We start from the raw sequence: 57,671 nt of genomic DNA on the forward strand, positions 1-57,671 counted from the left end.
TCGCCCAGGTCTGCCTGCATCAGGGCCGCTCCGTCTATGCCTTCACACGGGCAGGCGATCGCCAGGCGCAGGACTTTGCGCTCAGTCTCGGGGTCGATTGGGCCGGCGCTTCGGAAGAAAGGCCCCCGGTCGAACTCGATTGCGCCATCCTCTTCGCGCCAATCGGCGATCTGGTGCCGAAAGCGCTCAAGGCCGTGCGCAAGGGTGGCCGCGTCGTCTGTGGCGGCATTCACATGACCGATATACCCCAAATGCCCTATGCGGTTCTCTGGGGCGAGCGCGAACTGGTGAGCGTCGCCAACCTCACCCGCGCCGATGGCGAGGAATTCTTCCCCGCCGCAAAGGCGGCGCAGGTCACCACCCACACCGTTGCCTATCCGCTCGGCGACGCCAACCGGGCACTCGATGATCTCCGCAACGGCCGCATCTCCGGCGCTGCGGTGCTGGTGCCCTGATCGATCTCAATGCCGCAGGGTGCGGCGCGGCGCCGGGCGTTTCTGGCCGAAGCGATGGAAGAGATGCTTGGCCGCTTCCGAGGCGGCGAGATAGAGCAGGGTGATGAGGCCGAGCCCCGCGATCACCCAGACCGGCAGCGGCGTGAAGCCGAACCAGCCGGCGAAGGGCAGTGCCGGCAGGATGACGGCGATCAGGATCACGGCGGCTGTCAGCATCATCAGCAGCCGGCTTGGACGGCTCTGCCAGAAGGGGCGGGCGGTGCGCACCACCAGCACGATCAGCAGTTCGGTGATCAGGCTTTCGATGAACCAGGCGGTCTGGAAGGTCTGTTCGTTCGCTTTGACGATGAAGATCAGGAAGCCGAAGGTCAAAAAGTCGAAGGCCGAACTCACCAGCCCGAACAGCACCATGAAGCGGCGGATATAGCCGATATCCCAGCGGCGCGGCTTGAGCGCATCTTCCGGATCGACATTGTCGGTCGAGATCGCCAGCGACGGCAGGTCGGAGAGGAAGTTGTTGAGCAGGATCTGCTTGGCAAGCAGCGGCAGGAACGGCAGGAACAGCGAGGCGAAGGCCATCGAGATCATGTTGCCGAAATTCGCCGAGGTGGTGATCGAGATATATTTCATCGTGTTGGCGAAGGTCCGGCGCCCGTCATCCACCCCGCGCACCAGAACGCCGAGATCCTGTTTCAGCAGAATGATGTCGGCGGCCTCGCGGGCGACATCAACCGCACCCTCGACCGAAATGCCGATATCGGCCTCATGCAGCGCCGGCGCGTCGTTGATCCCGTCGCCCATGTAACCCACCACATGGCCATGGCTTTTGAGCGCACGGATGATCCGCTCCTTCTGGTTTGGATCGATCTCGACGAAGAGGTCCGTGCGCGGCGCCTTGTGAAACAGCGCCTCCTTGCTCAGAAGCTGGATTTCGGCTCCGGTCAGGATATGGTCGGAAGCAAGCCCGATCTCGTTGGCGAGATGTTTGGCAACGTAACGGTTGTCGCCGGAAATGACCTTGATGGCGATGCCGCGCCGGTGGAGTTCGGCGAGCGTGTCGCGCATGCCCTCCTTGGGCGGATCGAAGAACAGCAGGAACCCTTCGAGCACCATTGCCTGCTCGTCATCGTGGCTGAATTTGCCGTGCGAGGAGAACTGCCGGCTTGCGACCGCCAGCACCCGGAAGCCCTTTTCGCTCCAGGCGCGAAAGAGCACATCGATCGCCGCGCGCGCAGCCTCGTTGAGTGCCTGTTCGGCCCCGTTCTGGCGCAGCGTGGTGCAGCATTCCATCACCTGCGCCACCGCCCCCTTGGTGATCAGCGTCACCGCCGTCTCGCCCGGCCTCCGCACCGCCACCGACAGCCGCTTGCGAATGAAGTCGTAGGGCACCTCATCGACCTTTTCCCAACCCTCGACGGATCCCTTTTCAGCAGCGATCGCCTCGTCGAGCGGATTGGCCATGCCCGATTGCAGCGTCGCATTGAGCCGCGCATAGACGAGAACCTGATCGGAAGCGGTGCCGCCGGCATCGAAGGCGCCGTCGAGATGAATCACGCCCTTGGTCAGCGTGCCGGTCTTGTCGGTGCAGAGCAGATCCATGCTGCCGAGATTTTCGATCGCCTCGAGCCTGCGGATGATGACGCCGTTTTCGGCCAGCTTGCGGGCGCCGCGCGACAGCGTCACCGAAATGATCGCCGGCAGCAGTTCCGGCGTCAGCCCGACTGCGAGCGCGAGCGAAAACAGCAGGGAATCGATCAGCGGCCGTTCGAGGAGAAGGTTGAAGGCGAAGACGACGATCACGATCGCCAGCATCACCTCGGTCATCAGATAGCCGAAGCGGCGGATGCCGCGGGCAAAATCGGTTTCCGGCACCTGATGTTCGATCGCCCCGGCAATGGCGGCGAATTCGGTCGTGTCGCCGGTATGGACTGCCAGAACCTTTGCGGTGCCGCTGCGCACCGAGGTGCCAGTGAAGGTGACGTTGCTGCGCTTGCCGATCACGGCCTCGGCTTCCACCACGCCGGGGCTCTTGACGGCGGGGAAGGTTTCTCCGGTCAGCACCGCTTCCGAGACATTGAAATCGCTTGCGTCGAGAATGGCGCAATCGGCGGGAATGAGCGCGCCGGCGGATAGCATGACCACGTCGCCGGGCACGATCGTATCGGCATTGACCTCCTGCTCGCGTCCATCGCGGAGCACGGTCGCCTTGCGCGACAGCCGCTCGCGCAGCGCCTCCATGGCACGCGAGGCGCCATATTCCTGCGAGAAGCCGAGCAGACAGGAAACGACCACGATCATCATGATGATGATCGCCTCATGACTTTCGCCGACGCTGGCCGAGACGAGCGCGGCAAAGATCAGGATCAGCACCAGCGGGCTGCGAAACTGGGCGAGAAACAGTTTCAGCCCGCTATGCTCCTTGCGGTTGCCGATGCGGTTCGGTCCAAGAGCGGCAAGCCGTCGTGCAGCCTCCGCACTCTCGAGCCCGCCCGGACCGGATTTCAGTTCGGCAAGGAGGGCGGTCGCTGGCCGCGCCCAATAGGCATCCTTTGGCCGGTCCTCGGGCAGATGCGAAAGGCTGGGCATGTCCTGAAATCCTGAAATGAATGACTAGTCACAAATATTCTAGATGCCGTCGCCCTCGGATTCGAGGACGGCCGAAGGCGAGGGAGCTGCTTTGCGGGCGAGGAAACGACCGATCGCATATTGCGCGATGCCCCCCATGCCGAACAGCACGGCGAGCAGATTGACCAGCCAGCCGACGAAGGGAATGAAGTTGAGGAGCGCAAAGACGATGAGGCCGATCGCCAGCACAAGAAGCCGGACCGGAATGGTCGGTTGCGCCGGCTTGGCGAGCACCTTCGCCATCTGCCAGCTCACAGCATAGACGCCGATCAGGTAGCCGCCGGTCCAGAACAAGAGGATGGCGAGCAGGATGAACGGGATCAGGGGAATGCCGATCAGCGTCATGGCGACCAGTGGCACGAGCCCGATCAGTGCGGCCAGTCCGAGAATGCCGAAGCCGATGGCCTTGCCCGGTTCGCGAATGGCCGCCTCGCGCAGCTGATCGGTGAAGCGCGGCGAAAAATGCATGAACAGCCAGCCCAGCCCGACCAGGAAGGCGAGCGTGAAGACAAAGCCGAACAGGATGCCGAAGAAGGAGGGCCAGAGGTTGGGAATGGTCTGCCCGACGCCCTCGGTGACCACGGAGACCTGGCTCGGATGTTCGAGTTTGGTGAAGGACACCCGCTCGGGCGCAATCACCGTTGCGGGAATGGCAATCGGTTCCGGTGCCGAATAGCTGAGCTTGCCGTCGATCCGGGCATGGGGGCCGAAGGTTAGGGTGCCGGCGGTCAGTTGCGCATCGCCGCTTATGGCAGCATCGAGCGTCAGGTCGCCGGCAGCGGCCAGCAGGCTCCCCGCCACCGGCGCATCGACGACGATTGTGCCGCCGACAAGCCGGGCATTGCCGCCGACACTGGCCGCCTTCGACAGACGGATGTTGGCGCCGCTTGCCGACAGGTCCTCACCCACCGGCGCGCTGACCTTGACCGAAAAGCCGAGCGCATAGAGATCCGCACCGATCGGGGCGCCGATATCGACATCGAAACCGGTGGCATGGGCATCCTTGCCGACCTCGGCATCGACCACCACCGAAAAGCCGGCGAGCAACGCATCGCGGCCCGCTTCCTGGTCGAGTGTCGGGTCGGTCCCGGCGAGATAGGCATCCTGGCCGAAGGTGAAGGCCTCTTCGGCGATCGCCGGCCCTGTCACGAAGCTGACAGAAGCGGCAACGAGTATGGCGGCGAGTGACAGGCGCATCGGAACCTCCGGAATGAGGGGCTGGCATCTCGGTTTTCCGGCATTGTTATGCCGGCTTGCTGTCTGCATGATGACAGGCGCGCGCGCCCTGACATTGATCAGTGTCAAGGGCAAGCGCCGACGAGGCAGGCATGAAGGGCGAAAAAGGATGAAAACATGACGGTCAGAAATCTCGAATATGCCATCAATCCCCGTTCGGTCGCCATCATCGGCGCCTCTGCCCGCGAAGGCTCGGTCGGCGCCATGGTTCTGAGGAACATCATCGATGGCGGTTTTGAAGGCGAAATCTATCCGGTCAATCCCAAATATCCCGCCCTTTCCGGCAAGCCCTGCTATCCGTCGATCGCCGCTCTTCCGGAAGCGCCCGATTTTGCCGTCATCGTCACGCCGCCGAAAGCGGTGCCCGAAGTCGTCGCCGAACTCGGTGAGCGTGGTTGCCGCGCCGCCGTCGTCATCACCGCCGGTCTGACCAAGGCCAACGGCCTCAAGCAGGCCATGCTCGATGCCGCCAAGCCGCATCTCTTCCGCATCATCGGGCCCAACACGGTCGGTTTCATCCTGCCACCGCAGAAACTGAATGCTTCCTTCTCCCACATGCCGGCCCGGCCGGGCCGGATCGCGCTCCTGTCGCAATCGGGCGCTATCGTCACCTCGCTGATCGATTGGGCCGCCGACAAGGAGATCGGCTTTTCCAAGATCGTCTCGCTCGGCGACATGGCTGATGTCGATGTCGCCGACATGCTCGACATGCTGGCGGGCGATACCGAAACCAGCGCCATTGTCATGTATCTCGAATCGATCCCGCATCCGCGCAAGTTCATGTCGGCGGCGCGGGCAGCCGCGCGCGTCAAGCCTGTCATCGCCATCAAGCCCGGCCGTCATGCCGCCGCCGCTGCGGCCGCCGCCACCCATACCGGTGCGCTGTCGGGTGCCGACCGCGTGGTCGATGCCGCGCTGAGACGGGCCGGTATCCTGCGCGTGAAGGAACTTGACGAACTGTTCGTGGCCACCGAAACCGTCGCCCGCTTTGCGCCGGTGGCGCGGGCGCGCACGGCCATCGTCACCAATGGCGGCGGCGCCGGCGTGCTCGCCGTCGACCGGCTGATGGACTGGAAGGGCGAACTGGCGCCGATCTCACCCGAAACCATCGCCGCCCTCGACGCGCAGCTGCCGGACAACTGGTCTCGCGCCAACCCGCTCGACATCATCGGCGACGCGCCGCCCGAACGCTACCGCGCCGCCGTCGAGGCAGCGGCAGCCGATCCCGGCAGCGATGTCGTGCTGGTGATGAATTGCCCCACCGCCCTTGCGTCCCCGGTCGAGGCTGCGCGCGAAGTGGCAGCGCTCGCAAAGAAAGGCGCCATCAACGGCAAGCCGGTGCTGGCCTGCTGGCTCGGCGAGCATACCGCCAAGGAAGGGCGCCATCTCCTGCAGGAGGCAGGCATCGCCTCCTATGAAACACCATCGAAGGCCGCCGATGCCATCGCCTATCTGTCGGACTGGTCACGCGCCCAACAGCAGCTGATGCGGGTTCCCAAGAGCATCATGGAAGAACATGAAAGCGCCTTTCAGGTGGTGCGCGATCTTCTGCGCCTCGCCGCCGCCGAAGGCCGCACGATGTTGACCGAGCCGGAAGCCAAGGCGGCGATTGCCGCCTATGGCATCGCGGTACCCGAGACGGCGGTAGCAACGACGCCCGCCGAAGCCGGGACGATCGCGGCCAGCCTACTCGAAAAGAATGCCCGCATCGCTGTCAAGCTCATGAGCCGTACCCTCACGCACAAATCCGATGTTGGCGGCGTCGTGCTCAATATCGCCACGGCTGAAGCGGCGCGCCAGGCCTGCGAAGGCATCCGCGACCGGCTTTCAGCACTCGGCAAGGAAGCCGAGATCGACGGCTATTCGGTGCAGGCCATGGTCATCCGACCGAAAGCCCACGAACTCATTCTCGGCACCAGCCGCGATCCGATCTTCGGCCCGATCATGCTGTTCGGCGCCGGTGGCACGGCTGTGGAGGTGATGGACGATACGGCCATCGGCCTGCCGCCGATCGATGACGTGCTCGCGGGCGATCTCATCGACCAGACCCGCATCGGTCGCCTGCTGGCCGGATACCGCGACCGGCCGCCGGCAGACCGGGCGGGTATCATCGCGGCGCTGACGGCGCTGTCGCGCATGCTGGTCGATTTTCCCGCCATCCGCGGCCTCGACATCAATCCGCTTCTCGCCGACCAGACCGGCGTCATCGCGCTCGATGCCCGCATCGAGATCGACCCGGCCCGTGTCGAGGAGAAGGGCCCCAATCCCGATCTCGCCATCCGCCCCTATCCGTCGGGCTGGGAGAGCGATATCGACCTTACGGGCCATTCCTACCATATCCGGCCGATCCAGCCGTCGGATGTCGAACTCTATCCGGATTTCCTCGCCCGCGTTTCGCCGGAGGATATCCGCCTGCGCTTCCTCACGCCGCGCAAGAGTTTCCCCGACCAGATGCTGAAGCGCCTGACCCAGCTCGATTACGATCGTGAGATCGCCTTCGTCGCGCTGACTAAGGAAAGTGGCGAACTGGCCGGCATCGGTCGCCTCAATGCCGATCCCGATCACGAAGTGGCCGAATATGCGCTTCTGGTGCGCACGGATCTGCAGGGCCACGGGCTCGGCTGGGCGCTGCTCAAGCAGCTGGTCGACTATGCCGTCAAGGAAGGATTGCGGCGGATCGAAGGGCTGATCCTCGCCGAAAATGTGCGCATGCTGGCCATGTGCGAGGAGTTCGGCTTCCAGATCCGGCCGCATCCCCAGGATCCGACGACCCGCATTGCAACCCTCGATCTCAAGCTTTGAGACGAGCGGCCCTGCAGTTAGCGGAATATTCACCCTGAACCCGCACGATTGCACGTGGCGGGTTCATGGGCAGCGACATCGGTTGCAAGCTGAAACATTACCATCAGGGTCTTGTTTTAGCCATGGAAGCCTGCCACATCAGGCGGTGGTCAATTCCGGCCGCCGCAAACGGGTCGTGCGATGCGCAGTCTCTATCTCCTGCTTGGATGGTTTTTCGTCGGTCTCGGCGTTGTCGGCATCGTGCTGCCGGTTCTGCCCACCACGCCATTCATTCTGGTGGCGGCCGGCTTCTTCGCCAAGGGCTCGCCGCGTGCCGAGCGCTGGCTTATGGAACATCCCGTCTTCGGCGAACCGCTCGCCGCCTGGCGCGAGCGCGGCGCCATTCCCACCTATGCCAAGGTGCTGGCCGTCTCCATGATGTCGCTGAGTTTCGGCGCCATCCTTCTGGGTGGTGTCATGCCGCTCTGGGCAACGATCATTCTGGGCGGCCTGCTGCTCGCCTGCGCCTTCTATGTCATCAGCCGCCCGGCGGCGTGAAACGAGCCTGCTGGCAGTCTATCTGTGCATAGCATCGATGGCGCCGCTCTCGGGCAAGACATCGCGCAGCTCCCGTCTGCGATAGGATGTTGAGGGCGGGTGTCTCGACCTTGTTCTCAGAGCCTTGTAACCATATCCTTGGCGAATGACCGTAACCCTGCTCGACCTGCCAGACGGATGGTGCTCACTGGAGTTCGACCCTTCGGATATTCCATCCTTGGCGTCGGCCATTCGCAATCGCTATGGCGTGCCCAAGCAGGAAGAGCATCCGACCTATATCCGCTACTGGTTCGGTGGCTGCAGTTTCGTCTATTATAACCAATGGGACGACCCTTGCCTGATTTCCAATTCGGCGGAGGGCACTGCCATCCTCAAGATCATCCATGATGCGCTGAACAGCCCGGCCGAATAAAGCGCTCGCCGTGATCGGGTGAAACAGCGTCGGAGCTTCCGTTCCCGTCATCACGGATGCCAAATGTCGACGGACCCGTAATCCGGCCGATTCCCGGAGCGCCTGGAAACGCCTCCCATTGGCATCCCCATGAAAAATCCATCCTGTCTTGATTTGGGCACGGTCCGATGGCAGGAACGCCAGGCGCATCCTGGATGCGGAAGGTGTAGGGATCTGGGGTGTGTGATGATCGGTGGAAACGGGACTTTGCCGGCGCTGCGGCTTCTTTTGCTTCTCGCTCTCCTGCCTTTGCTGCCCGCCTGCGCCTCGCGGCTGGGGCCGGAAGCGCTCGCGACCGTCAGACCGGAGCCGGGCCAGAAGCAGGTTGGTGTCTATGTCGTCACCACGCGCACCCGGCTTGATGGCCATTCGAACGCCTTCGACACCGGAAAATCGCTCGACAGCAATTTCGCCGCCTATACGATTTCCGTGCCGCCGGGTCACAAGCCTGCGCAGGTCGAGTGGAAAAGCGGCAAGCCCAACCCGGAAAAATCCTTCACAGTCGCAGCCCAGCAGTCCTTGAGCCGCGAGCAGTTCCGCAAGGATATGGCACGTCAGAAGCTGGTCGGCGTCTTCGTGCATGGCTACAATTTCAACTTCCAGGAATCGCTCTTCCGCATGGCGCAGATGACGGCGGATGCCGATCTTCCCGGAACGCCGATCCTGTTCTCCTGGCCCTCGCAGGGTGCGCTCGCCGGCTATGTCGCCGACAAGGAAGCCGCCACCTATTCGCGCGATTACCTCGCCGATCTGCTCATCGATCTGACCAGGGGCCGCGGCCGTGGCGAGGTGGTGGTGATGGCCCATTCGATGGGCGGCTGGCTGACGGTGGAAACGCTGCGGCAGTTGCGTCTGCAGGGGCGTGACGATGTATTGTCGCGGCTCACGGTCATTCTAGCGGCACCCGATATCGATGCCGATGTCTTCCGCACCCAGATCGCGGTGATCGGCCGCATGGATCCGCCGATGACGATCCTGACCTCGAGCGACGACCGGGCGCTGCTCGCCGCCCGTTACATCAATGCCTCGACCCAGCGCATCGGCGCTCTCAATGTTGCCGATCCGGCCGTGCGCGAGGCGGCAGTCAGGGCCGGCATCCAGCTCATCGATATTTCCGGGGTCGACAATCCCGATGACAGCAACCATAACCGCTATGCCTCGATGGGCCAGCTCTATCCGGCGCTGGTCGCCTCCAACCGCAAGGCGTCGCTGGGGCAGGCGGGTGCCTTCGTCTTCGATGCGGCGGGCAGGACCATTTCGAGCCCGTTCCGCATCGTCTCCAACGTTCTGTCGCGATAGCCTGGTCAGAAAGCGGTCAGGCCGCCATCGACGTGCAGGGTCTGGCCGGTCATGAAACTGTTGGCCGGGTTGGCGGCAAACATCACGGCTGTCACCACTTCCTCGACCTCGGCGAGCCGGCGCATCGGAATGCCGCGCACGAGATCGGTCGCATTGTCGTCGCCATCGTCGAGAATGTTCTGAACCATCGCCGTGCGGGCAAAGGACGGGCAGATGGCATTGATGCGGATGCCGCGCCGCGCATATTCGATCGATGCCGACCGGGTGAGGCCGACGACCGCATGTTTGGAGGCGGCATAGATCGAACCGCCCGGCGCCCCGACCACGCCGGCCACCGATGCCATGTTGATGATGACGCCGCCCTTGCCGCCCGCGCGGAACTGCGCCTCCATCACCGGCAACTGCGCCTTCATCGCATAGAAGACACCGAGCGTATTGACCGCAATCACCAGCCGCGCCTCATCGGAATCGATCTCGGCCAGCTTGGTCGGACGGTAAGCGATGCCGGCATTGTTGAAGGCGATGTCGAGCCGGCCGAACCGGTCGAGCGCCAGCTTGACGAGCGCTTCCGACAAGACCTCGTCCTCGATCCGCCCGGCCAGCGTCGCCACCCGGTCAGCTGAAAATTCGCCTGCGAGAGCGGCAAGCGCCTCTTCATTGAGATCGGACAGCACGAGATTGGCGCCCTCGGCATAGAAACGTCGGGCGCTGGCCGCGCCGAAGCCGCCTGAGGCGCCGGTAACCAGCACGGTCGTTCCCGAATGGGTTCCGCTCATCTTACTCTCCCTTTTCGATGAGGTTGCGAGCCATGCGCGCCAGAAGCGGCACTGCCGCCACCAGTTGCGCGCCGCGCTCGGGATCGGAGGCATTGCCGTCGGCGATGCGCTTGACGATGCCCTGGATGATCGCCGCCAGCCGGAAGAACGAGAAGGCGAGGCAGAAGACCCAGTTGTCGACGCCCTCGAGGCCGCGCCGCTCACACCAGTCGCGCACATAGTCCTGTTCGGATGGAATGCCGAGGGCGGCGCGATCCATGCCGCCGAGACCCCGGAAACCGCTCGCATGCGGCAGCCGCCATTGCATGCATTGATAGGCGAGATCGGCGAGCGGATGGCCGAGCGTGGAGAGTTCCCAGTCGAGCAACGCCAGGATCTCGGTGCCGTCGCGCGAGAACATCATGTTGTCGAGCCGGAAATCGCCATGCACCAGCGAAACGGCGCCGTCATCCGCGGGCTGGTTCTGTTCGAGCCAGTCGATCAGCCAGTCGACATCCGCGAGCTTGACCGTTTCGCTGGCGCGATACTGTTTCGACCAGCGGTCGATCTGGCGGGTGAAATAGTTGCCCGGCTTGCCATAATCGGACAGGCCGACGGAAACCGGATCGATATCGTGCAGGCGGGCGAGGACGCGGTTCATGTTGTCGTAGATCGCCCGCCGTTCGTCCACCGACACCTCTGGAACCGCCGGATCCCAGAAGATGCGGCCATCGATGTGCGACATGACGAAGAACATGCGGCCGATCGAGGAGTCTTCCGGCGAGAGATAAAGCATCTCGGGAACCGGAACGCCGGTTCCCTTCAGGGCCTTCATTACCCGATATTCGCGGTCCACCTGGTGGGCGCTCTTGAGCAGGGTGCCGGGCGGTTTCGAACGTAGCACATATCTGCCGCTCGCCGCTTCCAGAAGATAGGTCGGGTTGGATTGCCCGCCCTTGAACTTGGTGATGGTCTCGAGTCCCCGGAACCCGTCGATCGCGCCTTCGAGTTCGCGCCCGAGCGCGGCACGATCAAGCTCCAGCGATGCCTTCTGTGCCTCGCTCATGGCCGTCCTCCCTCTTGGCTGATGTCAATGTTCGTCGAACAGGCCGCCCGGATAGTTGGCATGCAGCCCGCCATCGAGATGCAGGATCTGGCCCGTCACGTAGGAGCCGCCATGACCGCAGAGGAAGAGCGCTGCAGCAGCAATGTCATCCGGCAGGCCGATGCGGCCGAGCGGCACACCCTTGCCGATCTTCGCGGCCTTTTCATCCGTGCCGGTCGCAAATGCTGTCATCTTGCTCTGGAACGGCCCCGGCGCAAACGCATTGACGGTGACGTTGCGGCCGGCGAGCGTGTTGGCGAGAATCTGGGTGAGGTGATGCACCGCCGCCTTCGAGGTCGAATAGGAATAGGTCGGGTCGGTCATCGGCGTCGAGCCCATCACCGAACCGAGATTGACGACGCGGCTCGGATCGCCCGGCTTGCCGGAGGCTTCCAGCATCGGCAACAGTTCGCGCGTCAGCGTGAAGAGGCCGGTGACGTTGATGTTCATCACCTTTTCCCAGGCGCCCCAGGGAAAGCTCTCCATCGGTGCGCCCCAGGTGACCCCGGCATTGTTGAAGAGAATGTCGAGCCGCTCGGTGCGTGCCTTGACCGCCGCCACCAGATCCTTGACGCCCTGTTCGCTGGACACGTCGCCGCCGAACCCTTCCGCCGTGCCGGTTGAGCCAAGCGCGTTGAGTTCGGCTGCCACCGCTTCGCAATCGGCTGCCTTGCGCGAGGCGATCAGCACCCGGGCGCCGGCCTGGACAAGGGCTGTGGCGATCATGCGGCCGATGCCGGTGGCGCCGCCGGTCACAAGGGCCGTCTTGCCTTCAAGCGAATAGAGCCGTGCCAGAAAGGCGTTCATGGTCTCGTTCATAGGGTCCTCCCGATCGTCGGCTTTCGATGCCGATTGACAACATACCGAATAGTATGTTCATTGATGGCAACTCGTAAAGAGGGGGGGCGGATTTTTCCGGATGTTTTGCAATCCCCTCGACGGCAGCTGCGGCAGGGCGTGATGCAAGAGACAGCAACGACAAAGGTTTCCCGCTATCGGCGCCAGCCGGATGCCGGTCTGTCGCGCATGGAGATCCTCGAAGGAGCGGCGCGATCCTTTCAGGAGCGCGGATTCGCCGGCACCTCGATCGATGATGTCGCCGCCCGCATCCGCTCCACCAAGGGCCGGATCTACCATCACTACAGTTCCAAGGCCGAGCTGTTCTTCGATGTCTATCGCGCCGGCATGGAAATGAACGTCGCTGCCATCGAACCCTGCCTTTCGGCACCCGGTCCGGCAGACCAGCGGCTTCATGCCATGCTGCGCGCCCATGTCCGTTCGATGATCGAGACCCAGGCATTCCAGCGCGTGGTCTGGGAGGGCGTGGAAATGTTGCGCCAGAACGCGCTGCCGGAACCGGAACATGCGCAGCTCGGCGAGCTGGCCGAATTGCGCCATGCCTATGCCGAACGGTTCCGTCTGGTGATGGAGGCCGCGCGCGCTGAGGGGTTTCTCGCGTTCCAGCATTCGAGCATCGCGCTCAACACGGCCTTCATGGCGGTGAACGGACCGGTCTTCTGGTATCGGCCGCGCGAGGGACAGAGCGCCGAAGAGATCGAAAAAATCGTGGATGAATGCGCGCTCTATGCGATGCGCGCTCTCGGATGGACGAAGGACAGGGAGGTTTACGCTGATGCCGAAGGGCAATGACAACAAGGATATGGCGCTCGGGATGACCGAGCGGCTGAAACCCATTCATGCCGCTGTCTGCGCCATGGTGCGCGACGAGATCATTCCGCTCGATGAGGAATTCCTCTCCGAAGTCGGCAAGGCCGGCAGCCGCTTCGTCTATACCGCCCGCCAGACGGAAATTCTCGAAGGGCTGAAGGCCAAGGCGCGCGAGCGCGGCCTGTGGAATTTCTGGCTCACCCATTCCGATCGCGGTTACGGCCTGTCGACGGTCGAATATGCCTATCTGGCCGAGGAAATGGGCAAGTCGCATCTGGCGGCGGAAGTGTTCAACTGCTCGGCTCCCGATACCGGCAACATGGAAGTGCTGGAACGCTACGGCACGGAAGCGCAGAAGGAGGCCTGGCTGAAGCCGCTGCTCGCCGGCGAAATCCGCTCCGCCTATCTGATGACCGAGCCGGGCGAAGCCTCGTCAGACGCCACCAACATTTCCATGAGCTGCGTCCGCGATGGCGATCATTATGTGCTCAATGGCGAAAAATGGTGGTCGTCGGGTGCGGGCGATCCGCGCTGCAAGATCTATATCGTCATGGTGCGCACGCCCACCGAGGGCAAGAAGCATGAGCAGCATTCGATGATCCTCGTGCCGGCCGGCACACCGGGCGTCGAGGTGCTGCGCGCCATGGAAGTCTATGGTGACGACGATGCGCCGCATGGCCATATGCATATCGCCTTCAACAATGTCCGCGTTCCGGTGGACAATCTCATTCTCGGCGAGGGCAGGGGCTTCGAGATCTCGCAAGGGCGCCTCGGTCCGGGCCGCATCCACCATTGCATGCGCGCCATCGGGCATGCCGAACTGGCGCTCGAACTGCTCTGCAAGCGCTCGCTCGCCCGCGAAGCCTTCGGCAAGAAGCTCGCCCAGCTCGGCGCCAATTTCGACATCATCGCCGAAGCGCGCATGGATATCGAAATGACCCGGCTTCTGTGCCTCAAAGCCGCCTGGATGATGGATCAGGGCGATGCCAAGGCTGCCGCCCCCTGGATCAGCCAGATCAAGGTGGCCGCCCCGCGCATGGCGCTCAAGATCATCGACGAGGCGGTGCAGATGCATGGCGGCGCCGGCATCAGCCAGGAAACGCCGCTCGCCCGTATGTGGAAACATGTCCGCACCCTCAGGCTGGCCGATGGGCCCGATGCGGTTCATCGCCGTCAGGTCGCCCGCCAGGAACTGTCACGCTATCTGAACGGAAAAGTCTGATGAAAGCCATTCTCTGCAAGTCCTATGGGCCGATCGCCGGCCTTTCGCTCGAAGAGGTCGCCGACCCGGCTCCGGGTCCGAACGATGTGCTGGTGCGGGCCGAGGCCATGGGCGTCAATTATCCGGACGGGCTCATCGTCCAGGGCCTCTATCAGGCCAAGCCGGAACTGCCCTTCATTCCCGGCTTCGAAATGGCCGGGACCATCGAGGCGGTCGGTGCCGAGGTCAAGCGGCTCAAGGTGGGCGACAGGGTTGCCTATTTTGCCTCCACCGGCGGTTATGCGGAACTCGGGATCGCGCCGGAACGGAACTGCATTCCCTTGCCCGCCGGCATGCCGGCCGATGATGCCTGCGCGCTTCTGTGCGCCTTTGGCACCTCCCATCATGCGCTGCGCCAGCGCGGCCGCCTGAAGGAAGGCGAAATCCTCGTCGTCGCCGGTGCTGCCGGCGCCACCGGCCTTGCGGCCGTGCAGATCGGCAAGGCACTCGGCGCGACGGTGATTGCGATCGCCTCCAGCGACGACAAGCGCAAGGTGGCGCTCGAAGCCGGCGCCGATCATGCGATCGGTTACGACAATCTGCGCGATGAACTCAAGGCGCTCACCGGCAAGCGGGGCATTGATGTCGTCTTCGATCCGGTCGGTGGCGATCTGTTCGATACGCTCGTGCGCCTGATGGGTCGCTATGGCCGCTACCTCGTCGTCGGTTTTGCCGCCGGGCGCATTCCGGCCCTGCCGGCCAATCTGGCGTTGGTGAAGGAATTCGATCTGGTCGGCGTCTTCTGGGGCAGTTTCACCGCCCATGAACCGGCCACCTATGCGGCCAACATGCAGGAACTGTTCGGCTGGTACCAGTCGGGCGCCGTCAAACCGAAGATCGACGGGCGCCATCCGCTTTCGGATGCCGTTCCCGTGCTCGAACGCATCATGGCGCGCGGCGCCGTCGGAAAGTATGTCCTGCACCCATAGGTGGAGGAGACTGGTCGGCGAGTGATTGCCGACCCTTTTTCCCGCGACGGCGATAGGCGTCCGTCGTCTGAACCAAAATCTCCGGCCGGAGCGAATTTCGGGCGGATTTTGGTGCGTTTGCTACAATTGCGCGAAAATTAAAACCGAAAATTGTTTTAGTGGGTCGACTATGTCCGCTTGACAACATACCGAGTAGTATGTCCTACTCTCATCGACAGCAGGGAGCCGGTTGCATATCGGACATGGGAGGATGCTGATCGATGTCGATTTCGACGCCGCGCGGCTCGGAGGAGGGCCTGCATGAAATCCTGCGCGTTGCTGCGCATTGTTTCATGGAACGAGGCTATGCCGAAACCAGTATTGATGATGTGGCGCGCCGTCTCGGCAGCACCAAGGGCCGCATCTATCACTTCTTCGCCTCCAAGGCCGATCTCTTCTTTGCCGTCGCGGAAGAGGGGATGGACCGCAATTTCGCAGCGATCGGACCCTATCTCGACGCGGCGGGACGGGCGATGGACCGGCTGAAATCGATGGCGCTCGCCCATACGATGTCGATGATCGAGAACCGCGCCTATCAGCGTTCGGTCTGGGAAGGGGTGGCCATTCACCTGCGTGGTGCCACTACGCCCGAGCAACGCGACCGGCTCGCCGCACTGATCGCCTATCGCGACAGCTATTCGGACCGGTTTCGTGCGGCGCTCAAGGCGGCCAAGGAGGAGGGAGACCTGCAGTTCAAGGATGCCGGTATCGCCTTGCAGCTGATGTTCCTGGCGCTCAATTCGCCGATCTTCTGGTACTCGCCGCGCCATGGCGAGACAGTGGAGGACAGGCTCAATCTGGCGCAGCAATGTGTCGAATTCGCCCTGAGGGGGCTTGGCGCCCCGGCGGCAATGGCAGGCATGACGATGTAACGGAACGGAGGACAGGGGCGAAAACGCCCGCGAAAACCGGAGAGCGAAAGCTCGGGCTTTGGGAGGGGCCTTGGTTTGGATACTTTGCAGCTTTTGATCAGCGGCCTTGCGAACGGCTGCGTCTATGGCCTGATCGCGCTCGGCTTCGTGCTGATCTACAAGGCCACCGAAGCGGTGAATTTCGCCCAGGGCGATTTCATGATGTTCGGTGCCTTCATCACGCTCAGCCTCACCAATTCCGGCCATATGGGCCTGCCGTTCTGGCTTGCGGTGCCGATGGCCATCGCCATCATGGCACTGGTCGGCTTCCTGCTCGAAGTGGTGGTCATCCGCCGCATGTTCGGCCAGTCGCAGATCGCCGTCGTCATTCTCACGATTGCCATCGGCTTCGTCGCCCGCTTCCTCGCCGGCGTCATCTGGGGCCATGAACCGCAATCGCTCGAAAGCCCCTTTGCCGGCATGGATGTACGGATCGGCGGCCTCGTGCTCGGTTTCGACGAGATCGCCACCATCATCGTCACGCTGCTGCTCACCGGCGGCCTCTATCTCTTCTTCGCCCGCACCCGGCTCGGCGTCGCCATGCAGGCGGCCTCGCAGAACCAGCTTGCAGCCTATTACATGGGCATCCCGGTCAAGCGGGTCCATTCCATGGTCTGGGCGCTGTCAGGCGCGGTTGCCACCGTCGCCGGCATCCTCTTTGCCGCCAAGGGCTCGATCGATCCCTCGACCGGCCTGCTCGGCATCAAGGCCTCGGCTGCGGCCGTCATCGGCGGTTTCGGCAGCCTGCCCGGCGCGCTTCTCGGCGGTCTGGTGATCGGCCTCATCGAGCCCTTGTCCTCGCGCTACATCGCCGCCGGCGTGTCGCAGGTCATGCCCTATCTCATTCTCGTGCTGGTGCTGATCCTCAGGCCGCACGGCATCCTGTCCCAGGTCAAGGCGAAGAAGGTGTAACCATGCGGATCGTCTTCAAACGCTCGTACGAGGCCGATATCCGCCTCTTCAAACATGGGGCCCAGGCCTTCTGGTATGGATTGCTTCTCGCCGCAGCCATGGCCTTGCCCTTCCTGCTCGGCGATTTCATGGTCGGCGAAGCGACCAATGTGCTGATCTGGGCCGTTGGCGGCCTTGGCCTGATGCTGCTCGTCGGCCAGTCGGGGCAGGCGAGCCTCGGCCATGCCGCATTCCTGGCGATCGGCGCCTATGCCTGCGTTCTCCTGCAGACGCTGCTCAATGTGCCCTTCATCCTCGCCTTTCCGCTTTCAGGCATCATCACCGGCCTGGTCGGCGCGCTCTTTGCGCTGCCGGTCACCCGCCTGCACGGCATCTATCTTGCCATCGCCACGCTCGCCGTCTCGGTGATGATGGAGGATGTGATCGTTCTCTCCGAACCGCTGACCGGCGGCGTCAACGGCCTCTTCGCCCCCGATATCGAAATCTTCGGCATCGGCTTCAACCGTTACTCCAATCCGGCCGGCCTCTACTGGCTGGTGCTCGGCATCTGCGTGCTGCTGGTGATCGGCTACCGTAATATCCTGCGGTCGCCGCTTGGACGCGCCTTTGCCGCCGTGCGCGATTCCGAAATCTCGGCCCAGGCGATGGGCATCAACGTGGCCGCCACCAAGGCGCTCGCCTTCGGCCTCTCGACGGCGATCACCGGGCTCGGCGGCGCGCTGATGGGCCATTTCGCCTCGGTGTTCAACCATGAGACTTTCAACATCGTCATCTCGATCAACCTGCTGCTGATGATCGTCATCGGCGGGCTGGGCTCGATCCACGGCGCCTTTCTGGGGGCGATGGTGATCGGCCTGCTGCCGCAGGCGATCGCCTTTTCCCGCGATCATCTGACGGCCACCTTCGGGCTTGATTCCATCGCCATTCCGGGGCTCGAGGCCGGCGTCTTCGGCCTGATCCTGATCGGCTTCATCCTCTTCGAGCCCTACGGCATCTATGGCCGCTGGCTGAAGATCCGCACCTATCTCGAACTCTTTCCCTTCTATCGGCGCGACATGTTCCGCCGCCAGAAGAGCTATCTCAAGACGGAGCGCATCCGATGAGCCTTCTCGAACTCAAAAATGTCACGCTCAAGTTCGGTGGTCTCACCGCGGTCAACGATGTCTCCTTTGCGGTCGAGGAAGGCGAGGTCTTCGCCCTCGTCGGTCCGAACGGGGCGGGAAAATCGACGATCTTCAACATGATCTCGCGCTTCTATACGCCCTTTTCCGGCGATATCCTGTTCCAGGGCCGGACGATCCTCGACCGGCCGCCGCACGAGATCGCCGGCCTCGGCATCGCCCGAACTTTCCAGAATATCGAACTGTTTGAACAGGCAAGCGTGTTGCAGAACCTGCTGGCCGGCCGCCATACCCATCGTCGTTCGAATTTCCTCACCGAACTTCTCTTCACGCCCTTCGTGCGGCGCGAGGAACACCGCCATCGCGAAGCGGTCGAGCATGTCATCGATTTTCTCGACCTGCAGGCCTATCGCGACAAGACCATCGCCGGTCTGCCCTATGGCGTCCGCAAGGTGGTGGAAATGGGCCGCGCGCTGTCGATCGCACCGAAGCTGCTGCTGCTCGATGAGCCGGCTTCGGGCCTGTCGGTTGAGGAAACCCAGGATGTCGCCTTCTGGATCGAGGATATCAAGAAGGTGCTCGGCATCACGGTGCTGATGGTCGAGCATGACATGCATCTGGTTTCCAGCGTCTGCGATCGGGTTCTGGCGCTTGCCAACGGACGCCAGATCGCGCTCGGCACCCCGCATGAGGTGCAGACCCATCCGGCCGTCATCGAGGCCTATCTCGGATCGGACGACAAGGAGGAAGCGGCATGACCCAGCCCGTTCTTCGGATCGAAAATCTCGAAAGCTACTATGGGCCGATCATGGCCATTCGCGGCGTCAGCCTCGAAGTGCATGAGGGCCAGATCGTTACCGTGCTCGGCGCCAACGGTGCCGGCAAGACGACGCTGATGAAGACCATTTCCGGCGTCATGGATCCGGAAAAGGGCACCGTCCGCCTCAATGGCGAGGAGATCCAGGGGCTGGAACCCGATGCGGTGGTGCGCAAGGGCGTGGTCCATGTGCCGGAAGGCCGCGAGATCTTTCCGCTTCTGTCGGTCGAGGACAATCTCAAGATGGGCGCCTATACGCGGCCCGATCGCGAGGGCATCGCCTCCGATATCGACATGGTCTACAGCTATTTCCCCATCCTCAAGGAACGCTACAAGCAGGATGCCGGAACGCTTTCGGGCGGTCAGCAGCAGATGCTGGCGATCGGTCGCGGCCTGATGGCGCGACCCAAGATCATGCTGTTCGACGAGCCGAGCCTGGGGTTGAGCCCGCTTCTGGTCAAGGAAATCTTCGCCATCATCCGCCGCCTCAACCGCGATCAGAAGGTGACGATGCTGCTCGTCGAGCAGAATGCCAGGATCGCGCTCGATGCCGCCCATTACGGCTATGTGCTGGAACTCGGCCGCATTGTCATGGAGGGCGATGCCGCAAAGCTCGCCGCCTCGCGCGACATTCAGGAATTCTATCTCGGCGTCCGCGAAGAGGGCCAGCGCGGCCAGCGGCGCTGGAAACAGCGCAAGACCTGGCGATGAGGGAGGGGATGATGAACGACAGGACCAGTCCGATGCAGGTCATCAATGGTGTGAGCTTCAACCGCGATCTCAGCCACGGCCCCTATCTGGTCGATGGCCATGATACGCTGGTCAAGCTGTTCGTCGACCGTTGCAGGACGCTCGGCGAACGCACCGCCCACCGCGAGAAGGAATATGGCATCTGGCTTTCCTATTCCTGGGCCGATTACCGCAGCCATGCCGAAAAGATCGCGCTCGGGCTCTTGGCCCTCGGCCTCCAGCGTGGTGATTGCGTTTCCATCATCTCGGAGGATCGCAAGGAATGGGCCTATACCGATCTCGCCGTGCTGTCGGCCGGCGGCATCTGCACCGGTATCTACACGACCGATGCGGCGAGCCAGCTCGCCTATATCGTCAACGATTCCCTGAGCCGCTTCCTGTTCGTTGAAAATGACGAGCAGCTCGACAAGTTCCTAGCCGTCCGCGACCAGATGCCGGGGCTCGAAAAGGTCATCGTCATCGAGGATGAGGGGCTCAAGGGTTTTTCCGATCCGCAGGTGATGTTCCTGGATGATCTCTACCGGCTCGGGCTTGAGGAAATGGCGCGCGATCCCGGTCGCTTCGAGGCAGCGGTGGCCGCCTCGCGCGGCGACGATATTGCGATCCTCGTCTATACGTCGGGCACGACCGGCATGCCCAAGGGCGTGATGATCACGCATGAAAACATCATCTTCTCGATCATTTCCGGCATGGTGCGCAATCCGGTCTATGAGACGGACGAGCAGGTCTGCTTCCTGCCGCTCTGCCATATTCTCGAACGCGTCGTCTCCAACTTCACCCCGATCGTCAGCCGCTCGACCGTCAACTTCGCCGAGAGCCCGGAGACGGTGTTCGACAATGTGCAGGAGGTGAGCCCCACCGTTTTCACCGCCGTGCCGCGGCTGTGGGAGAAGATCTATTCCCGTGTCACCATCATGGCGGGCGATGCCACGCCCTTCGGACGCTGGTGCTTCCGCAAGGCCGTCGCCACCGGCCAGAAGAAGGCGGAAGCCGAGATCGCTGGTCGGCCGGTGCCGCTTTCAACCCGGCTCGCCTATGCCTTCTGGGATGCGACTGTTCTCACCAACCTGCGCCGCATGCTGGGCTTTGATCGCCTGCGCATGGGCACGACAGGGGCAGCACCCGTGTCGCCGGAAATCCTCAAATGGTTCCGCGCCATCGGTGTCGTGCTGGTGGAGGGCTACGGCATGTCGGAGAGTTCCGGCGTCATCTCGGTCAATTCGCCGACCGAAAGCCGCGTCGGCTCGGTGGGGCCGGTCATTCCCGGCGCCGAGGTGCGCATCGCCGAAAATGGCGAGATCCAGTATCGCGGCGGCAATTGCTGCCGTGGCTACTGGCGCAAGCCCGAGGCGACGACAGAGGCGTTCACGCCAGATGGCTGGCTGAAGACCGGGGACGCCGGCCATATCGATGCGGACGGGTTCCTCACCATCACCGGCCGCATCAAGGACATCATCATCACAGCCGGCGGCAAGAACATCACGCCTGCCGAGCTTGAGAACCGTATGAAGTTCTCGCCCTATATCTCGGATGCGGTGGTGATCGGCGATCGCCGCAAATATCTCACATGCCTGGTCATGATCGACCAGGAGAACGTGCAGAAATTCGCCCAGGACCGCCGCGTGCCCTTTTCCGATTTCGCCTCGCTCTGCGCCCGGCCGGAGGTGCGCGAACTGATCGGCTCGATCATCGCCGAGGTTAACAGCGAGTTCGCCCGCGTCGAGCAGATCAAGGATTTCCGCCTCATCGACATTCTTCTCACCGCCGAGGATGAGGAGCTCACCGCTACCATGAAGCTCAAGCGCGGCTTCGTGGAGAAGAAGCACAAGGCGCTGATCGACCAGATGTATGCCTGAAAGAAAACAACCGGAGGAGACCAGCATGATGAACATGAATGCATCGAAAATCGGGGGGCTCGTTGCCGCTGCCGCTTTCGCCTCGACCATGCTTTCGGGGGCGGCCTATGCCGAAACCCAGGGCGTGACCGATACCGAGGTGGTGATCGGATCGAACCAGGACATGTCGGGCATCTTCGCCGCCTTTGGCGCGCCGGCGGTCAAGGCGGCCAACCTCTATTTCAAGGAAGTCAACGACAAGGGCGGTGTCCATGGCCGCAAGATCCGGTTCGTGGTGGAGGACCACGGTTACCAGATGCCCAAGGCCATGCAGGCGCTCAACAAGCTGGTGAATTCCGACAAGGTCTTCGCCATGTTCCTGTCGCTCGGAACGCCGATGAATGTCGCGGCCTTCCCGCTTCTGGAGCAGAAGAAGATCGCCAATGTCGCGCCGCTCACCTCTGCGCGCCAGATGGTCGAGCCGCCGTCGCCCTATAAATATGCGGGCTTCACCTCCTACTACGACCAGATCCGCCTTGGCCTGAAATATATGAAGGACAATGCCGGCACCAAGAATGTCTGCTCGATGTATATCCCGTCCGATTTCGGTCTCGAAATCAAGGAAGGCACCGATGCCGGCGTCAAGGAGAACGGGCTCGAAATGAAGGCCGAGACCACCCACAAGCCGGACGAGCAGGATTTCGTCGGTTCGCTGACCAAGCTCAAGCAGGCCGGCTGCGACACGATCACGGTGGCGCTCGGCGTCCGCCAGGTCATCACCGTGCTCGCCACCGCCAAGAAGATGGGCTGGACGGACGCCAAGTTCCTGGGCGGCACCGCCTCCTTCCATACCGCGATTGCCAAGGTGCCCGGTGGCCTGACCGAGGGCTTCTATGCCGCGTCCGGCTGGCCGGATATCGTTGCCCGCATGGGTGATCCTGAGGTCAAGGCCTGGGTCGAAGCCTACCAGAAGGAAGCCGGCGAGTTCCCCTCCACCGGCGCGCTGCTTGGCCGTTCGGCGGCTGAATCGCTCGTTCGCGGCCTTGAGGCCGCCGGCAAGGACCTGACGCCGGAGAGCTTCCAGAAGGGCATGGAAAGCCTGAAATACGAGGACAAGATCGCCGGCGTGCCGACCGATTTCACCGATGACCATATCGGTGGCGACCTGCTCGTCATTTCCCGCATCGAAAATGGCGACTGGAAGGAACTGGCGCGCCAGTAACCCGCACCGCATCCGCCGCCCGGTTCGCCGGGCGGCTTTCCACAATCGACAGGAATTTCCATGACCAATCCCGTTTCCGCTACCCTTGAGGATGGCATCTTCATCGTCACGATCGACAATCCGCCGGTCAATGCCGCTTCCGAAGCCGTGCGCGCGGGCCTGGCCCAGGCGGCCAGCCAGTTCGCCGCCGATCGATCGGCAAAAGCGATGCTGATCGTTGCAGCTGGACGCACCTTTGTCGCCGGCGCCGATATCCGTGAATTCGGCAAGCCGCTCTCGGGCCTGGCATTGCCCGATGTCGTGGGGCGTATCGAAGCGCTCGACCGGCCGGTCATCTGCGTCATTCATGGCACCGCGCTCGGCGGCGGCCTCGAGATCGCGCTCGGCTGCCATTATCGTCTGATGCTGAAATCGGCGAAGATCGGCCTGCCGGAAGTGGCGATCGGCCTGCTGCCCGGCGCCGGCGGCACCCAGCGCCTGCCGCGTCTCGTCGGCATCGAACAGGCCACCGAGATCATCACCTCCGGCCGCCAGATCGGCGCTGCGGAAGCCGCAGCGCTCGGCATCGTCGATCAGGTCTCCGACAATCCCGATCCGAAGAGTGCCGGCCTTGCCTTTACCCGCGAAATCCTTGCGGCTGGCCGGCCCGTCCGCCGGACGTCGGAGCGCGAAGAAAAGCTCGCGGCCGATCGTGCCCGGCCGGATCTGATCGCCACCCTGCGCAAATCCGTCGAAGCCAAAGCACGCGGCCAGATCTCGCCGGTCCGGGCGCTCGATGCCATCGCGCTCAGCCTCGACACGCCCTTTGCCGAAGCGATGCAGAAGGAGCGCGCCATGTTCATGGAACTGCTCGCCTCCGATCAGAGCAAGGCGCTCATCCATGCCTTTTTCAGCGAGCGGGCCGTCAGCCGCATTCCCGAACAGGAGAGTGGCCGTCCGCGTGAAATCCGCACCGCCGGTGTCATCGGCGGTGGCACCATGGGGTCGGGCATAGCGCTCTCCATGCTTCTCGCCGGCATTCCGGTGACCATGGTCGAGCGCGACGAGGAGGGGGCGGCCCGCGGTCGTGCCAATGTCGAGAAGGTGCTGGATGAGGGCGTGGCGCGCGGTCGTTACGATCTGACTCGCCGCAACCGTCTGGCCCATGATCTCTTCCGCGTCAGCACCGATTTCTCCGCGCTTCGCGAGGCCGATCTCATCATCGAGGCCGCTTTTGAAGATATGGAGATCAAGAAGGATGTCTTCCGTCGTCTCGACCAGGTGGCCAAGGCGGGCGCCACGCTGGCGTCGAACACGTCCTATCTTGACATTGACGCGATCGCCTCGGTCACCAACCGGCCGGCCGATGTGCTCGGCCTGCATTTCTTCTCGCCCGCCCATATCATGAAGCTGCTTGAGATCGTGGTGGCGAAAAACACCTCCGCCGATACGGCCATGACCGGCTTTGCGCTCGCCAAGGCGCTCGGCAAGACCGGGGTCCGCGCCGGCGTCTGCGATGGCTTCATCGGCAACCGCATTCTCGAACGCTATCTCCGGCTTGCGGCCACGATGGTGGAGGATGGCACCAGCCCCTATGCGATCGACCGCGCCGTCGTCGGCTTCGGCTATCCGATGGGGCCGCACCAGATGGGTGATCTCGCCGGCCTCGATATCGGCTGGCTTGCCCGCAAGCGTCGCATCGCCGAGGGCTACAAGGGACGCTATGCCTTCGATTATCTGGATCGGCTGGCAGAGATGAAGCGGCTCGGCCAGAAGACGGGCAGGGGCTGCTACATCTATCCGGAAGGCGCCCGCAAGGGTGAGGAGGATCCGGAATTCCTCGCCCTCATCGAGGAGATCCGCAAGGAGAAGGCGATCGCAGTCCGCCCGGCCCTGAGCGAGGCCGAGATCATCCGCCGCTATCTCGCGATCATGATCAACGAGGGTGCCCGAGTCGTCGAGGAAGGCATCGCGCTACGCCCGCTTGATGTCGACATGGTCATGCTGGCCGGCTACGGTTTCCCGCGCTGGCGCGGCGGTCCGATGCATTATGTCGACAGCATCGGACTGGCAAAGGTCCTCGCCGATCTCGAGGAGTTCGCCGCCGAGGATCAGGAATTCTACAAACCCGCCGATCTGCTGGTCGAACTCGTCCGTAAAGGACAGACATTCGCCAGCCTCAATGATCGCAGCTGACAACGACAGGAGACACCATCATGGATCTGTCCTATTCGCCCGAGGATCTCGCCTTTCGCGACGAGGTCCGCGCCTTCCTGGCTGCCGAATTGCCGCCGGCGCTCGCCCGCAAGGTCAAGCGCAACATGACCATCAGCAAGGCCGATACCGAATTCTGGCATGCGACGCTCAACAGGCGCGGCTGGCTGGCGCAATCCTGGCCGAAACAGTATGGCGGCGCCGAATGGACGCCGGTGCAGCAGCAGATTTTCGAGGATGAGGCGGCGGCTGCCGGCGCGCCGCGCATCCTGCCCTTCGGGCTGAAGATGCTCGCTCCGGTGCTGATGAAGTTCGGCTCCGAGGCGCAGAAGGCCTATTATCTGCCGCGCATTCTCTCGGGTGAGGACTGGTGGTGCCAGGGCTATTCCGAGCCCGGCGCCGGCTCCGACCTCGCCTCGCTCAAGACCCGCGCCGAGCGCGACGGCGACCATTATGTGATCAATGGCCAGAAGACCTGGACGACGCTCGGCCAGTATGCCGACAAGATCTTCTGCCTCGTCCGCACCGCAACTGATCGCAAGCCGCAGGAAGGCATTTCCTTTATCCTCGTGGACATGAAGACGCCGGGCATCACGGTCCGGCCGATCATCCTTCTCGAGGGCACCCACGAGGTCAACGAGGTCTTCTTCGACAATGTCCGGGTGCCGGTCGAAAACCGCGTCGGCGAGGAAAATCTCGGCTGGACCTATGCCAAATATCTGCTCACCCATGAGCGCACCAACATTGCCGGCATCGGCTTTGCCAAGGATGCGCTTTCGACCGTCAAGGAGATCGCGAGAAGCGAAAAGATCCGTGGCGTGCCGCTGATCGAGGATACTCTGTTTGCCGCCCGCATCGCCAAGGTGGAGATGGAGCTCGACGCCCTTGCCACCACCAATCTGCGCGTTCTCTCCTCGCCCGATGCCGCAGCGCAAGCCGGGCCGATTTCCTCGATGCTGAAGATCAAGGGCACCGAAATCCTGCAGGAGATCAACGATCTCGCCCGCCGGGCGCTCGGACCGCAAGCCATGCCCTTCATTCCGGCGGCACTGGAGGAAGGCTATAACGGCGAGACGGTCGGTCCCGATTATGCCTCGGGTGTCGCGGCCGACTATTTCAACAATCGCAAGATCTCGATCTATGGCGGGTCCAACGAGGTCCAGCGCGGTATCATTTCCAAGACTGTTATGGGGCTTTGAACCATGAATTTTTCCCATCCGGAAGAACGCCAGCAATTCAAGGACATGGCGGCCCGTTTCATCGCCGATAAATATGCGCTTGCCGACCGGCTCAAGGCGGCTGCCGGCGACAGCGGCTTTTCGGCCGAGCGCTGGGGCGATTTTGCTGAACTCGGCCTCGTCGGCGCCCTGTTTGGCGAGGCGGACGGCGGTTTCGGCGGTGCGCCCTTCGATATCGCCGTGCTGTTCGAAGAGCTCGGGCGCGGCCTCGTCAACGAACCCTTCCTGCCCAACCTGATGGCCGGATCGCTGATCGCGGCGCTCGGCAGCGAGGCGCAGAAGGCGCTGATTGCCGATGTCGTGGCCGGCAGTGTGCAGCTTTCGCTTGCCCATGGCGAACCGCAAAGCCGCTACGATGCCGAACTGGTCGAAACGCGCGCGGTGAAGACCGCCGGCGGCTGGCGACTGTCGGGTCACAAGAGCGTGGTGATCAATGGTGCTGCCGCCGATCATCTCGTCGTCTCGGCCCGCCTGTCCGGCGAGGCCTGGGATCAGGAGGGGATTGCGCTCTTCCTCGTACCGGCCGATGCGGCGGGGGTGAACCGGACCGGCTATTCCTCCATCGACGGGCTGGGCGCGGCGGAAATCCGTCTCGACAATGTCGATCTGCCGGAAGAGGCCGCGCTCGGAACGCCGGGCAAGGCCTGGCCGGCGCTCGAAAAGGTGCTGGCGCTCGGATGCCTGGCTTTGTCGGCAGAAGCGATCGGACTCATGGAAAAATGCCGCGACCTGACGATCGATTATCTCAAGACCCGCAAGCAGTTCGGCGTCGAGATCGGCAAGTTCCAGGCGCTGCAGCATCGCATGGCCACGGTGCTTCTGGAAATCGAACAGGCACGCTCGTCGGTCATCAATGTCGCCGGCCGGTTCGACGCAACCCGCAAGGAACGCGAAATGGCGGCGTCCGCCGCCAAATCCATGGTCGGCCGCATCGGCAAGCTGGTGGCGGAAGAGGCGATCCAGATGCATGGCGGCATCGCCATGACCTGGGAATATGCGGTCGGCCATTTCGCCAAGCGTCTGATCATGATCGACAGCCAGTTGGGCGATGTCGATCACCATCTCGCCCGCTATATCGCGCTGTCGCGCGGATAGCAGGCCGGCGGCGGATGGCTGGGGGGCCGTCCGCCGCAAGAAAGGCTAAGGCGGTTCGCGTTTCAGCGCTGGCGATAGCCGCGGGCGCGTCGCCAGGCAGTCGGGTTGAAAGCCTGCCTCGAAACCTGAACGCGCTCGTCTTCGTTGGCGGGGTTCTGCTCCGGCGCCTTGCCTTCGGTATAATCGTCGGCGCGGATCCAGGCGCGCAGCCGGTCAGAGCAATCCTCGCGATCGAGGCTCGCGAGAAGCAGGCGCGCGCGGCTCTCTTCGCCATCCAGCGCCTTCAGATGCGGATAGAAGGCGCCGAGAACGAATTCGGCATCCATGATCTCGAAATCGAGTGCCATCAGGGCCATGCCGAGCTGACGGCCCGAAATGTCGAGCATCATGCGGCGCGACAGCCAGCGGCTGGAGCCCAAGGCTTCGGCGAGCGCAAAGGAAAAGGCGCGGCCATCGCCGAGGCGGGCGAAACGCACCATCAGCGCCTCGCGGATATCGGCACCGGCTTCCACCGTCTCTTCGGCGCGCGCGAGCGTATCGCGGCGCACCAGATCTTTCAGCCGTGCGCGCAGGTCCTCGCCCTCGGCCGGACGGCTGATCGACGTTTCGGCGCTCGGGACGGGCTTTTCGGTGCGGGGATGATAGCGCAGCGACACAAGCGCATCGAGCACCTTGACGGAAAGCTTTTCGCGCGCGCCGATCGCCTTGCCATAGGCGGCACCCTGGCTGCGGGCGACCGCGATCAGCGTTTCGTCATCGATTGCCGGCGAGCGGGTGAGGAAGATGGCTGCGAGTTCGATCGGCTGGTTGGCGAGAAACCACACTACGGGTTGCGGCAGCACCGCACACCGGGTCAGGGCGGCAACCGCATTGCGGCGCGCCTCCGGGCTCGAGGCCTTGAAAACCGGTTCGAACAGTTCGGCGAACTGCTTGAGCTCGTTGCGACCGGGCGGAGACATCGATTCGAAAGTCGTGACGGTCGCCATCAGCACCACATCCTTCGTCCGCATCATCGGCGGTATTTCCAGTTCTCGAAAACGGTCCAAAACAACACACCCGCATACGCAAAACCCGCAAAATCGAAAGATATAGGCAAATCATTTAGGAGGTGTTAACTATGAAATGGTGAGATGGAACGGTGCAAGGTTCGGTTAACCTTGCAGGTTCACCCTGTGACTTGCGTAACTGAAAAACCGTCCGACCCGGTGGAAAATAGCGGGCAGGACGGTCATGAAAGGAGAAAGGCGCAAATGTTCCTTGGCCAAATCGGTCGGGGAGGCGTCTGCCGGTATCGGCAGGATGAGATCAATCTCAGTTCATCCGTCTCAATCCAGATCCATGGAGACGAGAATGGCAGAAGTGATACGATTAGAGGAAAGGCTCGCCAAACAGCCGCAACGGCGAAGCGAGCCATGTGAAGCAAAAATCCTTCTCTTCACCGGCGTCCGCTACGAACGCTGGCAGGAGCCGAAGGCTGGTACGGTCAAGCGCCGCGGCAACAGCAAGCCGAAATCGCACTGACCGACGAACCATAACGGCCCGACTGCGCTTTTGCGCCTCTGGCCCGCGCGGCCACCGACAAGGTGGTGTCGCTCCGGCGATTGCGGCCGGCGCCTTTTTGAGGCATCAATCGGTTCCCACCAGATCTTGCGGAACCCATCATGCATAAATCCGAAATCGTCATTGCTGGCGACCTCTCCAGCCCCGAATTCCGTCTTCCCGTGCTACGTTTTTCCGGTCGTGGCACTGGCGCACCGCGCACCTATATCCAGGCGGCGCTGCATGCGGGCGAACTGCCGGGCGTGGTGGCGATCCACAAGCTCATTCCGCATCTTCTTGCTGCAGAAGCGCGCGGCGATATTCTCGGCGATATCGTGATCGTGCCGAAGGCCAACCCGATCGGCGCCGCCCAGTGGTTCTTCGGCGAGTTGCAGGGCCGGTTCGAACTGGCAAGCCGCGTCAATTTCAACCGCGATCACCCGCTGGTGCCGCTTGCCGAACTGCCGTCGCTCACCGAAAACATCGCCGCCCTGCCGCCGGCCGATCAATTGAAGCGCCATCTGGTCTCGATGGCGGCGGCCTGCGATCTCGTGCTCGACCTTCATTGTGACGATGAAAGCCAGCTTTACGCCTATCTCGATGCCGAATTCTGGCCGGCCGCGCGAGATCTCGCCGAGAGTTTCGGCCTTGAAGCGGTGCTGCTTTCGGACGGCAATTCGTCGGCCTTCGAGGAAGCGGTCACCTATGCCTGGCGCCACGGCGATCTCGGTGGCCGCTCGGCCTGGCATGAGGGCCGCATTTCGCTGACAATGGAATTCCGCGGCACCCGCGATGTCGATCCCGAAACGGCCGAGAAGGATGCGCTCGGGATCCTGTCCTTCCTCAAGCGCCGTGGCGTTGTTGCCGGCACGCCCGATCGCAACGAACCCTTCACCGGCCCGGTGGCCGGTCTCGACTATGTCCAGATGGTCAATGCGCCGGTGGCCGGTGCCGTCCTGTTCGAAAAGAATATCGGCATGGCGGTGACGGCCGGCGAACGGCTGGCGGTTCTCGTCACCGAACCCGGCAATCCCGATCGCGATCATGTCGTCACCGCCCCGACCGATGGCGTGATCGTGACCCGCGTATCGGCCCGCTTCGTCCGTCCCGGCGACAATCTCATGAAAATCGCCAGTTCCGAACTGTCGCATCAGGGTCGCAAGCCGGGCGGTGCGCTCGAGGATTGAGGACTTCGCCCGGGGTCAGCGACCGCTATAGGGCAGGCAATCGGCGTCGTTGACGAAGGCCTTCGCCTCGCCATCCATGCTTGGAACCGGCGACAGCGCCCGCAGAACGACGTACCCGTCCGGGCGCGGCATCTCGATGAGGACGCTGTCGGATATCACGTCCGGATCGGTCCTGCGGATCGCGGCGAGCTGTGCCGGCGAGGCGATGATCGCATCGAGATCGCCGCCGGCTGCCGAGCGGTCATTCATCGAAAAGACCTCGTTGGAAGCGGAATCATAGATCGCCACCGACCAGAACGGCACATCGCCCGAAGCGGTGATCTGCAGCGGCTGGTCCTCGATCGAAAACAGGCAGGCGGCGGTGCTCAGGAACGGGTCGCCGGTGGAAAAGCCGAACGGATCGCTCTTCGGCCCGAACTGGATGAAGCGGTTTTCGACATCATAGGAGGTCAGGCGCGTATAGGCGTCGAGCCCGGTAAAGCTCGGCAGCGCCAGAATGATCAGAATATGCAGGACAATGGCGCCCACCAGCCCGGTGATCATGGAAAAGAGCGTGGCGCGGATCATGAGCACGATACCCTGGCAAGCTTCGGCATCGTGATTTCCAGGATGCGGGACGAACCGGCCGCCGGCGTGTCGAGAAGCGTCAGCACCAGCTTGAAGGAGCCGACCGCAGGAATGGTCAGCCAGTTGCCCGGCTGCGCCTTCGCCGAAACATGGATAACGAAGGAACCGTCTGCATTGCGCAGCACCGTGCGCGAATTGAGCGCCGAAGGCAGCGCTTCGTCGACAACGATCGGATCGAGTTCGCGGTTGGCGGCAAAAAGGGTCCAGAACCGGGCCGGCGGCGTCTCGCCACGGATTTCGTAGAGGCAGGCGGGATTGAGGCTGCGGCCGTCATCATCGACGCTGGCCTGGAACTGCAACCCTTCGGCGGAACCGAGCAACAGGCGCCCGGCACGGGCGCGGTGCGAGCGGGCATAGGGATCGGCGCTTGCCAGCTGGGCATCGGGAAAGGCCTGCCAGGCGCCCAGCCGGATGGCGCCGAAACCCGACGATGCGTTCAGCATCATCACCGCCGAGCCGACGCCCAGCCCGAAGGTGGTCAGGAGTGCAAGCGCAACGAGGAAGGGCAGGCGAAACATGGGCAGCGGCGAGTCTCGGGGCAAAGCAAGCCCTCCCTCTAGCATCGAATGCCGGGCAGGGAAATGGCAAAGCCGGTTGCCGCCGTAAATCCCCGCCAACCGAATGGGCCGCAGCACCGAATGTCTATCGGAGGACGTAGTTTAAAATGTCCGTTTTGTTTCATTTGGCGGGCACACAGTCTTGGTACCGCACTATTCTTTTCATGAAACTCGCGTATAAGGGCTCGATGACTGAAGTTGCGGCTTGTCGGCGGACTATTTTCTGGCCGCAGGCGAAAGGCAATTCACTGCCTATTCATCTTGGCTTTTCTATCGTCCAGACTGCCGTAAAGAACCATGATGCTGATGCAACCGCCCGAAAGAGGCGCCGGAGTGTTCGATGTATATTATCGAGTATGATGAGCTGAGCGCGGGCCAATACACCGATTTCCGCTATCAGCTGATGAAGACGGTCTGGGGCGACAACAAGCGTGGTTTTGTCAATCCCAGCGACGCGCCGGCGATTGGAACTGGCTTCGACATGCGCACAAGCGTGTTCGACTTCAAGATCATTGCTCAACATGTTCTCGGTGCGGCCTATGACGAGGTTCTGGCCGTCGAAATCTACAATCTGGCCATCAACCGGGCCTACAGCGTTGGACAGGATGGCCAGTTGCGCAACCGCATGAATGCGGTGCTCGAGGATTGGGCTGCCGCCAACCCGGATTACGACGGTCCGCTCAAATTTGAGTTTTCCACCCAGGCCGCGATCAAGGCGACCCTGGCCGATCTCGGCGGAAGTGCGGAATCCATACTGTCCTGGGCCGATATCGATGTCCCGAACTCGCAAGAGCGGGCGGTTCTGTTTTCGCTCGCCTTCGAAGGCGTCGATCTCGACAATATCCTGATGGCGATGATCGACAGCTTCAATCGCGTCGAAACCTGGTACCTGATCCGTTACGAAAGCAATGACGGCGAAGACAGTGCCGAAGGGATCGCGATCGCTCGCCGTCGCTATATCCAGTCCGATCTTTTCGAGCTCTACAACGATCCCGACCAGATCAGTTACGAGGAGGCGCGTGCGGTCGCCCTGTCCTATAGTAGCCATCGTAGCCGTATTCTTTCCTATGAATCGAGCTATGCTCCCGGCAGCGTCGAAAAGGCCGATGCGGCCGGTACCAGCACGATCAGCGATCATCTGCAGGGTGCCATTGGCAGCATACTCGACAATTTCGGGGCGTCGGCTGAAGGTCTGGAAGAGGTGCTCTATGTTCGCGGTACAAGCCCGAACATTCGCGGCGACGGTACGAACTTCGATTCCGCCGCCAATGATGACGATCTCCTCGTCGGGGACCGGCGCGACAACCGCATGCTGGGCGAACAGGGCAACGACCTTCTACTGGGGCTCGCCGGCAATGACGATCTGCTCGGTGCTGCCGGAAAAGATCGTCTCTATGGCGGCGATGGCAACGATACGCTCACGGGCGGGGCAGGTGCCGATCATCTGTTCGGCGAAACCGGCAACGATACGCTGACGGGCGATGCCGGCAACGACCGCATTCTGGGTGGCAGCGGCGCCGACAAGGTCGATGGTAGCACCGGATCGGACAATCTCCGTGGCGGGGCCGGTAATGACGAACTGACCGCAGGCGAAGGCAACGACACTGTCTTTGGCGATGCCGGCAACGACATCATCCTCGGCGGCGCCGGGTTGAACCGCCTCAATGGCGGCGATGGCGATGACACGATCACCGGCGGCAATGAAACCGACCGGATTTCCGGTGGTGCGGGCCGCGACAGCCTGATGGGTGGCCTCGGAGACGACCAGATCGACGGTGGTGCCGATGCCGACAATATCGATGCCAGCGCTGGTAGCGACACTGTCTTTGGCGATGCCGGCAACGACATCATTCTCGGTGGCGCCGGGTTGAACCGCCTCGATGGCGGCGATGGCGATGACACGATCACCGGCGGCAATGAAACCGACCGGATTTCCGGTGGTGCGGGCCGCGACAGCCTGATGGGTGGCCTCGGAGACGACCAGATCGACGGTGGTGTCGATGCCGACAATATCGATGGCAGCACGGGCAACGACACCGTCTTTGGGGGTGCCGGCAACGATATCATTCTCGGTGGTGCCGGGCGCAACCGCTTGGAAGGCGGCGATGGCAATGACACGATCACCGGCGGCAATGCGGCGGACAGGATTGCCGGCGGTGCGGGCGATGATCGTCTCACGGCCGGTTCGGGCAACGATACCGTCTTCGGGGACGCCGGCAACGACCGGATCTTCGGCATCGCCGGGGCGAATTTTCTCGATGGCGGGCTTGGCGCCGATACGATCATCGGCGGAACCGATGCCGACCGCATTCAGGGCGGTGCCGGGCGCGACCGGCTTTCGGGTGACACGGGCAATGACCGGATCGACGGCGCCGGGGATGGCGACCGGATCGATGGCGGCGCGGGCAATGATAAGCTTTTCGGCGGCACCGGCAATGATCATCTGACGGCCGGGACCGGCAATGACACCCTGTTCGGGGGCGATGGCGGCGACCAGCTCTTCGGCATATCCGGCCGCAATGTTCTTGATGGCGGTGCCGGCGACGACACGATCACCGGCGGCACCGGCAATGACCGGATCATCGGTGGCATCGGCAATGACAGGCTTCGTGGCGGTGATGGCGATGATACAATCGTCGGTGGCGACGGCATCAACGCGCTCGATGGCGGCGATGGTGACGATCGCCTGTCGGGCGGCGGCCAGATCGATGTTCTGCTCGGTGGATCAGGAGAGGATCTTCTGCGCGGCGCCGCTGGCGACGATGTCCTCAAGGGCGGCGATGGCAATGATCGGCTCTATGGCGGCTCCGGTAATGACTGGCTGTTCGATGGCAACGGCATGGATTATCTCGAAGGCGGCGACGGAAACGACACCTATGTTCTCTCGAACCTTGCCGCATCCGGACGGGCCGCAGCCGGCAGCGACTGGATCGTCGAGCTTATCGGCGGCGGCGCCGATACATTGGTGCTGAATGAGGGCGGTTCTTACGATTTTCGCCATGTCGAGAGCCTGCGCCTTCAGGGGCCGCTCTCCGGCGGTATTGCGCTGGAGCTCAATGAATTCAGGGATTTCGTTCTTTCCAACGGAAATGATCGCCTCGATCTCACCATCAACCGGCTCGATGACGATCCCATCCGCATCATCACGGGCAAGGGCGAGGATACGGTGCGCATCCGCTTTGCGCCGGGGGTCGACCCGTCACAGGTTCTCGATGGCGAGGGCGTGACGGCACGGTTCGAACTGTTCGATCTTTCGGCCGGCGACAAGATCGATCTTTCGGCAATCGGCATCGAGAAGATTGTCAGGACCGACGATACGATCAGCGAGGATGAAGGTTTCTACCTGCTGGCGCCGGGCGCCAAACTGCATCTCATGCAGGGTTCGGTCGAAGCCAAGACCTACAACAATTCGACCGACAGCTGGTTCATGGTCCGCTGCGGCGATGATACGCCCTATGGTCCCGAATTCTTCGGTCATGTTCAGGCATCGAATTTCGAGATTTGAGGGTAGGAACGGCGATACCAAGCTTGCCCAGCGTCCGGAATGGAAATCGCTGGTTGCGGATCTTCGGAGTGAATGCTAGAACCAAGGCAGAATTCCCGTTGCACCCGCCCACGATCTTGTGCCAACATGGATTTCTTCCCATGTAAGGGCATAACCTCCGGTTAAGCTGGGCGTGTTACGATGACTTTATATGACAATCCGAATGGATCTATCTTCATGAGCAAGAGAATGGAACGGACCCAGGACAATTCGGATTATTATTCCAGCGAAAAGGAAAAGCTCGTGTCCATAGTCGTGCAGAACCGCAAGGAACGCGACGAATACGAGCGTGCGGTCTCTCAGTCGCTGCGCTGGACCGACGACGGCTATCTCGTCTCCGCAAAGTAAGCCGGGAGCAACACCTCGTCGTGAGGTTATGCTGAACGCACTCAGGAAAGGGTGCGGTAACCGCTCATGCGCCAGGTCCAAGCGTCCGCGTTCGACCGCCCATCGAGCGTCGTTTCGCGGGCGCGCGTGGGTGAAAGAGTAAGAACAACAGCTTTCTGATCCTTGGGACAGTCAATATTGACCGTTTCGAGCGTATCGTCGCGCCACAGCGCGATGGTATGGTTATCCGGATATTTGTTGCCCGCTCTTCGGTTTTGGCGTGCCAGAAGCCCCCGGCTCGTAAATGTCAGCACTGATGACCCTGGATCCTCGGCCAAACCGGTGGCATTGCGCGCCGCCCAGCGTTGCGGAAGCTGCGGACCATCCATCAGAAGCACGAAAATCAGGTTTGGCCCCAGGCTCTGCAACACACTGTGAACCGGCTCGCTGCGCGCCAGGTCCTCACAGATCAGTGTCGAAAACACGGAACTGTCACGAAACACCATGCAGTTGATCTTGCGTTCCGTCAGACTGATCTCCTCCCACCAGTTTGTGTTGGCATCGAGCCGGGAATCGAGATCGTAGCTTTCGATCTGGCTGCGGTTCAACCGCCAGCGGTGGTGTTTGCCGCGTGTGGATGTGAATGCCTTGCGCAGACCGTCCGACTGTTTGGCGTCGGCGTCGTAAAGCATGGTGGTGAGAACGAAGTTGCCTTTCTCTTCCTGCTTGTCTTCGAGCAACCGGGAAGAACTGCCGGCCACAACGAACTTTACATGTGAAAAGGATGTTTCCTGCAGCATTCGAATGATGCTGTTATAAACTTTCCAGTTGAGCGAATATTCCGGGAAAACAAGCCCTTCGATCTCTATCCCATCCGATTTTGCAGCCTTGATGAGATCGCGGACATCATTGATGACCTTGTCTGGATCGGACAACCAGCTCTGATGCAGTGAAAACTCACCCCAGCGGTCATGGTCTGAATCATAACTCGGTGCGGCCTCGGTCGGATGGAAGTCCCTGACTTGCAAATCCAGCGGCAGTGGCACCAAAAGCAGGTTCAGGGGCCGCGTGTTCAGCTTCATCTGCTGCTCCGAGCGGTACCAGAAAGCAGAGGCCTTGTGGGGTGGCGGCAGCAGTGCAAGATTGTGGCTGAGCGTTCGCATGGTGCAGCCGATCATCGGGGTTCGCGATTTCGGCATCACGCAAACCACATTCTCGTCGGCCAGCGCACACATGGTGCCATCGGTCAAGGGCTGGCGATAATGATTTGCGAAATCGGCGTGGATCAGTTCGAGCCCGTCGTGGTCCGCACGTGAACTGGCTGAGACCTGTTTGAAGAAACCTTCAATCCAGTTGTCGGAATGGAAACCCAATCCTTCGCAGGCTTCATCCGATATGGCCAGAAGTGCCAGTGCTGCGCGGAGCCAGGGATGACCGCTCTCGGTTCCACCGACGGGTACGAAGATGACAGGTTCATCGGCTGCAGCAATGATCAGGTTCCAAAAGGATTGGATGACCAGATGCATCTGTTCATGACGTTTCCAAAGCTTCCCCAATTTGGTCCAGCAATCCGGTCCAGAGAGGATCAACGCCTGCGCCTGCTTCTCGTCAAGTTCTTTCAGGGACGAAAAATCTTTCTCCGAGCAGCAGAGGCGGCATTGTGTAATCAGTATTTCACAAGCCTCAACCGCCGCATCCGTCCTGCGGGACAATTCGATCGGCTTCATTTTGTGATAGATATGCGACTGTTCAACCAATAGCCCCGCTGCCGCAAACACATCCGTGGGCAGGAAAGGCATTTTCTCGATGCCGCTATCGGGATCGGCGGCCGTTCCGCGAGGAAACAGTGTGGTAAGCAGGCTCTTGACGGTGACGACGCTGCGCAAGGACAATCCCCGGTTCATGCTCGCGAAAATAGAATTTCATCAAGCTATTCGCGCGAATGTTCTCTGTCAATTGCCTCGTCTCTACCCGCCCTTGCTTGCAAGCCAGATCATATGTTTCTTGCCACGGCCGCGGCCCGCGCGCACGGGATGTTCCTCGGCCTTGAAGCCGCTCTGGTTGAGCCTGCGGGTAAAGCGCGGATCCGCGTCTGCCGACCAGACGGCATAGATGCCGCCGTTGGTCAGAGCTTCCCTGGCGCGGGCAAGGCCTGAAAAATCGTAAAGCGCATCGTTGCCCGGGCGCGAAAGACCGTCCGGCCCATTGTCGACATCCATCAGGATCGCGTCATAGCGGTTGGGTGCTGCTGCGATGACCTTGCCGACATCCTCGACCGTGATCTGAACGCGTGGATCGTCGAGACAGCCGGCAAAGACATCCGCCATCGGTCCGCGGGCCCAGTCCACCACCTTGCCGACCAGTTCGGCCACCTCGATACGGGCATCGGGCCCGACGAGAGCCAGCGCCGCGCGCAGCGTAAAACCCATGCCGAGCCCACCGATCAGGATATTCGGCTTCTTGCGCTCCCCGAGCCGCTCGATCGCGAGTGTTGCCAGCGCTTCCTCCGATCCGGAAAGCCGGCTGTTCATCAATTCGTTCGTGCCGAGCATGATCGAGAATTCAGCGCCCCGCTGCTTGAGACGCAGGGTCTCGCGGCTTTCGGGGATATTGGCGCGGTCGAGTTCGATCCAGGGAAGCATGGCGGTCCTTAGGGTCAAGACTCAATCAGGTTTCGGGCGTGGCGCGAGACGGATTTTGGATCGGAACAGGAGAAAAGCCTGCCGTGGAGCCTAACTCCACAAAGGGTTTTCGACGCATTCAGAGCGAAAATCCGCCGCGTCCCGAAGGGATATGGTGAAAATCGCCCGGTTTGGCGTCGCAGATTCTCGATGGATGGTCGATCCATCTTCGGATCTGCTTCTAAAACCGAACGATTTTCCCACATACCACGCTCCAAATCCTGATTGAGTTTTGACCCTAGAGATGGGTCGCCGAGCTATAGCCACGCCGGCAAAGGCGCGCAACGGGGGAGGCTGAGGTCGCATTCACGGAGAATTGCAGCATGTATTCTGCGCTTCGTGCCGAAAAACTCCGTTTCACTAGTCGCCGCTGAAAACAATCAGACCCAGGGATCCTCCTCCTCATGAATTTCTGGTTGCAATCGGAACTGAAAACAGCGGAGCGCAGCGCATTTCTTTGGTGAAAACTTCATTTACATCCGCTTTACATGTTTAAGTATTTTCGACAATGTCAAATTTATTGAAATTTGATGCCGATCAAGAACGAAAACAACAGCCTGGGGATGGAAATGGCCAAGATCACGGGAACGAAGCGTTCGGAAACGCTGAACGGTTCCAATGCCAATGACGAGATCTTCGGGCTGGAGGGCAATGATACGCTATCGGGGCTTGGCGGCACGGACAGCCTCTATGGCGGCCTTGGCGACGACATCTATGTCGTTGACAATATTGGCGACAAGGTGATCGAAAAGGCAAACGAGGGCACCGATCTGGTGCAGGCCTCCGTCAGCTATACGCTGGCCAACAATGTCGAAAACCTGACGCTGACGGGCAACAAGGCCATCAACGCCACCGGCAACAGCGCCGCCAATATCCTGATCGGCAATGTCGGCAACAACGTGCTCGACGGCAAGGCCGGTGCCGACAAGATGAGCGGCGGCAAGGGCAACGACACCTATATCGTCGACAGTGCTGGCGATGTGGTGACCGAAAAGGCCGGCGAAGGAACCGATCTCGTAAAGTCTTCGGTGAGCTTCACACTGTCAAACAATGTCGAGAACCTCACGCTGACTGGCACAGGCGCCATCAACGCCACCGGCAACGCCGGCGCCAATATTCTCACCGGGAACAATGGCCTCAACTATCTCGACGGTAAGGCGGGGGCCGACACGATGGCGGGCGGCCTTGGCAATGACAGCTATACCGTCGACAATGCCGGTGACGTGGTCGTCGAGGCAACAGATGGCGGTATGCTCGACCTTGTCCAGTCCTCGATCAGCTATACGCTGGCCGCCAATGTCGAACGGCTGGTGCTGACGGGCGTCAAGGCGATCAACGGCACTGGCAATGAACTCAACAATGCCTTGACGGGCAATGATGCCGGCAACACCCTCGATGGCGGCCTTGGTGCCGATACGATGGTGGGAGGTTTGGGCGCTGACACTTATGTGGTCGACAATGCCGGCGACCTGGTCACCGAGTTTAGCGACGAAGGTCTCGATACGGTCAAAGCATCCGTCAGCTATATTCTTGGCGACCATGTCGAAAATCTGACCCTGACGGGTGTCGTCGATATCAATGGCACCGGCAATGCGCTTTCCAATATCATCACAGGAAATTCGGGTGCAAACATCCTCGACGGCGCTGCCGGTCTCGACTCGCTGATGGGCGGAGAAGGCGACGACATCTATTCGCTGACCGACGGCGATGATGCGGTGACGGAAAGTTCGGGCTTCGACACGATCACCTCGACCATCAACCGCAATCTCAACGACTATTCCGGCATTGAAGCGCTGACCCTGCTGGGTTCGGCCGATATCAATGCCACGGCCAATGACAGCGGCAATGACCTCACGGGCAACAGCGGCAGCAATTCACTGACCGGCGGTCTCGGTGACGACACACTCGACGGCGGCGCGGGTGCCGACGTCATGGATGGCGGAGATGGCGATGACGTCTACTATGTCGACGACGCCAGCGATGTGATCAGCGAACAATTCGCCTTCAACGGCGAGGACACGGTCTATTCGGCCATTTCCTACACCCTTGCCGAGGAGTTGGAGCACATTTCCCTCCTCGGATCGGCAGATATCAATGCCACCGGCAATTCGGGCCACAACACGATCATCGGCAACAGCGGCAACAACGTGCTGAATGGCGGTTCGGATGGCGTCGACAGGCTGACGGGTGGTGCCGGTGACGATACCTATATCGTCAACGGCACCTCATGGTTGATCACCGAAGAGGTGAATGGGGGTATCGATACGATCATAGCATCGGCCCAGAGCATCGGACTTACAGGGAGCAACGTTGAAAATGCGACGCTGGCGGGTAGCCTCGATAAGAACATTTTTGGCTCCAGTGGCAGCAATGTCCTGATCGCCAATAGCGGTACCAACATCCTCATCGGCTACGCAGGCAACGATACAATGACCGGTGGCGGCGGCAATGACGAGTTCCGGTTTTTGACCTTCGGTGGCGTTGAAGTATCCAATTTCGGCCACGACACGATCACCGATTTCACCGCGGGCACCGGCGCAGGAGACGTGCTCAGGGTCGGCACCCAGTTCGACAGCTTCACCGGCCTGGTGCAGGACAACCGCATCGTCGATGATGGCCAGGGCAACTGCACCATCACCTTTGATGTTGCCAGCAATTCTTCCAGCACGATCACGTTGCTGGGTGTGACGGCGAGCCAACTCGTGGCCGACGATTTCCTTTTCCAGACATTTTAGGCGGTCGCAGTTCCGGTTCACTGAACGCCCGATCCATATCGAATGTGCCAATGGAGGAAAAATGCTGAGAGTCTGGCTGAAGGCAAACTTCATCCTTCGCCACTATTGATTCACCGTTCACACGCTAGAGTTTTTCAACTGGTGTAGTTAAACGCCAGAGAAGGCTCTTTATTCTCTTTGAATCGTTCGATAACTTTCAGTTGCGGCTTTGTTGTGAATGTACATCTCCGGCGTCGACGCTAAAATTTTCTCGATTGAATCTTGAAATCGTCGCGCTTTACACTCGCTCTTCTATCGGGCATGGTCTATTTAACGGAGAATTAATGATCAAATATCCAGCAATAAACCGGGGATGGAAATGGCCAGGATTACGGGAACGAAGCGTTCGGAAACGCTGAATGGCTCCAATGCCAATGACGAGATCTTCGGGCTGGAGGGCAATGATACGCTTTCGGGTCTTGGCGGCACGGATAGCCTCTATGGCGGTATCGGCAATGATACCTATGTGGTCGACAATGCGAACGACAAGATCATCGAGAAAGCAAACGAGGGCACCGATCTGGTGCAGGCCTCCGTCAGTTTCACACTCGCCAACAATGTCGAGAACCTGACGCTGACGGGCAACAAGGCGATCAACGCCACCGGCAACAGCGCCGACAATATCCTGATCGGCAATGTCGGCAACAACGTGCTCGACGGCAAGGCCGGCGCCGACAAGATGAACGGCGGCAAGGGCAACGACACTTATATCGTCGACAATACCGGCGATGTGGTGACCGAAAAGGCAGGCGAAGGAACCGACACAATTCAAGCGTCCATCAGCTTAACGCTGGCCACCAATGTCGAAAATCTCACGCTCACCGGCAACAAGGCCATCAATGGTACCGGCAACAGTGAAGCCAATATCCTCACCGGCAATGACGCCGCCAACATTCTCGACGGCAAGGGCGGCGTGGACAAGATGATCGGCGGCAAGGGCGACGACATCTATGTCGTCGATGATGGCGGCGACAACATGATTGAGAAGGCCAACGAGGGCACCGATCTCGTCAAGTCATCGATCAGCTACACGCTGGCCAACAATTTCGAAAACCTCACACTGACCGGCACCGACGATCTTGTCGCCACCGGCAACAACGCCGCCAACATTCTCACCGGCAACAGCGGCAACAACACGCTGAACGGCGGCCTGGGTGCTGACACCATGATCGGCGGCCTAGGCGACGATACCTACATCGTCGACAATGTGGGCGATACCGTTACGGAGAAAATCGCTGCCGGCATCGATACGGTCCAGGCATCGGTCAGCTACACGCTGGGCGACCATTTGGAAAATCTCGTGCTCACCGGCAGCCTCGCGATCAATGGTACCGGCAACGCGCTGAACAATGTGCTGACGGGCAACGCCGCTGCAAATCTGCTTGATGGCGGGCTTGGCGGCGATACCATGGTGGGAGGTTTGGGCGCTGACACTTATGTGGTCGATGATGCCGGCGATATCATCATCGAGGCAAGCAATGAGGGCAACGATCTGGTCTGGTCCTCGATCAGCTACACGCTCACTGCCAATGTCGAGCGACTGACATTGACCGGCAGCGATGCGATCAACGGCACGGGCAATGATCTCGCCAATGTCCTGACCGGCAATTCCGGCAACAACAGCCTCAATGGCGGCCTTGGCGCCGATACGATGGCGGGCGGCGCTGGCGATGACAGCTATGTCGTGGACGATGTCGGCGACACCATAGTGGAGGCGACGGGTGAGGGCTATGACAGTGTCCAGTCGTCGATCACCTACACACTGGCAGATAATCTCGAACAGCTTACCCTGACAGGTGGCGATGCGATCAATGGCTTCGGCAACGGACTGGCCAATACGATCACCGGCAACAGCGCCGCCAACACGCTCGATGGCGGCGCGGGTTCCGATACGCTCATCGGCCTCGATGGCGACGATATCTATGTCGTCGATGATGCAGGCGATGAGACCACGGAAGAAACCGGGCAGGGCACCGACCTGGTCAAATCGTCCATCACCTGGACCCTCGCTGCCAATATTGAAAACCTGACGCTCACCGGCAGCGACGCGATCAACGGCACCGGCAACGAACTGGAAAACACCATCACCGGCAATGACGGCGACAATGTCCTCGATGGTGGCGCAGGTGTCGATACGCTGAACGGCGGTGCGGGCGATGACACCTATGTGCTGGAGGACAGCGCGGATGTCGTCGACGACAGTGCGGGTAACGATACGATCCAGTCAACGATCACGCGCACCCTCGCAGACTACACTTCGATCGAGAACCTGACATTGCTAGGCGCCCTTGCGATCAATGCCACCGGCAATGCACAGGCCAACATTCTGACCGGAAATGACGCAGTCAACATCCTCACCGGCGAGGATGGCAACGACACGCTGATTGGCGGTCTGGGTGCCGACACGCTCTATGGCGGGGCCGATGACGATACCTATGTCCTCGCCGACGATACGACGGATGTGATCTGGGATTCGGCGGGATCCGACACGATCGCCTCGACCATCTCCCGTTCGCTCGCACTGTTCAGCGGCATCGAGAACCTCACGCTTTCCGGTACAGACGATATCGACGCCACCGGTGACAGTGGCGACAATGTGCTGACCGGCAACAGCGGCAACAATGTGCTCGATGGCGATGCTGGACTTGATACGCTTGTTGGCGGTGATGGCGATGACACCTACGTGCTCGGTGATGGCAACGATGTCGTGGAAGACACGTCCGGCAGCGATACGATCACCTCCACCGTCAGCCGAAGCCTGGCGGACTATTCCGGGATAGAAAACCTGACCTTGCTGGGCACCGCCCTTAACGGGACGGGCAATGGCTCTGACAATACCATCATCGGAAATGCCCTGGACAATACGCTGACCGGCGACAACGGCCACGATACGCTCGATGGCGGCGTCGGCGCCGATATCCTCAACGGTGGCGATGGAGACGACGTCTATTTTGTCGACAATGTCGGTGATAATGTCGTGGACTCTGCTGGCGTCGATACCGTCCAGGCCAGCATTTCATACACTCTCTCGTCGAACCTGGAAAACCTGACGCTGCTTGGCACAGCGGACATCGATGCCACCGGAAACGCCTCAAGCAATATTCTGGTCGGCAACAGCGGCAACAATGTGCTGGATGCTGGCGGCGCCGGCTCTGATGTCATGACAGGCGGCGCAGGCGACGACACCTACATTTTTGGCAACAGCGTCGCCACTGTCTTCGAAAATGCCGATGAGGGCATAGACACGGTCATTTCCTCGACTGTCGAGATCGAGCTTTACAATGTGTCTTACAACATCGACAACATTACGCTCACCGGCTCAAGTTCAATCGGCGCCTATGGCAACAATCTTGACAATGTGATCACCGGCAATGCCGGCGATAACATTATCGACGGCTACTTCGGTAACGACACGCTGACAGGCGGCGACGGCGACGATGTGTTCCGCTTCTGGAACTTCCCCAGTGGAAACACCAGCCTCGGATACGACACGATCACCGATTTCGAAGCGGGCGCGGGTTCAGGCGATGTGTTGCGTGTGGGGCAGCAGTATACAACACTGAGCCAGTTGCTGAGCCATACCGTCGATGATGGATCCGGCAATTGCACCATCACCTTCGACGCTTTCCCCACGTCACTAGACCCCACCAGCACGATCACCCTTCTGGGCGTGACCAAGAGCCAGCTCGTCGAGGACGATTTCGACTTCAACTACTGAAACTGGTCGCGTCCGAACGGCGACCCGTTCTGCAAGGACCGACAGACTGTTGAAACGAAACGACCCTTCCTCCACCCGGAGGAAGGGTCGTTGCGCATTGAGGGGCCGGCCCCCGCACATGAACCGCTTCTCATCGCGTCATAGGGTGCGGGGACCGGGTATGATCTCGGATGCGGTTTCGGCTCAGGCGGCGCGGTTCCAGCCATTGTGGCGCGGTGCGCGGCTCGAGGAGATGATGCGGCTTGGCAGCAGCTTCAGCACTTCATCGGAGAAATCGCGGGCGTTGCTCATCGCCTTGTCGAGATTGGAACATTTTTCGGGATCGAGTTCGTAGAGGCTGCGGCCGAGATCGAACATGTCGCGATAGGCGGCACGCTCGATGATCGGGGTCGCCATCACCTCGACGCCGCGCTGGGCGAGAAGCCCCTTGATGGCCAGCATCGAACGGGTGGTCACCATCGGATTGACCCGCGACAGCAGCACCGAATGGGGGATGACAAGCCCCGTCTGCTGGCGGATCTGGGCGATGAGATCGAGGATCTTCGCTGCCCCCTTGGCATCCATGCCTGAGCCCTGCACCGGGATCAGCACATGGTGGGAATAGGCAAGTGCGGTGGCGGTGATCTGGTTTTTCTCGCCGGCGAGGTCGATGATGAAATAGTCGTTCGGCCGCATGTCGCGGATATGACATTCGAGCGAGGCGGGGGTGACATGGCTGACGACGTTGATCAGCGGATGGTGGCCTGCCGTTTCCAGCCATTGGCTGATCCATTTCTGCGGATCGCTATCGAACACCGTTACCGCATAGCCGCGCTTGGACAATTCCAGCGTCAGCAGAGCTGCCGCCGTGGTTTTGCCCGCTCCGCCCTTGGTGTTGGCAATGGTAATGACTGGCATTGACGATCCCCTGCTTTGCTGACGCCCCCAGCGTCCTATCCGTAATCAAATCCTTGCAATTCATGGTTAATAAAGCCTTAGCGCCGGCCCTCGAATTTGTGTGATGATTAATAGGGGGTCGCAACGTCGTTCGGCTGTAACGCCTGAAAGCCTCGGATTCCGTCGAGTTGACTTCTTCCATGCGCAAGCGATAAAGTGCCTGTAAACGTTTGCAGGCGGTACAAAACGGAACAGGTTTCCGGTGGCGAAGGCCATGTAAACAAGGGGAGCGGGACCGAGAGCCCGGTGACAGAGCGCTTGGATCTGATCGATCGCATCTATGAAGCGGCAGTGCTGCCCGAATTGTGGGTGGAGGTCTGCGATGCGCTGTGCGCCGAACTCGATGTGCAATCGGCCGCGGTTCTTACCGTCAATCCCGACCTCGACGTGACCTATGCCTGCAACACCAGTATGCAGGAGATCTTTGCCCGCTATTCTGAAAGCGATGTGCGGTTCGGCAATGTCAGGCCACAGCGTGCGCTGGAAAAGGCCCCGGGTACCTTTCTGCGCGACACCGACATCATGACGGCATTGGAACTGGCCGAGGATCCGATCTATCGCCAGTTCATCTATCCTAGCGGCCTGAAATGGGCCGTCGGTTGTGCGATCCGCGAACCGTCCGGCCACTCGATCGTCTTCGATCTGATGCGGAGCGACAAAACGAGCGGCTTTTCCGATGCCGATCTGGCACGGCTCAACCTGCTCAAGCCAGATATGGCGCGCGCCGCGCTGCTTTCCTCGCGGCTTTCGTTCCGCAAGGCGCAGTCGATCACCAGTTCGCTGGCGCTGATCGGGCTGCCGGCGGCAGTGATTTCCGACAATCGCAGCGTCATGGCCGCCAATGCGGATATGGAAGCGATCGGTTCCGGCCTGCGCATCGGTGCGGGTGATCGCATCCGCCTTTCGACCGAGGGGGCTCAGCACCTGCTCGACGAAGGGCTAGAGCGGCTGGCGTTGGGCACCACCGGGCAGGTGCAGTCGATCGCCGTCTTGACCGAGGAACAGACGCCGCTGGTGCTGCATCTGGTGCCGGTGCGGCGGCAGGCCCGCGATGTGTTCGATCGCAGCCTGGCGATCCTCATCGTCACGCCGGTCGGCCCGGGCGGTCCACCGGATCTGCGGGTGCTGTCCGGCCTCTTCGATCTCACACCGGGGGAATCGCGGGTGGCGCGCCAGATCGCGGCCGGCATGAGTTATGAGGCGAGCGCAAAGGCGCTCGGCCTGACGGTCGAAACCGTGCGCACCTATGTCAAGCGGGTCATGTCCAAGACCGGCACCAGCCGCCATGCCGAACTGGCCGTGCTTCTAAGCGGGGTCGGATCGATCGCCATCGCCGTGTGAGGATACGTCGCTGTTACGGCGTCAGCTCCGCTGCAGCGCCACATGCAGGCCCAGCCCCACGAGAATGGTGCCGCCCACGCGCTGGATCAGCCGTTGCATCCGGCTCGATTGCTTCACTCTCTTGACGATGAGCCCGGCCAGCAGCACGCAGACGATGTCGGCCAGGGTGAAGATGCTGTTGACGATTGCTCCAAGAATGGCGAACTGCGCCCAGAGAGGCAGGCTGGCATTGGCATCGACGAACTGGGGCAGGAAGGCCAGAAAGAAGATCGCGGTCTTTGGATTGAGCACCTCGACAGCCACGCTTTCGATGAAGGCCCTTTTCGACGATCGCGGCGATGCGTCGATGGAAGCATCTGTGCTGGTCTCCCGGCTGCGGAACAGGGAAATGCCGAGCCAGATCAGATAGAAAGCGCCGCAGAGCTTGACGATCGTGTAGGCCACCGGGATGGCATGAAAGAGAGCGGTCAACCCCGCGGCGGCGGCGATGACATGCACATAGGCGCCGAGATTGATGCCGAGAACCGCCATGAACCCGGCGCGCCGACCGCCCGCCAATGTACGTGCAGCGGCATAGAACATCGCCGGTCCCGGGATGAAGGCGAAGAGCGCGGTGGTCACAACAAAGGCAAGCAGGATATCGGGCGTCGGCATCTGGCGATCTTTCTCGAGGGGCGTGCCCGATGGACACGTAGTTGTTTCAGCCAGCACCTTGACTACGAGGCATTATGTCATTGCCGCCCGGGGCAGAAGAGGGCAAGCCTGTCGAGACCCAGCCTCTTCTCTACCGCACCATCTGATCGGCCACGCTCGCCACCTTGCCGTCGCTCTTCAGCGGTGGCGCGGATTTGAGCTTGTCGCCGATCTCGCGGATCAGACGGGTGGTGGCGGCATTCAGCATGCGGGGACGGACGAATTTCGGCAGGCCGGCCGCTTCTTCCGCCTGCTTGGCCTTTTCCTTGGCGGCGGCGATCTCTTCCTCGGTCTGCGGCTGCGGCAGCGGGTTTTCCACGCCCGGAATGGGCCTGAGCTCGATGCCCTGATGGGCATAGTCGTTGAGCAGCTTCCAGGTCATGGCCGGCAGCGAACCGCCCGTCATATTGTTGGTGGAAGTATAGTCGTCGTTGCCGAACCAGACTGCGGTCGTGTAATTGCCGGTAAAACCGACGAACCAGGCATCGCGATAGGCCTGCGTGGTGCCGGTCTTGCCGGCGGTGAGGATGCCATTGTCGAGTGCCGCCTTGCGGGCGGTGCCGATATAGGGGATCTGGCTCAGCATCTGGTTCATGTAATCGGCGGCCTGCTTGGTCAGCACCCGTTTGGCGGGCGGCGCGTCACGCTCGAAATCGTAGAGAACCTTGCCGTCGTAATCCATGATCTGGGTGATGCCATGCCGGCGCGATTGCATGCCTTCGGCCGGAAACACCGCGTAAGCCGTCGCCTGGTCCATCACCGTCATTTCGGATGTGCCGAGCGGAATGGTCTTGTCGGTGCGGATCGGCGTCTCGACGCCCATGTCGCGCGCCACCTTGGAGATCGCCTCGGTGCCGATCAGATCCTTGGCGAGCTTGACCGGAATGGAGTTGATCGACTTGGCGATCGCCATCGTCACCGTCATGGCCCCCGCATAGGAACGGCCATAATTCTGCGGCGACCAGCCCCGCCAGCTCACCGGCCCGTCGACTACGATCGAGGTCGGCGTCAGGCCCTTTTCCATCGCGAGCGCATAGGTATAGACCTTGAAGGACGAGCCCGGCTGCCGCAGAGCCTTGGTGGCGCGGTTGAACTGGGTCTCGCCGTAATCGCGACCGCCGACCATGGCGCGCACCGCGCCGCCATGTTCGATCATCACCAGCGCGCCCTGCTTGACCCGATAGGCCTCGCCATATTGCCGGAGACCGGTTTCCACTGCCTGTTCGGCGGCATGCTGCAGGCCCATGTCGAGCGTCGTGCGCACCACCAGCGAATGTTCGGGGAAATTGCGGGCAATCTTCAGCGTTTCGTCATAGGCCCAGTCGAGGAAGAAATCCGGCGCCTCGCGCATGTTGCGGTCGACCACGGTGGCGGGGTGCCGCCGCGCTTCCAGCACTTCGCCCTCGGTCATCAGCTTGCCTTGGACGAGGTTGGTCAGAACTTCGTTGGCGCGCGCACGCGCGGCCGGCAGGTTGACATGCGGCGCATATTTGGCCGGCGCCTTGAAAAGCCCGGCCAGCATGGCGCTTTCGGCCACCGTCAGATCGGTGATTTCCTTGCCGAAATAGAAGCGCGCCGCCGCCGCCGCGCCGAATGTGCCGCCGCCCATATAGGCGCGGTCGAGATAGAGCGACAGGATTTCCTTCTTGGTGAAATTGGCCTCGAGCCACAGCGACAGGAAGGCTTCCTTGATCTTGCGGTCGAAGGTGCGCTCGTTGGAGAGGAAGAGGTTCTTCGCCAGCTGCTGGGTCAGTGTCGAGCCGCCCTGCACGACGCCGCCGGCGCGGGCATTTTCGGTCATGGCGCGCATCAGGCCGAGAAAATCGATGCCGAAATGCTCGAAGAAGCGGCGGTCTTCGGTGGCCAGCACCGCTTTGACCAGATGGTCCGGCAACTGGTCGATCGGCACCGAATCCTCATGGATGATGCCGCGATGGCCGATGACCTGGCCGTAGCGATCCAGAAAGGTGACGGCGAAATCCTGCTTCTTGCGCCAGTCGCTCTTGGCGATCTCGAAGGCAGGCTTGGCCAGCGCCAGCATTGCCACAAGCCCCACAGTGCCCCAGGTCAGAGCCTCGTTGGCGAGTTCGACCGGAATGCGCTTCCAGCCCTTGACGCGGAAGCGGCGGAAGAAGATCGTCACATCCTCCCACCAGTCCATGAAGCGGAAGCCGGCATTCCAGAGGGTGGAATCGATCAGCGCATCGAGGCGCAGGAAGAAATGCCGCTTCAGCCGCGGCTTGCGCGCCGGGGTCTCGGCCGTCTCGTCGCGTTCGGGCGTCTCGTTGCCGGAAGGAGCATCGCTCATGGTCTGTTCCCGGAGTTCGGTTCCAAGTTAGTTCTTCTCCTTTTTGTCATAACCCAGTATGAGCCGCGTTCAAACCGGTGAAAGCGAAAAATGGACGAGACCCCTTTCTGGAAGGCCAAGGGCCTTCGCGAGATGACGGATTCCGAATGGGAGAGCCTGTGCGACGGCTGCGGCCGCTGCTGTCTCAACAAGATCGAGTATGAGGATACCGGCGAGATCGTCTGGACCGATATCCGCTGCAAGATGCTCGATCCCATAAGCTGTCGCTGCTCCGATTATGCCAACCGCCAGAAGGAAGTGCCCGATTGCATTCGCCTGACGGTGGAAGAGGTGGAAACGCTGAGCTGGCTGCCGCCCACCTGCGGCTACCGGCTCGTGAAAGAGGGCCGCGACCTCTACTGGTGGCATCCGCTGATTTCCGGCGATCCCGACACAGTCCATCAGGCCGGCATCTCCGTTCGTGGCCGCACCGTCAGCGAAAACGATGTCGCCTGGGACGATTACGAAGAGCATGAAGTGGCCTGGCCCGGCGAGGAATATCAGGGCAAGCGGTGAGGGGGAGGAGCGCTGTCGACTTAAGCTACGCGCCGCAACCGGCGCCTTCGTGGGCCATGCTCGGTAGGCTGCCTTATAACGAGGGGCAGGTTCAGCTGTGGCATGTGCTCGCAGGCTCTTCTCCCCCGCGGGGAGAAGATGTCCGAAGGATAGATGAGGGGCGCGCAAAGCCCTCGTATCCAGCTGATATTTCGGAATAATCCCCCTCATCCGGCGCTTGCGCGCCACCTTCTCCCCGCTGGGGAGAAGAGGGGGCATTCTTCAGCCGGCCCCCTTGCGGTAGGTGCCACTTGTTGAAGAGCAGCGGGGGCTCTTGCATCGCGGGCTCTCACCGCCATACAGCACGTCAGTCAACCCTGTGCCTGATGCAAGCCACCGCTCGGTTGGCTTGCTTTTAAAACCCGCGGCCGCCGGTTCAGACGATCATGAAATCGGAGGCTTTCAGTGCATCCGGGGTCTCGACGATGGCGATCAGCACCGCATCGGCCGAGCCGGTCCCGTCGCGATCATAATAGAGTTTACCCGTGTTCGGATCGAAAATGATGCGATCGGACCCATCCTCGGCGTGGCTGCCGAGGGTGAAGGCTGAAACCTGTAGATGGCCCTTGCCGAGCGAGGCGAAAATATCCTTCTCAAGCGTGATCGTATCATCGACGCCGACGAAATCCTCGATCCGGTCGACATTGTCGCCCACCGGTCGTTCGGCAAAGACGAACGTATCGTCACCCGAACCGCCCTCGAGAATATCCTTGCCCTGGCCGCCCTCGATGACATCGTCGCCGGTACCGCCCGTCAGTTCGTCATTGCCGCCCAGGCCCTCGAGCGAATTGTCGCCGTCATTGCCTTCAAGCTCGTTACCGAGCTTGTTGCCGTCGAGATTGCTGTCGTCGGTGCCTTCGAGCATCGCATCCTCGACATTGGTCGGCAGCGTGTAGTTGAGAAAGACCGGAATGAGCACGGTGTCGATATCGCTTGCCTTGCCCTGATCGATGATCACGTCGCGACGGTTGTCGACATAATAGACATCATCCCCGGCGCCGCCGATCATCGTGTCGGCGCCCAGCCCGCCATCGAGCAGGTCGTTGCCGTCACCGCCGCGCAGAATGTCGTTGTTCTGTTCGCCGTAAAGCTCGTCGTCGCCATTGTCGCCGAACAGGCTGTCATTGCCGTAACCGCCATAGATCTGGTCGTCGCCGCTGTCGCCATAGGCCTTGTCGTCGCCCAAGAGCGATATGATCGTGTCGTTGCCCTTGGCGCCGATCATGACATCAACGTAATAACGATTTTCTGTATGTGTAGAAAATGTATTGTCACCATAAAGAATCTGGTCCTTGTCATCGTATGAAAAGCCGCTTCCGTCGTAATATTCCATAATTTTCTCGAATATATCTTTACTGTATGCGCTGGTTCCGTACGGATTGCTATTTGATATGACCCGCATATCCCTGATCGCTATTTCCTTATCATTTGGATCGTAAGAGTCGGTAAAAATATAGTAGCCTTTGCCGATATTTTCGCGACCGAAGTTTCGCAGGGCCTTCACTTCATCGACATTCTCCGCGCCGACATAGTATTTCCATGTCAGTTCGTTGTCTTCATAGAGGTTGATATTGAACATCAATGTGTTGTTCAGGCCGGAGCCGCGACGGATAACAAAGTCGCCTGTATCGGCGTTGAAGCCATAGTTGAGAACATTTGAGGAGGCTTTCTCCAAATCGGTTCTGCCGATTTCAGAAAGCGTTTCGGTTTGCCCTATGAATTTCCACGCCATTTCGATCTCTTTCTACTTTGGTGCGGCGCTAGCGCGCCAATTGCGACTATTGGAACAAGTAAATCTGATTCCGTTCCGTCGAAAAAGTGGGCCGGAAATCGAAAGTGTTGCTTGCTCTCCATCAATCTGAGGTCAGAGGCTGGTAGGATTTCACGGCTACCCATCGCCAGTCTCGCGAAAGTTTGGCGCTCTAACGTTTGACAAAGGATAACGTAGGGAAGTGGAGCGACTGATGAGCAATCTTGCAATGGTGGACAATCCGGATGCTGAAATCGGGCCGTTTCTGCGGCGGATTGCGACCATGTCGGATCCCAAGGCGCTGCACGACATGTGCCACGAATTTCTCTACAAGTTCCCGCCGCAGCGCGGTCTTGAACTTTCCTCCTTCATGAGCTGGTCGAACCCGTTCTTCCTGCCCGATATTCCGGCGGAAAACGCCAAGCAGCTGACCGTGTCACTCGAAATCTTCGCCGAAGTGATGATGCGCGTGAAGCTCATGGCCAGCCGTTCCAGCCAGCTCAACGTGCTTGTTGCCTGCGCGCCGAAATCGGCCTCCACTTTCATTCAGGATGCGCTGCAAAAGGCGCTCAACCTGCCGGCCGCAGGCCTTTTCACTGCCACCACCAATGCCTATTCGGCTTCCATGCTGGGCGCCAACCTGATGGAGCAGGAGCCTGACGAACTGGCGCTGATCCGCAACGGCATCAATGGACGCGGCTATGTCTCGCAGCTGCATGCGCGCTGCTCGCCCTACATGGCGCGGCTGCTCGATTTCTACAATGTCCGGCCGATCGTCACCTATCGCAACATCTTCGATACGCTCGTTTCGATGGATGACATGCTGATGGGCTGGCGCAACAATGGTCCCGGCAATGACGGCCACTATTTCAACGATGGCATGCCGGCCAATTTCGCGACGCTCGACCGTGCCGATCGTCTGATGATCCTCGCCCAGCGCCACACGCCCTGGCTGGTGCAGTTCTACATTTCCTGGCGCAAATGCGAGCGGGCCGGCCTCATCAAGCCGCTGTTCGTCTCCTACGATGAGGATTTCCTCAGCGACAAGGCCGTGCTTGCCGAACGCGTCTCGACCTTCCTCGGTGCCGAAAAGGCGGATCCCACCCGCATCGCCCAGGCCTTTGCCGACAAGACCGATGCCGGTTCCAAGCGCCTCAACAAGGGTGTCGCCGGCCGGGGTGCCGATCTTCCCGCCCGCGTGCGCGAACAGGTTCTCTCCATCGCGCTCTTCTATCGCGAGGAAGAGGATATCTCGGCGCTGATCGGTCTCTGACGGTCGGTTCGATGACGGAGGCGCCTGCACAGAAGGGGTCGGACGGAGATCTTGTTCGTCCGATGATGGCCTGGATGTCGCGCGCCACCGATGCCAACGAACTGATTGCAAAAGGCAATGCGTTCATCGGCCAGTTTCCGGCCTCGCAAGGGCTGAAAGTGGCTTCGGCGCTTGCCTGGGCCAATCCCTTCTTCGTTCCCAATGTCGATGGTGCCACCGTCGGCGCACTGTCGCTCAGCAGCGAGCAATTGGCGCACTATCTGATGCGGGCCAAGCAGACCGCGCGCACGATGGCCGGTCCGAAGATCCTGCTTGCCTGCGCGCCGAAATCGGCCTCCACCTTCCTGCAGACAGCACTCACACAGGCACTCGGTCTCAACTCCGCCTGCCTGTTTGCCGCCACCTTCGACTGGGCTTCGGCGGCTGTGCATGGTTCCGGGCTCGTGGAGCAGGAGCCCGATGAACTGGCCCTCATGCGTGCCGGTCTCAATGGCAGGCCCTATGTGGCCCAGCACCATTGCCGTGCCACGCCCTATCTTGCGCGGCTTCTCTCCACCTATCGGCTCTCCACCATCGTCAGCCATCGCAACATCTTCGACACGATCGTCTCGATGGACGATATGCTGATCGACTGGCGCTCGCGACCGGGCTCAAGCCAGCACGGCTATTTCACAGATGGCATGCCGGGTGATTACGAGCGCCGCGATCCCGCCGACCGGCTCCTGATGCTGGCACAACGGCATGTGCCCTGGCTTGTGCAATTCTACCTTTCCTGGCGCAAATGCGCCCGCAATGGCGAGGTGTCGCCGCTGTTCGTCTCCTATGAGGCGGATTTTCTCGGAGACAAACAGGCGCTGGCCGAACGGATGGCCAACCATCTCGGGCTCGATGCGGACGCCCGCGACCGGCTGGTGGCTGCCTTCGAGGATAAAAGCGATGGTCGCGCCAAGCGGCTCAACCGCGGCGTTGCCGGGCGAGGCGCTGCCTTGCCGGATGCGGTGCGGGCACAGATCCTATCGACCGCCTCCTACTATCGCGACGAGGACGATCTGACGCCGCTTCTCGGGCGGACCTAAACATTCTCGGTCGGATCTGACCTTTCTTGCTCTAATTGATCCAGCGCAAGGATCGGTCCGGCGAAATCCCGCAAATGAATAGCGAAAACACTATCCATTTTCCGGAGAGAGCGATGTCGAAGAACTATCCCGAAATCACCAAGCGTATTTCCAACAATATCCGCAAGCTGCGCAAGGACATTCCCGAAACCATGCAGGGCTTTTCGGCCTTGGCATCCAATGCCGGCAAGGACGGGGTCCTGTCGAAAAAGACCAAGGAAATGATTGCCTTGGCGATCGGCGTAGCCACCCGATGCGATGGCTGCATCGGCTTTCATGCCGAAGCGCTGGTGAAGCTCGGCTGCACGCGCGAGGAGTTCGAGGAAGTGCTGGGCATGACCGTCTATATGGGCGGCGGCCCGAGCCTGATGTATGCCGCCGATGCGCTGGAAGCCTTCGAGCAATATTCGGAAGCCGAAAAGCCGGCCAGTTGAACGGCTACCGGCGTTTGGGCGTGCCCTTGCGCACGCCTTCGGCTGCCTGCGCCAGAGCGCTGGCAACCACATCCGCGGGGCAATCGGCAAAAAACAGGCTCGTCCAGCCCTTGGCGCCCCAGGCATTGGGCAGCGGCACAAAACAGGCTGGCTCCAGTTCGCACAGCATCGCCTGCCGGTCTGGCGTGAAATTGAGAACGGCCCGCCCATCCTCCGGCAGGCTGGCAAAGATGCGCTTGCCGATGCGGAAATCGCGCTTGCCGAAATGGGAGGCTTGCACAGCCCCATCCACCGCAAGCGCCAAAGCCACGAACGCATCGTTTGTCATCGCTCCTCCAGACCAGCAATCTGCCAGATCGGCGCGGGCGAGGGAAGGGCTCAGCGCGCGCAGGCCGTCTCGTTCGATGGCTGCGCGATCGGCTCGCGCAGCACCGTGACAGTGCAGGCATAACGATGTTCGATGCAGCGGAAGGGGAGGCAGGAATCCTGCCGCTCTTCCGAACTCCCCGCGATCCTGAAGACGGAGCCGGGCGGTTCGGACGCGCGCAGCGTCTCGACGAACTGGTGGCAGAAGGCCGGCTGGCTCGAGGCTTCCGGTTGCCATTCCGACTGGCCGCTCCGCTCCACCGAGACCGCGTAGCGCTCGACTGCAGTGGACGGCGGGCAGGTGGCGACGTTGAGCGCCTTGGCCTGCGATGCAAGCATGGCTTCGGCCTTCGCCAGCCGCGCCCGCAAGACTTCCCCCTCATTGTGGGCCTTGTGGTACCAGGCCGCGACATCATCGGCGGATAGGGCCGCCGTCTGTTCGACATCGCGGATGATATAGGCGATGGCGACCGGGCCGAGCGTGATATAAAGCAGCAAAATCAGAGCGATCGCCGCTGGCGGATAACCCGCCCAGTCCCGCCAGGCAAAGAGCCGCCGCTTCAGCCGTTCGGACCCCTTGAGGGCCTTCGCATCGCTCTTCGCCTCCGGCACCCAGACCGGATAGAAGGCGGGATCGGCGGTGTTGGGCGCGATTCCGGTCTGGCCGACCGCATGACGCGCCGCCACGCCGCATCCATGGCACTGCAGCGCCAGGATTTCGTCATGGCTGAAAAGATCGAGATCGGTGCGGATATAGGGCACGGATTTCTGCACGACGGCGGGAAGATCAAGCCCGGGCCCGGCATCGAACCGGTCCTGGATCGACAGATGGCTGATCTTGCGCGAACCATCGCCGACCGCGATCTTCTCGTTGCGGGCGGTGGAAATCGTGTTCATCAGAATATCGGTGACGCGGGTCAGCCGGGCAAAGAACCACCAGAAAGTGCGGTTCGTGCGCTCCTTCAGCGGGCCGGACGCATCCGAGACGATCACTTCGGCAACATCGTCATAGGCTTCCGCGAGCGCGATCGAGGCGGATTCGAAGCCGAGATTGTCAACAATGCCGCCATCGGTGACGGCATAGACGGTTTCGCCGAGCTGCGGAAACTCGGCTTTATCGATCAGGAGCGGCGAAAACATCGGCGGAAAGGCCGAGGAACAGGCAACCGCGAAACTGAGATCGAGATCGCCTTCGAGCATCGTCGAGGGCCCGAGCGAGGCGCCCTTGCGATCCATCACGCAGCGGCGACCATCATCCATCCGCGTCGACAGCACATGCAGGTCGCAGGGCGGGGCGGAGGCTTCATCGCGATAGAGGTCGCTGAAGCGGGCACTATCGAACAGCCGCTTGTATTCCTTGATCAAAAGATCGGTCGAGGTGCGGAAGATCCGCCCGAATTTGCGCGGGAAAAGCCCGCGGATGAAGGTCATCGGCAGGCGGCGGACGATGCGGCCGCGCACATCCCGGCCGCCGAATTCGACAAGCGCGCGGGCAGCCTGTTCGAACTGTTCGGGCGTGCCGTTATAGAGATGCCAGTTTTGCGTGAGATGGGCGGCGGTGATGCTGCCGCCGGAAACGGAGAAGATGCAGCGCACATCCCTGAGCCGGTCGATGCTGCGTAGATGCCGGATGACGCCGAGATGGAAGAAGGTGGCCCGGAAGCCGCCGCCGCTGAAACAGACCGCCAGTTTCGGATGATCCACCGACACGCTTTCCCCACGCTCCATCGCCGCATCCCTTTGGCGCAAGCGCCCCGGCAGCAGGGTTATAGGGCAGAACCATTAAACTTTGATTGAATGGGGGGGAAATGTACATGATGGTGACACCGGCGCATCATCCTGTATGAGCGTGGTCGACTTGCAAATTACAGACTGCAATTGGACCGGCACGACCACGCCGCGCGGTTTTCCGAACCCGCTGCATTCCCTGGGGTTCCCGATCTCCTGTTGACTATTTGCTTGCTGCATCAAAAGCAACAACAGCCGACCACGAGGTCGCGGCCCGCTGCATATCTCTGAAAATACGGGTTAAAAGGATGGTGGGCGTGACAGAAGTGCGACAATGTCAAAATTTCAGTGAGTTATTCGACCGCACCGCCAAACTTCGTCCCGATGATATCTTTAGTCAATTTCAATCGCTCCCCGCACCCTCGCGTACTGATCTGTTGCTCATATTCAAGAAATCTTAGGTGTCCATCATTCGAGTGATGGGGTGTCCGTCCATGAGAGCTAAGTAAGTCTCTGAACCGCAACAACGAAATTCAAACAATCTTCCGATTATCACCGCTAATGTACTCGCATTCCCTGGCTGCCCGATCTGCTTTTGGCCGCCCTTGGCCAGCACAGTGAAATTCTCCTGTGATGCTACAGGCCAGTCAAAACTCTCCTCGCATCAGAGTGATGGTACCCATGCCCGAGGAAGTAACACAGATCTTCGAAGGACTAGAACCATCCACTTGCCGAACGTGAATTGCGCCCGCACCGTATGCGATAAGAGATACTTCTCCTTCGTAAGTTCTCTTTGTCCCGCGAGGCTTCCCGTTGATTGAAACCCCGGTGCCGACCTCATACCTCCGCCCCGGAACTCCGATGACAGTATAGTCAATCCAGAGCACAACGTGATCGCCGAACCATTGCCAATCTGTTCCGAC

At 61.1% G+C, this 57,671-nt stretch carries 45 protein-coding genes (1 of these 45 running past the window's edge); 29 read left to right on the forward strand and 16 right to left on the reverse strand.

Annotated features, from left to right (window positions below; translation table 11 throughout):
- Positions 1–455 carry the end of a zinc-dependent alcohol dehydrogenase family protein gene (locus Q4481_RS03375; RefSeq protein ID WP_304374919.1) on the forward strand. It extends 529 nt beyond the left edge of the window, so only the last 455 of its 984 coding nucleotides appear in the window; its start codon lies beyond the left edge, outside the window; its stop codon occupies positions 453–455.
- Between the two features lie 6 nt (positions 456–461).
- On the opposite strand, the gene mgtA is transcribed toward Q4481_RS03375, so the two are convergent.
- Both mgtA and Q4481_RS03385 read right to left on the reverse strand, forming a co-directional pair.
- Complete coding sequence (mgtA, locus tag Q4481_RS03380) at positions 462–3,041, reverse strand: magnesium-translocating P-type ATPase (RefSeq protein ID WP_304374873.1); 2,580 nt, start codon at positions 3,039–3,041, stop codon at positions 462–464.
- Positions 3,042–3,080: 39 nt separating this feature from the next.
- Positions 3,081–4,277: a DUF8173 domain-containing protein gene (locus Q4481_RS03385; RefSeq protein WP_304374874.1), complete on the reverse strand. Its 1,197-nt coding sequence runs from the start codon at positions 4,275–4,277 to the stop codon at positions 3,081–3,083.
- A gap of 156 nt (positions 4,278–4,433) precedes the next feature.
- Here Q4481_RS03385 and Q4481_RS03390 point away from each other — a divergent pair, with 156 nt between their 5' ends.
- From Q4481_RS03390 to Q4481_RS03405, 4 genes are all read left to right on the forward strand, one after another.
- Entirely contained in the window at positions 4,434–7,118 is a 2,685-nt protein-coding gene (locus tag Q4481_RS03390; protein WP_304374875.1) for a bifunctional acetate--CoA ligase family protein/GNAT family N-acetyltransferase, read from the forward strand.
- 180 nt (positions 7,119–7,298) lie between these two features.
- Positions 7,299–7,655 (forward strand): YbaN family protein, encoded by a 357-nt coding sequence (locus Q4481_RS03395; RefSeq protein ID WP_304374876.1) that lies wholly within the window; start codon positions 7,299–7,301, stop codon positions 7,653–7,655.
- A gap of 217 nt (positions 7,656–7,872) precedes the next feature.
- Positions 7,873–8,067, forward strand: coding sequence for a hypothetical protein (locus tag Q4481_RS03400; RefSeq protein ID WP_304374877.1), 195 nt, complete (start codon positions 7,873–7,875; stop codon positions 8,065–8,067).
- A 225-nt stretch (positions 8,068–8,292) separates the two neighbouring features.
- A complete protein-coding gene (locus Q4481_RS03405) occupies positions 8,293–9,405 on the forward strand; it encodes an alpha/beta hydrolase (protein WP_304374878.1) in 1,113 nt (370 codons plus the stop codon).
- 5 nt (positions 9,406–9,410) lie between these two features.
- Here Q4481_RS03405 and Q4481_RS03410 read toward each other — a convergent pair whose 3' ends face one another.
- Genes Q4481_RS03410 through Q4481_RS03420 form a run of 3 tightly spaced genes read right to left on the reverse strand, consistent with a single transcriptional unit; the run spans position 9,411 to position 12,084 of the window.
- Positions 9,411–10,181: an SDR family NAD(P)-dependent oxidoreductase gene (locus Q4481_RS03410; protein WP_304374879.1), complete on the reverse strand. Its 771-nt coding sequence runs from the start codon at positions 10,179–10,181 to the stop codon at positions 9,411–9,413.
- 1 nt (position 10,182) lies between these two features.
- Positions 10,183–11,226: a phosphotransferase family protein gene (locus Q4481_RS03415; protein WP_304374880.1), complete on the reverse strand. Its 1,044-nt coding sequence runs from the start codon at positions 11,224–11,226 to the stop codon at positions 10,183–10,185.
- A 24-nt stretch (positions 11,227–11,250) separates the two neighbouring features.
- Positions 11,251–12,084, reverse strand: a complete 834-nt coding sequence (locus Q4481_RS03420; RefSeq protein WP_304374881.1) for an SDR family oxidoreductase — start codon at positions 12,082–12,084, stop codon at positions 11,251–11,253.
- A 141-nt stretch (positions 12,085–12,225) separates the two neighbouring features.
- Here Q4481_RS03420 and Q4481_RS03425 point away from each other — a divergent pair, with 141 nt between their 5' ends.
- The 13 genes from Q4481_RS03425 to Q4481_RS03485 all read left to right on the forward strand — a co-directional run bounded on the left by Q4481_RS03425 (position 12,226) and on the right by Q4481_RS03485 (position 27,256).
- The gene (locus Q4481_RS03425; protein WP_304374882.1) at positions 12,226–12,915 is read left to right on the forward strand and encodes a TetR/AcrR family transcriptional regulator; all 690 of its coding nucleotides are present in this window, start codon (positions 12,226–12,228) and stop codon (positions 12,913–12,915) included.
- Between the two features lie 10 nt (positions 12,916–12,925).
- On the forward strand, positions 12,926–14,155 hold the full coding sequence (locus tag Q4481_RS03430) for an acyl-CoA dehydrogenase family protein (RefSeq protein WP_304374920.1): 1,230 nt from the start codon (positions 12,926–12,928) through the stop codon (positions 14,153–14,155).
- Positions 14,155–15,123 carry an NADPH:quinone oxidoreductase family protein gene (locus Q4481_RS03435; RefSeq protein WP_304374883.1) on the forward strand — a complete coding sequence of 323 codons (969 nt, stop codon included), beginning with the start codon at positions 14,155–14,157 and terminating at the stop codon, positions 15,121–15,123. The genes Q4481_RS03430 and Q4481_RS03435 overlap by 1 nt, the downstream gene beginning before the upstream one ends.
- A gap of 260 nt (positions 15,124–15,383) precedes the next feature.
- Positions 15,384–16,034: a TetR family transcriptional regulator gene (locus Q4481_RS03440; RefSeq protein WP_304374884.1), complete on the forward strand. Its 651-nt coding sequence runs from the start codon at positions 15,384–15,386 to the stop codon at positions 16,032–16,034.
- A 75-nt stretch (positions 16,035–16,109) separates the two neighbouring features.
- Positions 16,110–16,985, forward strand: a complete 876-nt coding sequence (locus Q4481_RS03445) for a branched-chain amino acid ABC transporter permease (protein WP_304374885.1) — start codon at positions 16,110–16,112, stop codon at positions 16,983–16,985.
- A gap of 2 nt (positions 16,986–16,987) precedes the next feature.
- A complete protein-coding gene (locus Q4481_RS03450) occupies positions 16,988–18,088 on the forward strand; it encodes a branched-chain amino acid ABC transporter permease (protein ID WP_304374886.1) in 1,101 nt (366 codons plus the stop codon).
- Positions 18,085–18,864: an ABC transporter ATP-binding protein gene (locus tag Q4481_RS03455; protein WP_304374887.1), complete on the forward strand. Its 780-nt coding sequence runs from the start codon at positions 18,085–18,087 to the stop codon at positions 18,862–18,864. The genes Q4481_RS03450 and Q4481_RS03455 overlap by 4 nt, the downstream gene beginning before the upstream one ends.
- Positions 18,861–19,634 (forward strand): ABC transporter ATP-binding protein, encoded by a 774-nt coding sequence (locus Q4481_RS03460; RefSeq protein ID WP_304374888.1) that lies wholly within the window; start codon positions 18,861–18,863, stop codon positions 19,632–19,634. The genes Q4481_RS03455 and Q4481_RS03460 overlap by 4 nt, the downstream gene beginning before the upstream one ends.
- Before the next feature lie 11 nt (positions 19,635–19,645).
- The gene (locus tag Q4481_RS03465) at positions 19,646–21,529 is read left to right on the forward strand and encodes an AMP-dependent synthetase/ligase (RefSeq protein ID WP_304374889.1); all 1,884 of its coding nucleotides are present in this window, start codon (positions 19,646–19,648) and stop codon (positions 21,527–21,529) included.
- 25 nt (positions 21,530–21,554) lie between these two features.
- Positions 21,555–22,730: an ABC transporter substrate-binding protein gene (locus tag Q4481_RS03470; protein ID WP_304374890.1), complete on the forward strand. Its 1,176-nt coding sequence runs from the start codon at positions 21,555–21,557 to the stop codon at positions 22,728–22,730.
- Positions 22,731–22,790: 60 nt separating this feature from the next.
- Positions 22,791–24,905 (forward strand): 3-hydroxyacyl-CoA dehydrogenase NAD-binding domain-containing protein, encoded by a 2,115-nt coding sequence (locus tag Q4481_RS03475; protein ID WP_304374891.1) that lies wholly within the window; start codon positions 22,791–22,793, stop codon positions 24,903–24,905.
- A gap of 20 nt (positions 24,906–24,925) precedes the next feature.
- On the forward strand, positions 24,926–26,122 hold the full coding sequence (locus Q4481_RS03480; protein WP_304374892.1) for an acyl-CoA dehydrogenase family protein: 1,197 nt from the start codon (positions 24,926–24,928) through the stop codon (positions 26,120–26,122).
- 3 nt (positions 26,123–26,125) lie between these two features.
- Positions 26,126–27,256, forward strand: a complete 1,131-nt coding sequence (locus Q4481_RS03485) for an acyl-CoA dehydrogenase family protein (RefSeq protein ID WP_304374893.1) — start codon at positions 26,126–26,128, stop codon at positions 27,254–27,256.
- Between the two features lie 62 nt (positions 27,257–27,318).
- On the opposite strand, the gene Q4481_RS03490 is transcribed toward Q4481_RS03485, so the two are convergent.
- Positions 27,319–28,269, reverse strand: a complete 951-nt coding sequence (locus tag Q4481_RS03490) for a hypothetical protein (protein ID WP_304374894.1) — start codon at positions 28,267–28,269, stop codon at positions 27,319–27,321.
- 337 nt (positions 28,270–28,606) lie between these two features.
- Here Q4481_RS03490 and Q4481_RS03495 point away from each other — a divergent pair, with 337 nt between their 5' ends.
- Together Q4481_RS03495 and Q4481_RS03500 are read left to right on the forward strand one after the other, a co-directional pair.
- Entirely contained in the window at positions 28,607–28,777 is a 171-nt protein-coding gene (locus Q4481_RS03495; RefSeq protein ID WP_304374895.1) for a hypothetical protein, read from the forward strand.
- Between the two features lie 140 nt (positions 28,778–28,917).
- Positions 28,918–29,982: a succinylglutamate desuccinylase/aspartoacylase domain-containing protein gene (locus Q4481_RS03500; protein ID WP_304374896.1), complete on the forward strand. Its 1,065-nt coding sequence runs from the start codon at positions 28,918–28,920 to the stop codon at positions 29,980–29,982.
- Between the two features lie 15 nt (positions 29,983–29,997).
- Here the strand turns inward: Q4481_RS03500 and Q4481_RS03505 are convergent, their stop codons facing one another.
- Positions 29,998–30,549 (reverse strand): DUF1254 domain-containing protein, encoded by a 552-nt coding sequence (locus tag Q4481_RS03505; protein WP_304374897.1) that lies wholly within the window; start codon positions 30,547–30,549, stop codon positions 29,998–30,000.
- A complete protein-coding gene (locus tag Q4481_RS03510; protein WP_304374921.1) occupies positions 30,546–31,127 on the reverse strand; it encodes a DUF1214 domain-containing protein in 582 nt (193 codons plus the stop codon). The genes Q4481_RS03505 and Q4481_RS03510 overlap by 4 nt, the downstream gene beginning before the upstream one ends.
- 379 nt (positions 31,128–31,506) lie before the next feature.
- Between Q4481_RS03510 and Q4481_RS03515 the strand changes: the two genes are divergently transcribed.
- Positions 31,507–34,671 (forward strand): calcium-binding protein, encoded by a 3,165-nt coding sequence (locus Q4481_RS03515; protein ID WP_304374898.1) that lies wholly within the window; start codon positions 31,507–31,509, stop codon positions 34,669–34,671.
- 216 nt (positions 34,672–34,887) lie between these two features.
- Positions 34,888–35,058, forward strand: coding sequence for a hypothetical protein (locus Q4481_RS03520; protein ID WP_304374899.1), 171 nt, complete (start codon positions 34,888–34,890; stop codon positions 35,056–35,058).
- A gap of 41 nt (positions 35,059–35,099) precedes the next feature.
- Here Q4481_RS03520 and Q4481_RS03525 read toward each other — a convergent pair whose 3' ends face one another.
- Both Q4481_RS03525 and Q4481_RS03530 read right to left on the reverse strand, forming a co-directional pair.
- Positions 35,100–36,923: a hypothetical protein gene (locus Q4481_RS03525; protein WP_304374900.1), complete on the reverse strand. Its 1,824-nt coding sequence runs from the start codon at positions 36,921–36,923 to the stop codon at positions 35,100–35,102.
- 81 nt (positions 36,924–37,004) lie between these two features.
- Positions 37,005–37,679: a spermidine synthase gene (locus tag Q4481_RS03530; RefSeq protein ID WP_304374922.1), complete on the reverse strand. Its 675-nt coding sequence runs from the start codon at positions 37,677–37,679 to the stop codon at positions 37,005–37,007.
- A gap of 569 nt (positions 37,680–38,248) precedes the next feature.
- Here Q4481_RS03530 and Q4481_RS03535 point away from each other — a divergent pair.
- Both Q4481_RS03535 and Q4481_RS03540 read left to right on the forward strand, forming a co-directional pair.
- Positions 38,249–40,453 (forward strand): beta strand repeat-containing protein, encoded by a 2,205-nt coding sequence (locus tag Q4481_RS03535; protein ID WP_304374901.1) that lies wholly within the window; start codon positions 38,249–38,251, stop codon positions 40,451–40,453.
- Between the two features lie 358 nt (positions 40,454–40,811).
- Positions 40,812–44,210 (forward strand): beta strand repeat-containing protein, encoded by a 3,399-nt coding sequence (locus Q4481_RS03540; protein WP_304374902.1) that lies wholly within the window; start codon positions 40,812–40,814, stop codon positions 44,208–44,210.
- 183 nt (positions 44,211–44,393) lie between these two features.
- On the opposite strand, the gene Q4481_RS03545 is transcribed toward Q4481_RS03540, so the two are convergent.
- Positions 44,394–45,107 carry an AAA family ATPase gene (locus Q4481_RS03545; protein WP_304374903.1) on the reverse strand — a complete coding sequence of 238 codons (714 nt, stop codon included), beginning with the start codon at positions 45,105–45,107 and terminating at the stop codon, positions 44,394–44,396.
- Between the two features lie 285 nt (positions 45,108–45,392).
- Between Q4481_RS03545 and Q4481_RS03550 the strand changes: the two genes are divergently transcribed.
- Entirely contained in the window at positions 45,393–46,487 is a 1,095-nt protein-coding gene (locus tag Q4481_RS03550; protein ID WP_304374904.1) for a helix-turn-helix transcriptional regulator, read from the forward strand.
- Between the two features lie 21 nt (positions 46,488–46,508).
- On the opposite strand, the gene Q4481_RS03555 is transcribed toward Q4481_RS03550, so the two are convergent.
- Both Q4481_RS03555 and Q4481_RS03560 read right to left on the reverse strand, forming a co-directional pair.
- Complete coding sequence (locus Q4481_RS03555; RefSeq protein ID WP_304374905.1) at positions 46,509–47,141, reverse strand: LysE family translocator; 633 nt, start codon at positions 47,139–47,141, stop codon at positions 46,509–46,511.
- 130 nt (positions 47,142–47,271) lie between these two features.
- Positions 47,272–49,488, reverse strand: coding sequence for a transglycosylase domain-containing protein (locus Q4481_RS03560; protein WP_304374906.1), 2,217 nt, complete (start codon positions 49,486–49,488; stop codon positions 47,272–47,274).
- A 90-nt stretch (positions 49,489–49,578) separates the two neighbouring features.
- Here Q4481_RS03560 and Q4481_RS03565 point away from each other — a divergent pair, with 90 nt between their 5' ends.
- Complete coding sequence (locus Q4481_RS03565; RefSeq protein ID WP_304374907.1) at positions 49,579–50,043, forward strand: YcgN family cysteine cluster protein; 465 nt, start codon at positions 49,579–49,581, stop codon at positions 50,041–50,043.
- Positions 50,044–50,458: 415 nt separating this feature from the next.
- Here Q4481_RS03565 and Q4481_RS03570 read toward each other — a convergent pair whose 3' ends face one another.
- Complete coding sequence (locus tag Q4481_RS03570; protein WP_304374908.1) at positions 50,459–51,415, reverse strand: calcium-binding protein; 957 nt, start codon at positions 51,413–51,415, stop codon at positions 50,459–50,461.
- 631 nt (positions 51,416–52,046) lie between these two features.
- Here Q4481_RS03570 and Q4481_RS03575 point away from each other — a divergent pair.
- The 3 genes from Q4481_RS03575 to Q4481_RS03585 all read left to right on the forward strand — a co-directional run bounded on the left by Q4481_RS03575 (position 52,047) and on the right by Q4481_RS03585 (position 54,654).
- Entirely contained in the window at positions 52,047–53,105 is a 1,059-nt protein-coding gene (locus Q4481_RS03575) for a hypothetical protein (protein WP_304374909.1), read from the forward strand.
- Between the two features lie 11 nt (positions 53,106–53,116).
- The gene (locus Q4481_RS03580) at positions 53,117–54,181 is read left to right on the forward strand and encodes a hypothetical protein (RefSeq protein WP_304374910.1); all 1,065 of its coding nucleotides are present in this window, start codon (positions 53,117–53,119) and stop codon (positions 54,179–54,181) included.
- A gap of 113 nt (positions 54,182–54,294) precedes the next feature.
- The gene (locus Q4481_RS03585) at positions 54,295–54,654 is read left to right on the forward strand and encodes a carboxymuconolactone decarboxylase family protein (RefSeq protein WP_304374911.1); all 360 of its coding nucleotides are present in this window, start codon (positions 54,295–54,297) and stop codon (positions 54,652–54,654) included.
- A 4-nt stretch (positions 54,655–54,658) separates the two neighbouring features.
- On the opposite strand, the gene Q4481_RS03590 is transcribed toward Q4481_RS03585, so the two are convergent.
- The gene (locus Q4481_RS03590) at positions 54,659–54,982 is read right to left on the reverse strand and encodes an MmcQ/YjbR family DNA-binding protein (RefSeq protein WP_304374912.1); all 324 of its coding nucleotides are present in this window, start codon (positions 54,980–54,982) and stop codon (positions 54,659–54,661) included.
- 50 nt (positions 54,983–55,032) lie between these two features.
- Complete coding sequence (locus Q4481_RS03595) at positions 55,033–56,748, reverse strand: patatin-like phospholipase family protein (RefSeq protein WP_304374913.1); 1,716 nt, start codon at positions 56,746–56,748, stop codon at positions 55,033–55,035.
- Positions 56,749–57,671: the final 923 nt, after the last annotated feature.

The organism is Fluviirhizobium alvei, from assembly GCF_030551875.1.
Lineage (GTDB): Bacteria > Pseudomonadota > Alphaproteobacteria > Rhizobiales > Rhizobiaceae > Rhizobium_E > Rhizobium_E alvei.

Excerpts from the sequence above, each read along its gene's own strand:
- mgtA (WP_304374873.1), bottom strand. The coding sequence starts at position 3,041 with ATGCCCAGCCTTTCGCATCTGCCCGAGGACCGGCCAAAGGATGCCTAT.
- Q4481_RS03385 (WP_304374874.1), bottom strand. The coding sequence starts at position 4,277 with ATGCGCCTGTCACTCGCCGCCATACTCGTTGCCGCTTCTGTCAGCTTC.
- Q4481_RS03390 (WP_304374875.1), top strand. The coding sequence starts at position 4,434 with ATGACGGTCAGAAATCTCGAATATGCCATCAATCCCCGTTCGGTCGCC.
- Q4481_RS03395 (WP_304374876.1), top strand. The coding sequence starts at position 7,299 with ATGCGCAGTCTCTATCTCCTGCTTGGATGGTTTTTCGTCGGTCTCGGC.
- Q4481_RS03405 (WP_304374878.1), top strand. The coding sequence starts at position 8,293 with ATGATCGGTGGAAACGGGACTTTGCCGGCGCTGCGGCTTCTTTTGCTT.
- Q4481_RS03410 (WP_304374879.1), bottom strand. The coding sequence starts at position 10,181 with ATGAGCGGAACCCATTCGGGAACGACCGTGCTGGTTACCGGCGCCTCA.
- Q4481_RS03415 (WP_304374880.1), bottom strand. The coding sequence starts at position 11,226 with ATGAGCGAGGCACAGAAGGCATCGCTGGAGCTTGATCGTGCCGCGCTC.
- Q4481_RS03420 (WP_304374881.1), bottom strand. The coding sequence starts at position 12,084 with ATGAACGAGACCATGAACGCCTTTCTGGCACGGCTCTATTCGCTTGAA.
- Q4481_RS03425 (WP_304374882.1), top strand. The coding sequence starts at position 12,226 with ATGCAAGAGACAGCAACGACAAAGGTTTCCCGCTATCGGCGCCAGCCG.
- Q4481_RS03430 (WP_304374920.1), top strand. The coding sequence starts at position 12,926 with ATGGCGCTCGGGATGACCGAGCGGCTGAAACCCATTCATGCCGCTGTC.
- Q4481_RS03435 (WP_304374883.1), top strand. The coding sequence starts at position 14,155 with ATGAAAGCCATTCTCTGCAAGTCCTATGGGCCGATCGCCGGCCTTTCG.
- Q4481_RS03440 (WP_304374884.1), top strand. The coding sequence starts at position 15,384 with ATGTCGATTTCGACGCCGCGCGGCTCGGAGGAGGGCCTGCATGAAATC.
- Q4481_RS03450 (WP_304374886.1), top strand. The coding sequence starts at position 16,988 with ATGCGGATCGTCTTCAAACGCTCGTACGAGGCCGATATCCGCCTCTTC.
- Q4481_RS03455 (WP_304374887.1), top strand. The coding sequence starts at position 18,085 with ATGAGCCTTCTCGAACTCAAAAATGTCACGCTCAAGTTCGGTGGTCTC.
- Q4481_RS03460 (WP_304374888.1), top strand. The coding sequence starts at position 18,861 with ATGACCCAGCCCGTTCTTCGGATCGAAAATCTCGAAAGCTACTATGGG.
- Q4481_RS03465 (WP_304374889.1), top strand. The coding sequence starts at position 19,646 with ATGAACGACAGGACCAGTCCGATGCAGGTCATCAATGGTGTGAGCTTC.
- Q4481_RS03470 (WP_304374890.1), top strand. The coding sequence starts at position 21,555 with ATGATGAACATGAATGCATCGAAAATCGGGGGGCTCGTTGCCGCTGCC.
- Q4481_RS03475 (WP_304374891.1), top strand. The coding sequence starts at position 22,791 with ATGACCAATCCCGTTTCCGCTACCCTTGAGGATGGCATCTTCATCGTC.
- Q4481_RS03480 (WP_304374892.1), top strand. The coding sequence starts at position 24,926 with ATGGATCTGTCCTATTCGCCCGAGGATCTCGCCTTTCGCGACGAGGTC.
- Q4481_RS03485 (WP_304374893.1), top strand. The coding sequence starts at position 26,126 with ATGAATTTTTCCCATCCGGAAGAACGCCAGCAATTCAAGGACATGGCG.
- Q4481_RS03490 (WP_304374894.1), bottom strand. The coding sequence starts at position 28,269 with ATGATGCGGACGAAGGATGTGGTGCTGATGGCGACCGTCACGACTTTC.
- Q4481_RS03495 (WP_304374895.1), top strand. The coding sequence starts at position 28,607 with ATGGCAGAAGTGATACGATTAGAGGAAAGGCTCGCCAAACAGCCGCAA.
- Q4481_RS03500 (WP_304374896.1), top strand. The coding sequence starts at position 28,918 with ATGCATAAATCCGAAATCGTCATTGCTGGCGACCTCTCCAGCCCCGAA.
- Q4481_RS03505 (WP_304374897.1), bottom strand. The coding sequence starts at position 30,549 with ATGATCCGCGCCACGCTCTTTTCCATGATCACCGGGCTGGTGGGCGCC.
- Q4481_RS03510 (WP_304374921.1), bottom strand. The coding sequence starts at position 31,127 with ATGTTTCGCCTGCCCTTCCTCGTTGCGCTTGCACTCCTGACCACCTTC.
- Q4481_RS03515 (WP_304374898.1), top strand. The coding sequence starts at position 31,507 with ATGTATATTATCGAGTATGATGAGCTGAGCGCGGGCCAATACACCGAT.
- Q4481_RS03520 (WP_304374899.1), top strand. The coding sequence starts at position 34,888 with ATGAGCAAGAGAATGGAACGGACCCAGGACAATTCGGATTATTATTCC.
- Q4481_RS03530 (WP_304374922.1), bottom strand. The coding sequence starts at position 37,679 with ATGCTTCCCTGGATCGAACTCGACCGCGCCAATATCCCCGAAAGCCGC.
- Q4481_RS03535 (WP_304374901.1), top strand. The coding sequence starts at position 38,249 with ATGCCGATCAAGAACGAAAACAACAGCCTGGGGATGGAAATGGCCAAG.
- Q4481_RS03540 (WP_304374902.1), top strand. The coding sequence starts at position 40,812 with ATGGCCAGGATTACGGGAACGAAGCGTTCGGAAACGCTGAATGGCTCC.
- Q4481_RS03545 (WP_304374903.1), bottom strand. The coding sequence starts at position 45,107 with ATGCCAGTCATTACCATTGCCAACACCAAGGGCGGAGCGGGCAAAACC.
- Q4481_RS03555 (WP_304374905.1), bottom strand. The coding sequence starts at position 47,141 with ATGCCGACGCCCGATATCCTGCTTGCCTTTGTTGTGACCACCGCGCTC.
- Q4481_RS03560 (WP_304374906.1), bottom strand. The coding sequence starts at position 49,488 with ATGAGCGATGCTCCTTCCGGCAACGAGACGCCCGAACGCGACGAGACG.
- Q4481_RS03565 (WP_304374907.1), top strand. The coding sequence starts at position 49,579 with ATGGACGAGACCCCTTTCTGGAAGGCCAAGGGCCTTCGCGAGATGACG.
- Q4481_RS03570 (WP_304374908.1), bottom strand. The coding sequence starts at position 51,415 with ATGGAATATTACGACGGAAGCGGCTTTTCATACGATGACAAGGACCAG.
- Q4481_RS03575 (WP_304374909.1), top strand. The coding sequence starts at position 52,047 with ATGAGCAATCTTGCAATGGTGGACAATCCGGATGCTGAAATCGGGCCG.
- Q4481_RS03580 (WP_304374910.1), top strand. The coding sequence starts at position 53,117 with ATGACGGAGGCGCCTGCACAGAAGGGGTCGGACGGAGATCTTGTTCGT.
- Q4481_RS03585 (WP_304374911.1), top strand. The coding sequence starts at position 54,295 with ATGTCGAAGAACTATCCCGAAATCACCAAGCGTATTTCCAACAATATC.
- Q4481_RS03590 (WP_304374912.1), bottom strand. The coding sequence starts at position 54,982 with ATGACAAACGATGCGTTCGTGGCTTTGGCGCTTGCGGTGGATGGGGCT.
- Q4481_RS03595 (WP_304374913.1), bottom strand. The coding sequence starts at position 56,748 with ATGGAGCGTGGGGAAAGCGTGTCGGTGGATCATCCGAAACTGGCGGTC.